Raw genomic sequence first — 51,226 nt, forward strand, 5'->3', positions numbered from 1 at the left:
GGTTTTACGATATCGGTCGCAGGTAGATACCGTTGCTCAGATTTTGCTTGAGCTGCTGGCTCGTCTCGTCCGCCAACACTTCCGGCTGGTCGTTGGCAACGCCATCCAGTGCGCGCTGGACCACATCGTGAGGGTTTGCCTTTGGCACGCCTTCGATACCGCGCGTCATGTCGGTGTCCACGAACGCAACATGCACGCCCACGACCAGGGTGCCCTGACTTGCCAATCGCAGGCGCAGGCCATTGGTAAGCGACCAGGCCGCCGCTTTGCTTGCCGAATAGGTAACGGTGGTGGGCAGGTTGATCCAGCTCAGGGCCGAGTGCATGTTGACGATTGCACCACCGCCGTTGGCGGCCAGGATCGGTGCGAAAGCCAGGCTGATGGCGAGCGGGGCGACCGCGTTGGTCTCGAACTCGTGGCGAAGGGTTTCCAGGCTAATGCTGTCATGCGCTTCGCCGCTGATGCCGGCGTTGTTGATTAGCAGCGTGAGGTCGTGTGCCTGTTCAGTCGCCGCCGCGATATCTTCGGGACGGGTCACGTCGAGTTTGATTGGCACCACGTTGGCCTGGGCTTCGAGAGTGGCGGGGTCACGTGCCGCGGCATAGACCTTCGCGGCACCCGCCGCGAGCAGTGCTTGCACGAAGGCCTTGCCCAACCCACGGTTGGCGCCGGTCACCAGCGCCACGCTACCTTTGATCTGCATGTTGATTCTCCAGTTGTTGGTCATGACGCAAACAAGAAACGACGCCTCAGCGCTTTAGCGTGTTTATTTCGCGAGACTGCCCCGTAGAAGGAACAGCGCCAGTGCGATCAGACAGGCTGTCGTCTGGACACCGCCCAGTGCTGTAACCGGTGCAAGCGTCAGCACCGAAACCAGCCAGGTTGTCAGTGCCGCCGCCCCCATGGAAACAAAGCCCAACAGGGCGGAAGCCATTCCGGCTTCCTTACCAAAAGGTCCCATGGTGATGGCCGTGCCCAGCGGATTGGCCAGGCCCATGCCCCAAAGAAACGTGACCATTGAAAGGGCATACCACCCAAGGCTCGGATCGGCCGGGCCTGCGAGCAGGAGCCCTCCGCCCGCCATGGCACAGGCAATGCCCAGCGTGGTAATGAGTCTTGGGCCGTAGCGGTGCGCCAGGCGCGGGGCCGCCATGCCGGCTGCGAACACAACGAACACCGTGCAAGCGAAGTACAGGCCCGTCTGCAACGACGTCAGGCCGATCCCTTTCATCAGAATAGCGGGGGCGGCGGCGAACGATGCGAACAGTCCGCTCATCAGCAGGCTCATCGAAAGGGCAGGTAGGATGAAGCGCTTATCCAGCGTCAACCGCCGATACGCGAGCACCACGCTCTTGGCTGAATGCGGCGCGCGGCGGTCGGCGGGATGGGTCTCGCCAAGGCCGCGAACGTAGAAGAAGGCGAGCGCAACGGCGGCCAGCCCTACCAGGATAAAAATCGCCCGCCATCCAAGCGTGACCGACAGCAGGCTACCCGCCAGTGGTGAAAAACCTGGCGCAGCGGCGGTGGCAATCATGGTCAGCGACAACGCGCGAGCGAGTGCTTCTCCCTCAAACAGATCCCGTGCAATTGCGCGCGACAGCACTGAGGCGGCACACACGCCCAATGCCTGGATGACGCGTCCTGCAATCAGCGTATCGAGGGTGTTGGCAAGGCCTGCGATGACGGTGCCCACCACGAAGATCGCGAGTCCGCCCAACACCAGCTTCTGGCGCCCATAGCGGTCAGCCAGTGGCCCGACCACCAACTGGCCCAGTGCGAAGGTGATGAAGAAGCTGGATAGCGTCAGGCCAAGCGCGCGGGCGTCCACTCCCAGGTCTTCACCGATGACGGGGAATGCCGGGAGGATGATGTTGGTGGAGAGCATACCGATAGCAGCCAGGCCAGCGAGCAGTGCCACGATTTTTCCGGTCAATGGCTGGATGGCCTGGACGGGGGCATTCACAAAAGTTGTCGTCATGGATTTACATCCCTTGGCGCTTATGGAAGCGGTAGTCGTGGAATTGGCCGTCAGGCGGAAGTCGGCCCGCACTCTGGCTACGGCGTATGATGGTTGTCATATTTTCAGCCAAGCATGATGATCATCATGTTATTCGTCAAGCATAAATATCGAGGTCCACCGATGAGATATCCTGCAAGCCAGACTGCAGAACGGCGCGAGAAAATCCTTGAGGAGGCCTCCCGGTTGTTTCGCGGCAAGGGCATCGCAGGGGCGAGCATTGCGCAGGTCATGAAGGCATCGGGCCTGACTCATGGCGCGTTCTATGCGCACTTCGATTCGAAGGATGCGCTGGCTTGTGCCAGCCTTGAACATGCGATGGACCAGTTGGCGCTACGGCTGCGCGACACTGTCTCCAGCAGCGATACGCCCAAGCAAGCCTTTCTGGACAGGTACCTAAGTCAGGGTCACCGCGACCACCCGGAAGCAGGCTGCGCAATGCCTGCGTTGGCCATTGATGTCGCACGGGAACCGGGGATGCGGCGTTCGTTCACGGGCCGGGTCGCCGGAATGATCGAGTCGTTCAGCGCCAGTCTTCCCTGGCGGCGTGACCGATCCAGGGAAGACCAGGCGATCGGTTTCATGTCGGCGATAGTCGGCGCCATGGTGCTCGCCCGAGCGGTCGACGATCAACCGCTGTCCGACCGCATTCTTCAAGCGACACGTGACGAACTGCTTGCGGGTGAGCAGGCTGGGGCAGCAGCACAGGCCTTGGACAATATCCCCGACATCAGCCGACCCGTAGCCCGGAAAATATCTAGTGAGCTAGATAATGTTGGGCTACAAAAGCGAGTTCCTGCCAAAAAGGCTGCAGTGCAACGGGAAGTCGGAACCCAACTGTCCTTTGCTCTGTACGGTGCCGCCAATCGGATGATTCGCCTGCACAAACCCTTGCTGGAGCCCCTTGGGCTGACGTTCCCCCAGTACCTGGTCATGCTGGAACTGTTCACGGACGCGCCCAGGACCGTGGGCGATCTGGGCGCTGCACTTGGGATGGATACCGGGACGATCACGCCCTTGCTCAAGCGTCTTGAAGTGTCGGGCATGGTGACTCGAGCCCGCGACAAAAGCGACGAACGCCGCGTGCTGATTGCGCTTACCGACACTGGGAAAGGCCTGCGCGAAGAGCTTTGGGCCGTCACGGACAAGATCAAGACCGCCTGTCAACTGACTGAGGATGGGTTGGAAGCTCTTCGCGGCACGCTTAAGGCCTTTGCGCGTCCCGCTGGCGAATGAGGGCAGCTCTTGCGAAGATAGGCGTCGATGCGGCAAGTGCATCCTTCACGTCCAACCGTTTAGGCAACAGCTTGTTGGCATAAAACAGATCTGCTGTGGCCTGCTGCGCTTCGATGATTTTTTCATCCATGGGCAGTACCGGTGACGGCTGCCGATTATCCACGTAACGAGCGATCACGGCTTCGGGCAGCCCCATGGATTGAGTCAGCACCCGAAGGCTTGCTTCTCGTTGCTGCGAGTCAGGGCTTCGGCTGCGGTAAGCTCATCGTTTCGCGGGTAACGCGATACCTAATTCAATGTGTCAAGATTCGGCCACCAAGGATGAGTACCCATCGAATATGCCTACTCTGACCTCCAATGCCGATTTCATGCAGCTTGCCCTTGCCCAAGGGCGCTTGGCCTTACCTGACTGCCTTCCAAACCCGCCAGTAGGTTGCGTGCTGGTAAACAGCGGGGTCGATAAAGTTTTTGTTGGATTGCTTGATCCCGATCCAAGAAACTCGGGAGCGGGCATAAGAATGCTACGAGATGCAGGCATTACAGTCGTTGTCGGCTTACTGGCGGAGGAAGCTGCTGAGGACTTAGCTGATTTTTTGGTAAGTAATTGCGGTGGATCGTTGGATCGCAATGATCAGCAAATCGTTAGTCCCTCAGCGCAAGATGGGATGCTCGGACGGTTACATTGAAAAGCATGTGGCTGGCGACGATCGTTGCTTGCGTCATCAGTGTGAGCTTTTGGCTGGCGGCGTCATGGTTGGCCGGAGTGAATGAGCCTTGGGACGCGCAATGTTATTGGGCTGTTCTATATCCTGCGTCCCTGGCGCTGACATTGACGCTTGGTCTGCTGTTTCAAAAACGCGGATGGCTGGCAGGCCCTATCGTAATGTTCGGGCAGATTCCGTGTGTGATGATGACATCTGGAGCGGGGCCGCTACTGGCAGTTGGCATTTTGTATTGCATTTTGCTTTCGATCCCAGCAGTGATGCTGTCTTGGGGCACGTGCGCGATCTATCGGCGGCTCGCCGCTAGCTGATGCAGATCGAACCGTGGTGAGCGCGCGGGGCGCAATTGTCCAGACGCCAATTTGGTACATGGGTGACCAGCCAGCTTACTGCCCCAGCGACCATCGTTTGCCCGCTTCTGGCCTAGAGTATGGTCTCTCAATAACGATCCCTATCGTAGTCTCCCGATTGGTTGCCCCTGATTGTTCCACTGTTGGTCATAACCAACGAAATATCGCAAACGCCTCATTAATTGAAAGTCATTATCATTTGAGATATTCTCGCGGTTCTTCCTCGCTTGAGTCGCTTGCGTGTCCTGGCCACCTGATCCTCATTCCGCTGACGGCGAGTTCGAGAGCCATTCGAGCGAGCTGCTGAGCTTCCTCACGCGGCAGGTGAAGTGCGCAGAACTGGCAGCCGACCTGCGCCAGGAGACTTGGTTGCGCTTTCGCCGGCGCGAGTCCGGGAAGGAGATCGGCAATCTTCGTGCTTTCCTCTATCGCATCGCGCGCAACCTGATCATTGACTACCGCCGTCAGCAAAAATCGCGCCCTGTCGAAGAGGAGATATCCGTCGAATTGGTCAGTGCCCAGCCTGGTCCGGAGCGAGCGGCAAGCGACGCCCAGCGCCTGGAGCTATTGCAGCGCGTAGTCCAGGATTTGCCACCGCATCTGCGTCAGGCGTTGTTGTGGAATCGCCTGGACGGGCTGACCCAGCGTGAGATCGGCGAGCGCCTGGGTGTCTCGGAAAGCATGGCCGGACGTTATATTTTGAAGGCCCTCGAACACTGCCAGCAGCAGATGGACCCGCAGCCGTGACTCATCCTTCGCTTCTCGATCAGGCCCGGCAATGGCAGGTGTTGCTGCATTCTGGTCGCGCCACCGCTGCCGATCGCGAGGCCGCGCATGCCTGGCGCCAGGCGGCGCCCGAGCACGAGCAAGCATTTCGTGAGGTGGAAGGGCTGTGGTCTTTGCTCGGCCAGATAGAACGTCCGGCCGAGCAGCCTCAGGTGCGCGTGATGCGTCGCCATCGACGTTGGGCGACTCCGCTGGCCTGCGCCGCGATGCTGTTGCTCGCCCTGTGGCTACCGCGCGGCACCTGGATTGGCCTGTATGCCGATATCAGCACCCAGCCGGGGGAGGTGCGCGAGTTGCGTCTGGCAGATGGTTCGTTGTTGACCCTCAACGGTGATTCGGCGCTGGACTGGCAGTTTGTCGACGGTCGCCGCGAGGTCAGGCTGTACCGCGGCGAGGCGGATTTCCAGGTAGCCCCTGACCCGGCTCGGCCGTTCACTGTCACTGCCGGCGAAGCGCGCATACGCGTCACCGGCACGCGCTTTGATGTGCGTCTGGAGGAGGGCGGTGTCGACCTCGCGGTCAGCGAGGGCCGAGTGTTGGCCTCCAGCGAGGGGCGCGAGCCGCTGCCGGTGGTCGGCGGGCAACAGGTGCAGTGGCGCGGTGGGGAGTTGCAGGTGCCGCAGGCATTGGATGCGCGCCAGCGCTTGGGCTGGCAGCGCGGCAAGCTGATATTCCGTGACAGGCCACTGGAGCAAGTGTTCGCCGAACTTGAGCGCAGCCAGTCTGCGCGCGTGCTGTTTGTTGACGAAGCCGCTCGCAGGGTACAGGTGACCGGTGTGTTCGCCCTCGACGATCCACAGGCGGTGTTAAGTGCTGTTGAAACCACCTTGCCTGTGCGTCTGGTGCGCTTGCCGGGGTTGATTCTGGTCGCGTCACGCCGCTGAGACTCGCGCCGCGCCTGGGCCTTCAAGAAAACAGAAAATATTTAGGCGGCGATGGTTCAGAAATCATCGGCCCCTTCGTCTTCTGTTCCTGCAAATGCGACTTCTTCGCATTGATAGCCAAGGACATCAGCATGCGGTCGACCCCCTTCCTCGCGGCGCTAGCCGTACTCCCCCTGGCCATGGCTGCCGCACAGGCGCAAGCCGTACAGCTCGACGTGCCCGCCCAGCGACTCGACGCGGCGCTCATCGATTTCGCCGAGCAGGCCGACGTGCGTCTGCTCTATGAGGCCGGCCTGACCCGTGGCAGTGGTGTGGCGCAGGCGCTCAAGGGCGACTATTCGGTGGTCGACGGCCTGCAGCGGTTGTTGGAGGGCAGTGGCCTGAGCTTCCAGACTGGCGACGACGGCACCATCACTCTGGTGCCGCTGCCCGAGCAAGGTGTGTTGGAGCTGGGCTCCACCACCATCAGCGGGATCGCCGACGGCCGTGTCGATCTGCCGGCGGAGTACGCCGGTGGGCAGACGGCGCGGGGTGCCCGCATCGGCGTGCTGGGCAACCAAGACATGCAAGATGTGCCTTTCGCCTTCTCCAGTTACACCTCCGAGCTGATTGAGACGCGCCAGGCGCAGACCCTGGCCGAGGTGCTGGCCAGCGATCCGGGCGTGCGTCAGTCGTTCGGCTTCGGTAACTTCTCCCAGGTGTTCGTTGTGCGCGGGTTCCAGCTGTTCAGCGACGATATTGCCTTCAACGGGCTGTACGGTATTCTGCCGCGACAGATCATCTCCACCGAGTCGGTCGAGCGGGTCGAGGTGTTCAAGGGGGCTAACGCCTTTGTGAATGGCGTGTCGCCGTCGGGCAGCGGTGTCGGCGGGGCGATCAACGTGGTCTCCAAGCGTGCCGAGGACAGCCCCACGCGCCGCGCCACCTTGGACTATGCCAGCGACAACCGAGTGGGTGGGCACCTCGACCTGGGCCAGCGCTTTGGCGAGGAAAACCGCTTCGGCGTACGGGTGAACCTGGCCCAGCGCGAGGGCGAGACAGCGGTGGACGAGGAGCACTCGCGCTTCAGTCTCGCCACCCTCGGCCTGGACTACCGCGGCGACCGTCTGCGACTGTCTGCGGATCTCGGTTACCAGAAGCAACGGGTCAACGAGGGGCGCTCGGTGGTCTATCTGACCACGACGGGGCCTACCAGCACTCTCAACGGCAAGACGCCGTCGGCACCCGACTCCGACCACAACTACGCGCAACCCTGGAGCTGGTCGCAACTCGAAGACACCTATGGCATGTTCAGCGCCGAGTACGACCTGTCGCCCACTTGGACGGCATACCTAAGTGCAGGCGGCAAATACACACGGGAGAACGGTATCTACGCCTCCAACTACGTCTACGGCGCGAACGGCGACGCACGTATCGGTCGCCTCTATTCGCCGCTGGACCAGGAGACCCTGAGTGCCGTAACGGGGCTGCGCGGCGAACTCACCACCGGGCCGGTCAGTCACCGCATCAACCTGGCCGGCAACGGCATCTGGCAGGAGAAGCGCAACGCGTTCGAGTCCACCGCGGCGGGCAGTCGCGGCTTCGGCAATCTGTATGAGGGCCAGCCCATCGCCGAGCCGCCGGCCACCAGCATCTCCGGCGATATTCACGACCCGGACACCACCGCCAAGGTGCAGAACCGCAGCCTGGCGGTGTCCGACACCCTGGGCTTGCTCGACGACCGCGTGCTGCTGACCCTGGGCGTACGCCGCCAATCCATCAGCTCCGATGCCTGGAGCGCGGCCAGCGGTGCCCGCACCTCAAACTATCAGGAAAGTATCACCACGCCGGCCTATGGCCTTGTGATCAAGCCCACCGAGTTCCTGTCGCTCTATGCCAACCGCGTCGAGTCCCTGCAGCAGGGGCCGACCGCGCCGGGCGCCGCGCTCAACAGCGGCGAGATGTTCGCGCCCTATCGCTCCAAGCAGATCGAGATGGGCGCCAAGCTTGACTGGGGCACCTTCGGCGGCAGTCTCAGCCTGTTCCGCATCGAACAGCCGCAGGGCGTGCTCGGCGGCGACGGCTATTACCGGGTGGATGCCGAGCAGCGTAATCGCGGCGTGGAGCTGAGTCTGTTCGGCGAGCCGCTGGACGGCCTGCGCCTGCTGAGCGGCGCCACCTGGACCAAAGCCGAGCTGCGCGGCACAGCCGGCGGCCGCGACGATGGCAACCAGGCGGTGGGTGTGCCGCAGTTCCAATTCAATCTGGGCGCCGACTGGGATGTGCCCGGCTTGTCCGGGTTGAGCCTGAACGGCCTGCTGCTGCGCACCGGCGGTCAGTTCGTCGACAGCGCCAACGAATACAGCATCCCTGCCTGGACCCGTGTCGACCTCGGCGCGCGCTATCGGACGCAACTGGAGGGCCGCGCACTGACCTTCAACGCGATGCTGGAGAACGTCGCCGACGAGAACTACTGGGCCTCTGCCAACGGTGGCTACCTGACTCAAGGTGCGCCGCGCACGCTCAAAGTGTCGGCCACCGTTGATTTCTGAGTTTGCCCACGATAAAGAGGGCGCCGTTGCAAGCTGTGCGAACACGCTAAAGGCGATTTCACCAGACGCTCCGAGAGGCTGCATTCGCGGCCTCTGTCGTCGTTGCTGCGATCGCACCAGAACCAGTCATGGGGTAGCGTCAAAGAGGGCGGTGAATTCGCCCTTGACGCTTTTGACCTGCTTGGCCCGTTATCGTGGTTTTTTTCAGAAAAGCCTTCACTCATGGCCACAGGCTGCTTTCGGCTAGAAGCAGGCACCCGCTCCAACCTGTGAAACCGCTGGCAATCCGAACCCCAAAATTATTCTAACCTTTCGTATTGACATATCGGTAAATCTCGATATCCTGAGTGCATGGAACTGATCGAAATATTCAAAGCCCTCTCGAACCCTACGCGTCTTCAAATCCTGAAAGGTTTGAAGGATCCCGTAAAGAACTTCCCTCCGCAGGATGAGGGTGACGTTCTCACGGTCGGCGTCTGCGTCAGTAGTATTCAAGAGGGTATCGGACTGTCGCAGTCAACGGTCTCCGGTTATCTTGCCACGTTGCAACGAGTGGGCCTGGTTGAAGTCAGGCGTATCGGTCAGTGGACCTACTACAAGCGCAATGAAGCAACCATCAGCGCGCTTGCCGAGGTCATAGGGAAAGATTTGTAATTTTTTTACCTTAACATATCGAGATATCTCGATATTCAATTTTATAGATGCGAGGATTTACCATGAAAGCGATGATACTGAAGTCATTTGGCGGTCCTGAGTCGTTCGAACTCCGCGACGTGCCCAAGCCCGTGCCGGGCGCGGGACAGGTCCTGGTCCGGGTACACGCAACCTCGATCAACCCGTTGGATTATCAGGTTCGACGTGGCGACTATGCCGACCTGGTGCCACTGCCGGCCATTACCGGACACGACGTATCGGGCGTTGTCGAAGAAGTCGGGCCGGGTGTGACCAGCTTCGCTCCGGGAGACGAAGTCTGGTACACCCCGCAAATTTTCGACGGCCCAGGCAGTTATGCCGAGTACCACGTTGCGGCCGAAGGCATCATCGGGCGTAAGCCGCAATCACTGAGCCACCTTGAGGCAGCAAGTCTGACCCTGGTTGGCGGGACGGTGTGGGAAGCACTGACCGTGCGAGCGGCGCTCAGAGTGGGGGAGAGCATTCTGATACACGGCGGCGCGGGAGGCGTAGGGCATGTCGCGATCCAGGTGGCAAAAGCCATTGGAGCGCGGGTCTTCACGACCGTGCGCGAAGCAAACTTTGAGTTCGCACGCAGCCTGGGTGCCGATGTGCTCATCGACTACGAAAAGGAGGATTACGTCGACGCCGTCATGCGCGAAACCGGTGGTCACGGCGTGGATGTGGTGTTCGACACCATCGGCGGCAACACACTGACGCGTAGCCCCGACGTGCTCGCCCAACTCGGCCGCCTAGTCTCGATTGTGGACATTGCCCAGCCGCAAAACCTTGTTCAGGCGTGGGGCAAGAACGCGAGTTATCACTTCGTTTTTACCCGACAAAACCGCGGCAAACTTGATGAGTTGAGCGCATTGGTAGAGCGCGGCCAACTGCGCCCGCACGTTGGCGCGGTCTATTCGCTGGCCGACATTGGGCTTGCCCACGCTCGACTGGAGAGCCCCAACAACGGCCTTCAGGGAAAAATCGCGATTGCAGTCGAGCCATCGCTCATCTCGTGAGTGCGTACTTTTAATCAACTGAGCTTGTTGGAGGAATGCCATGATTTATGAAATCGCTCTGCTCCCTGTTCACAAAGAACGCATTGAAGCGTTCAGACACGCATTTGCCGAGGTCGCCCCTTTGCTCACCCGCGCAAAGGGTTACGGCGGCCACTTGCTAGCGCAAGGGATTGAAACCCCCCAGCAATTCAACCTGATCGTGCGCTGGGCCTCACTTGAGGATCACACTCCGGGCTTCGAAGCGAGTGAAGACCATCGGCTGTTCATGATGGGCTTGGAGGAATATTTTTCGGAAGAGCCGACGGTCTACCATATTGAGGGGGGGAGCTTTTAGGACTGACGAACATGATGCTTCCAACAATGCCGTCGGCGCCTTGAGGGGCTTGAACTGGGACTAGGTGCCGGGTTTGAAGTCTTCTATGAAAGGCCCTAGATGTTTAGATTTAGACGTTTGAGCTGACCATCGTCCGCTTCTAGCCGAAAGCCGCCTCTCACCAATCGCCATCGGCCAATCTCGGCTATAGCTCCCGATTGTTCCAGTCAGGCAAAACTCCCACAGCATTACGAGCATCCGAAAGGGGCAGGTGACGTTACCCGTTTACATCCGGTGATGTTCCAGCAAGAAGTCCACGAATAACCGCACCCGCGCCGGCATTGCCGAACCACCTACGAACACTGCATGAATCGGCTCCCGGTCTCCGGGGTTCCAGGCTTCCAGCAGCGGTACCAGATCGCCGCGCCGCAGGTCCTCGGCTACGGTGAAATCGCCGATACGCGCGATGCCAGCGCCTACCCGTGCGAGTTGTGCCAGCGCTTCACCACTGCTGCATTCGATGTTGCCGCTGACCTTCAGGGAAAACTCATTTCCCTCGCGGATGAACGGCCAGTTGGGTTCGGCACGACGGAAGTTGAAGCGCAGGCAGTTGTGCCGTAGCAGGTCTTCCGGTTCCCGGGGGATGCCGTGGCGCTGCAGATACTCGGGCGATGCCACCACGACCTGGCCGGTGTCGCCGATCCTTCGTGCGGTCAGCGGGCTGTCGGGCAGATGGCCAAAGCGTACCGCCACGTCGGCCTGACCGCCGAGAATGTCGACCACTTCGTCGCCGAGGGTGAGGTCGACGACGATGTTCGGGTAGCGGGCGCTGAATGCTGCCACCAAGGGAACGATGGTCTGGCGCCCATGGCCGAGGGCGGCACTGACCCGCAAACGGCCCCGGGGCACGCCCTGGTCGGCGATGGCTTCTTCGACCTCGGCCATGTCGGCCAGGATACGGCGGGCGCCGCGCAGGTAAGCCTCGCCCTCGGCGGTGAAGGTGATCGCTCGGGTGGTGCGCAACAACAGGCGAGTGCCAAGACGTTGTTCAGTACGCGCGATGATCCGACTGACCGCCGAGGGGGTCAGCCCCAATGCACGCGCGGCGGCTGACAGGCTGCCTTCCTGCGCCACGGTGGCGAACACGCACATTTCACCTGATCTGCCGTTGAAGTCCATTTGTGCTCCGTACGCAAAGGTGATTGCCAGAAATGCTATCTACCGCCTGAAAAAGTTGGATCGTAGCATTGGCGGCATAGATAAGGAGCCTTCCATGCGTATCAATCCACCGCTTGTCGCACTCGCCATTGGTGCCTTTGGCATCGGCGTTACCGAGTTCGCCCCCATGGGCATGTTGCCGGGCATCGCTGCGGATCTCGGCGTATCCATTCCCGCCGCAGGTTTGTTGGTCAGTGCCTACGCCTTGGGCGTATTGCTCGGCGCGCCGCTGATGACCCTGACCACCGGCAGGATTCCCCGGCGCTATCTGCTGATCGGACTCATGGCGATTTTTACCCTGGGTAATCTGATGTCAGCCCTGGCTACCGATTACTACAGCCTCATGGTTGCCAGAGTGGTGACCTCACTGAACCACGGCGCGTTTTTTGGCGTCGGCTCCATCGTCGCCGCTAGCGTGGTCGCCCCGGAGAAACGCGCCGGGGCGGTTGCGGCCATGTTCTTGGGCCTGACCCTGGCCACCATCGGCGGTGTGCCGCTGGCCGCCTGGTTTGGCGAACTGTTCGGCTGGCGCACCGCATTCTGGGGTATTACCGGACTCGGCGTGGTAACCATGGCCGCGTTGTGGTTCGCGCTACCAAATCTGCAAGCGCCACAAAGCGTCGGTGTACTGGCCGAAATTCGGGTGCTGGGCCGTGGACCGGTGCTGGGGGCGTTGGCCCTGACCGTAGTCGGCTCGGGTGCAATGTTTACCGTCTTCACCTACATTGCGCCGATCCTCAGCAGCGAGACCCATGCATCAACCGCCTACATCACCGCCATGCTGATGCTGTTCGGTGTGGGGTTGACGCTGGGCAACATGTGGGGCGGCAAGGCCGCCGACCGCTCGATAGATCGCACCCTGATCGTTTCGCTGAGCGTGCTGATTCTGGTCTTGTTGGCATTCACCGTATTGATGCGTTGGCCGCTGCCGGCCGCCGTTGCCATCCTGATATGGGGGATCGCCAGCTTCGCCCTGGTGCCGCCGCTACAGATGCGCGTCATGGAAGCCGCCAAGGACGCACCCAATCTGGCCTCGGCGGTGAACATCGGCGCCTTCAACTTGGGTAACGCGATGGGTGCGGCGCTGGGCGGAGCGGTGATCAATACCGGGCTGGGTTATCCGGCGATTTCCCTGGCTGGAGCGGCAATGGCGGGTCTGGGGCTGTTGATGGTGTTGGCTTTTGCCTGGCGTTCCAGAACGGCTGCAACTGCGGTGGTGTGACGATGATGTGAGGGGGGCTCCCTTTAGCTGCGGGCCCTTTTAGCTGAAAGCAACTGGCGCTTGACTTAGAGCGCACTCTAACCAATAGCCTCCTTGTTGCACCGCCAAAACGGCCAGGTCCGTTGCGCGGCTTAAACAAGGAGACAGGTCATGACATTTAAAAAACTGAGCGCTGTAACCGGGCTCGTGCTTTCAGCAATCGCAATTCCGGCGTCGGCAACTGAACCGGATAGTCGACGAGTGAAAGGGGTCGAGACCCTGGAAAGAATCACCGGGACCACCGGCAACAACGTGGTCAAGTCGCTTAGCGATATCTCGCCCGAGCTGGGTGAATGGATAGTCGATTTCGCCTATGGTGATGTGTTTTCCAGGCCTGGTGTTGCTCTGTGCACACGCGAGTTGGCAACCATCGCGGCCCTCACCGCATTGGGGAACGCGCAACCTCAACTCAAGGTGCATATAGAGGGGGCGCTGAATGTGGGTTGCAAACCTGAGGAGATCGTTGAAATCATCATCCAGATGGCGGTGTATGCTGGTTTTCCAAGCGCGTTGAATGGCATCAGCGCAGCGCGGGAAGTGTTTGCCAAACGAGGCATCAAAATTGTTGCCGCACCTCCCGAGTGAGCGGGACGGGTGCATTACCGAACACCGATGGCCAAGGATTGTGCTTATGAACGCCTACCAGACGATTGACCAGGTCGCCAAGCGCACTGGCCTTACGGCCTATACCCTGCGCTACTACGAACGCATCGGCCTGTTGGCGCCGGTCGCCCGTGCGGCCGGCGGGCAACGGCTTTATGCGCCGACTGATATGGCGTGGCTGGAGTTTTTGCTGCGTTTACGCACCACTCACATGACCATCGGCAAAATGCAAACATTCGCCAAGCTGCGCAGCGCTGGGGACTCAACGATTGCCGAACGCCGCCAGATGCTGGAGAGCCATTTACAGGATGTACAGGCCGAAGTTGCTGCCATGCAAAAGGCCGTTGCTGCACTGCAAGTCAAGATTGACCACTACCGTGCGCTTGAGGCCAAGGAGGAAGGTTAGGATCTGCTCTGTTGGTCGACTCCCGCCCATCACGACAAGCAGAGTCTCGCTGAAATCCTTCATGGCCGCGAGCGAAGTGGGCACCTTGAGACTATGCTCAGTGTCACTGCAGGCAATGTACTGATTTCGGTTTTCAGCCGCCAAGGAAAGGAGTCTGTATGTCTCTGGTTCTTCGTGCCCGGTTCTATGATTGGAATGACCGAATGAGCAATCCGGTAACCGGTGCCCAGGGGCACAGCTTGATCAATGGGCAATATCTCCTCAGTTCGTGAGCGTTTGGGCGCTTCATTCACAGGGTCGACGATCTCCAATCTGAAGGCCGACTTCTCCAACCAGGTCGAGCAGTCGATCCAGACTGTCGGCAAATGCAGGTGGATTACTTTTGGTAAATCCCAAGGACATGGAGAGCCGCATGAACACTAAACCACTCCACAAAATCTTATGGCGCCTCGCCGGCTGCGTGACCGGGCTGGCGATGGTTGTCGCCAATCCAGCCCAAGCTGCCGATGGCGGCATCGCCGGCGGCCCTACCTCAAGCTATAGCATTGCCTTCAGCAACTCCTACGCGGGCAGTGATTTCCGCAAAGTGATGGTGCGCAACTGGCAGGAGGTGGCGGCCCAAGCCCAAAAGGATGGCTTGATCCGCGAGGCTCCGGTGGTCAGCGCCAATAACTCCGCAGCGGAACAGGCGGCCCATATCCAGGACATGATCGTCAAAGGCGTGAACGCCATCGTCATCCTGGCCGCGTCCGACACGGCCCTCAATGGGGTGATTCGCGATGCATGCAACGCTGGCATCGTGGTGGTCGTCATGGCCAGTCTGGTCACCGAAAGTTGCGTCTATACCGTGGACTACAACTGGTCCGCCATGGGCCGCGTGGAAATGGATTATATCGCCGAGCGTCTCAAGGGGAACGGAACACTGCTGGAGATCCGCGGCATTGCCGGCGATGCCACCGATAAAAACATCAGCGACGGCATTCGCAAGGCCGCCAGCGACTACCCGGGCCTGAAGTTCGCCAAGACCGTGTACGGGAACTGGACGGCGTCCGTCGCACGCAAGGAGGTGGCGCTGGCACTGCCGTCGCTTCCCAGCATTGATGCCGTCGCGACTCAGGGGGGCGACGGCTACGGCGCGGCCATGGCGTTCAAGGCGGCGGGGCGCCCTTTGCCGATTATTGTGATGGGGAACCGTCAGGACGAACTTGCCCTGTGGAAGCAGGAGCGCGATGCCAATGGCTACGAGACCGTCTCGGTCTCCGCCTCCCCAAGCGTCTCCCAGGTGGGGTTCTGGGTGGCCCAGCAGATTCTGGCGGGCAAGCAAGTGCCGAAGTTCGTCGAGGTGCCGCTGGTACGCATCGATGCGAAGGACCTGGACGCTTGGCTCGCCACTATGCCGGTGGGCGGCGCCGCCAATCCTATCTACAGCCAGGCTTCCGTTGCGGCGATGATCGACGCGGCCGTCAACCATACGGCGCCGCCGACGCCTTTGCCGGAGGTGACGAAGCAGTAGTGGTGGGCGGGGAGCGAGGAGGCGAGGCGCGGTGCTGACATTCAGGCCCACCACAGACAGGCCCATTGCCGTCAGGATCGGGCTGGCAGTCGCCGCACTGGTGTTTCTGATGCTGGCGGTATCGCTAGTGAATCTCTATGGCCTGCGAGGCATGGTTCGTTCGGTGGATTCGGCCAGCCATTCCGCAGAAATTCTGGCCTCGGTCAACGGGGCCACCGAGCGGGTGGAAAACTTCATCGCCACCCGCGACCAGGAAAGCCTCTCCCAAGCCGAAGGCATGGTGGCGACCGCTATTGCCGGCCTTACCGCCATTGCGGTGGCAGAGGCGCAATCGCTCAAGGGCGGTCTGGACAGGCTCGCCGCGGCGATCGCCGCTTTGCGGGCGGCGACCCTGACCATGGATGGCGAAACGGAGAACATGACAGCCCACTACGGTCGGATGCGAGAGGCGACGATCCTGGTCGAACAGGGCATCGCCGATGGGCTGAAGGGGCTTGACGCCCGCACCGCTGAGCACCAGGCGCAGGTGAGCAACATTGAAAGCGCGCATCGCATCCTGGATATCCTGCGCAACGGCGAACGGATCATCATCGCCAATGTGGCCAAGATGCTGGTGACCGGTGATGGGGCGGCCGCGGCGCACAGCGCCTGCGCGGCACTCCCGCCGGTGGTCGAGCAATTGCGCGAGGTGATGGGGGAGCCGCAGGAGAGAGAGCCCCTGGACCAGTTGGCAACAGCGGTCGTTGCTACCTGCGTGACGGTAGAGCACCTTGGCGAGGCGCCCAAGTTGCGGGGAGGCGAGGCGTTGCGGCAGCTCGCCGTCGTCGGGAATGTGGTCGAGCACCTCGAGGCAATGTTGAGTGAGGTGGATGGGCGCGTTGCTCATGATGCAAGCGACATTCAGGCAGCCACCGGCTTGCTGCACAATGCCGCCGCGTTGTCCAAGCGTTTCGCCGAGCGTGTTGCCACCCTGGAGGCGCAGACCCTGTCGTTTCGCCTGTCACCGTCAGCGGAGGTCGCCAGCTCTGTCGGCCACATCCTTGATGAACTTTCCCGTCTCGCGCGCGTTCTGCCTTCGTCCGTGGGGCTGCAAGCCAAGGCTACGCCCCTGACGGTCAGCGATCAGATTGCCGGCTACCGGGCGGCGTTCGCCAGGTTCCATCAGGCGAGCAACGCTTTGAGCGATGCACGCGATCAGGTTCGCGACGAGGCTCGCAGCGCCGGCCAGTTGGTTGCGCGCTTCGCTGGAGAGGCGCGCTCCGACGCCTTGGTCCACAATGATCGCGGTATGCATGCGACGATAATTGCAGGTACCGTCGCCATCCTGCTAGCCGGCGCCATCGCCTGGAGCACGTCGCGATTTATCGCACAGCCCATCGTGGCCCTGGCCTCGGTCATGCGCAGGCTTGCGGCCGGCGACCTGAACGCCGAGATCGCCAGTGCCGGACGCGGTGACGAGATTGGAATCATGACCCGCGCCGTACGGGTGTTCCAGGAGAATGCCCTGCGCATCCGGGTGCTGGAGGCTGAGGCTGAAGCCGAACGACAGCAAGTGCAGGCCTCCTTGGAGAGAATGGTCGCCGAACGGACCGACACGCTGCATCAACAGACCGAGGTGCTGGAGGCGCAGGCCGTCGAGCTCATTCAGGCGCGCAACCAGGCCGAGACGGCCAACCAGGCAAAGAGCGATTTCGTCGCCACGGTCAGCCACGAACTGCGCACCCCCCTGACCCTCATTCTCGCCCCCCTGGAGCAGCTCTCGGCGGCGACCATCCCGCCGGCGGACTGGCATGTGCAAATCGACCGCGCCCAACGCAACGCACTGCGCTTGATGAACCGGGTGAATGACATTCTCGATTTCTCCAAAGCCGAAGCGGGTAAGTTTGAGGTGTGTCCGGCGCCAATTGACTTGAACAAGATGGTGGGTGTGCTGGCCGAGGATGCCGCCATGGTGGCCGAGGGCAAAGGCTGCACCTTGACCAGCAGCATCGATCCTGCGCTCGGCACGGTGTTCCTGGACCCCCGACACTTCGAGAAGATTCTTCTCAACCTGGTGAGCAATGCCATCAAGTTCACGCCCGCCGGCGGTACCGTGCACCTGGCAGTGACGCTGATTGATGGCGAGCGTTTTGAACTCGCGGTGCAAGACTCGGGGATCGGCATTGCGCCTGACAAACTGCCGTTGCTGTTCCAGCGTTTTTCCCAGATCGACAATTCCGCCACGCGCCACTACAGCGGCACAGGCATCGGCCTGGCCCTGGTCAAGGATCTGGCCGAACTGATGGGGGGCGAAGTCGGCGTCAACAGTGAGCCTGGACGGGGTTCGTGCTTCTTTGTTCGACTTCCGCTGGGGGCCGAGCAAAACACCGTACCGAGCGAAGTCAGCCATATGCAGGAGCGATCGTCATCGAGCACAACAAGCACTATTGAGCAGCGCCACCTGCGTTTCGACGACGGCCACCAAGGCAGTCGCAACGATCAAGTCTCGATGCAAGGCGCAGGCGACGAGCAGCACCCGGAACTCGCCTTGCGATCCCGAGTGCTGGTGGTCGACGACAGCCCGGAAATGCTCAGCTATCTCAGAGAGCTTTTGCAAAACGATTACATCGTCGCCACCGCAGCTGATGGCGAGCAGGCCTGGGCACTCCTGCAGCGCCGACCCATCGATGTCGTCGTTTCGGATGTAATGATGCCGAAACTCGATGGCTTTGGCCTGACAGCCAGAATCAAAGCCAGCGCCGGTTTTGCCCATTTACCGGTGATCCTGGTGACCGCCCGCGGTGGTAGCGAGGCCTGCGTCTCCGGGCTGGAGAGTGGCGCCGATGACTATATCGCCAAACCCTTCTCACCGCTGGAGCTCATGGCTCGCGTGCGCGCGGCGCTACGCATGAGCCACGTGCAAACCGAACTGCATGCAAAATCCCGTCAGGCGGGCATGGCCGAAATCGCTACGACTGTGCTCCACAACGTCGGCAACGTTCTTAACAGCGTGAACGTATCGGCAGAACTGGTCAGCAGCCTGATGCGCACCTCCAAAGCCCAGGGGCTGGGCAAGGTGGCTCAGATGATGAACGAACACGTCCATGACTTGAGCGATTTTCTCACCACAGACCACAAAGGAAAGATGCTGCCCGGCTACCTGCTCAAGCTGGCGGAGGTGGTGGCGATAGAGCAACAGGGCATCATCGAAGAGCTCGGACAACTCACCAAGGGCATTGACCACATCAAAACCATTGTCGCTGCCCAGCAGTCCTATGCCGTTGCTGTCAGTATCGTCGAGACAGTACCGGTCCCGGAGTTGATCGATGATGCCTTGCGCATGAGTGCTGGATCACTGGCGCGCCAGGAGGTGACGGTGGTCAAGGACATTGCCGACTTGCCCTTGCTGCCGCTGGACCGGCACCGGATGCTGCTGATTCTGGTGAACCTGATCCGCAATGCCAAACAAGCAATGAACGGCGTGATCGATCGCAGCCCGTGCATCACGTTCAGCGCCTTCCTGGCTGACGGGCCAGCATTGCGTATCACCGTGACCGACAACGGCAATGGGATTGCACCAGAGCATCTGGCGCGGCTCTTTTCCCATGGCTTCACTACTCGCAAAGACGGTCACGGTTTCGGCCTGCACAGCTGCGCGCTGGCCGCGCAGGAAATGGGGGGCAGCTTGACCGTGCACAGCGACGGGGCTGGACAGGGCGCAACCTTCATCCTTGATGTTCCGCTCGATGGTCCGCAGACGCAGTGATGAGCACCAGATGTCAGGAAATCATTTGGAAGCGAGTCCCAGATAGACCCAGTACAGCAGGGCAGTTGCGCCGATGGCAGCTCCTGACATGCAAACGGCTATCCAGCCAAATCGCCAGATATGTGACTTAATTACAATGTGGTCACAAGTTGTCAACCGCCTTTGAGGTGAGTAAGCTGACCGCATGAACCAGCCAATATCCCCCAGCGTCCGTGGCCCAGTCGACCATGACATCCGAGACCAGATTGTCGCGGCGGCCAATGAGCATTTCAGTCAATACGGTTACGGCAAGACCACGGTGTCCGACCTGGCCAAGGCCATCGGGTTTTCCAAGGCTTACATCTACAAGTTCTTTGATTCCAAGCAGGCAATCGGCGAAGCCATTTGCAAAAATTGTCTGGCGCAAATCGTTGCCGCCGTGGAGCAGGCCATCAACGTGGAAGGCCTCTCACCTACGGAGCGCTTTAGACGCATGGTCAAAACACTGATGGTCACGGGCGCGGACCTGTTCTTCAACGACCGCAAGCTTTACGACATCGCCGCGTTCTCGGCCTCGGAGCGTTGGCCAAGCTCGCAGGTTTATAATGCCCGGATCAAAGACTTTGTTCTGCAGATCGTACGAGAGGGGCGAGAGCTCGGTGAGTTCGAGCGCAGGACGCCACTGGACGAGACGGTAGACGCGATACATCTGGCGCTCCAGCCTTTCGTCAATCCTTTGCTATTGCAGTACAACCTCGATCGCATCGAGGATGCCCCGACGCTCACCTCCAATCTCATCCTGCGTAGCCTCATGCCCTGAGCTTCGGCTGAGGGTTGCATTGCCGTTGCAACCTATTCCCGCGTGGTCCCTGCGATTTTACCTTCTGAGTGAAGGTATCTATTTGTCTGAATTGTGACTGTTGACACAAATGGTCACATGAATAAGTATGGCGCATCTGTTCTCAAGAGATCGCCATGATCCAGCGCCGCCATTCCATCCACCCGTTTCGATTGGGAGAGGGCGACGCCTGCGTGCTGCTTGGTGGGGATCACGACCGGTCAGTTCAGGGGAGCGTTGATATGACCAGCTTTGCCCAGATGCTGCAGCAATTCGATCCAGACTCACCTTTTATTGCACCACCCAACTGGCTACAGGGGCGCACTGTCTTTGGGGGCCTGTCTGCGGCGCTGTCGCTGCAAGCGGTTTTGCGTGAGTGTCCGACAGATTTCCCGCCGTTCAGGTCAGCCCAGGTGTCGTTCATTGGTCCTGTCACACAGGCCCAGACATTCGAAACCAGCGTGTTGCGTCAAGGGCGGTCAGTCACCTCGGTAGCGGTCGACTGTATGTCGGGCGATGACCTGGCACTGCGCACCACGCTGTTATTCGCTCAGCCGCGCGCGAGCAAAATCACCCACAACTCCTGGGGAAGACCGCTTGTAGAGGGGCCATCCAAATACCCCACGCTGGTTCTGGATAGCAACGTCGCACCGGCTTGCGCCCATAACTTCGAGATGCGCGTGGCGGGCGGTTCATTGCCAGTATCTGGCGCAGAAAATCCCGAACTGTTGATGTGGGTGCGCCACCTGGATGCACAGGGCGTGGACCCGGCCGTCGCCTTGGTTGCGCTCGCTGACAGTTTGCCGCCGGCCGCCATGACCTGCTTCACCGAGCCCGCCGCCATCAGCTCTGCGTCCTGGATGATTGATCTACCGCAGCCGGCCGGTGCTGGTGAATGGTTTCTCATCAGTTCTTTCAGCCAGCAGGCTCCGGAAGGTTACTCATTGCAAGATATGGAAATCTGGGACGAAAGCGGTCGACGAGTGCTTTGGGCGCGTCAGACCGTGGCAATTTTCACATAACACAACCACCCGCTTCATTCACCTCAGCTACTGCTGTAAGAGTTCTAATAATGAAAAAAATATGGCTCAAGACCCCGCTAGGTCTCGCTATTGCGCTCGCCACTTCTCATGTGCTGGCGAGCGGTTTCGCGCTTAATGAGCAAAGCATCAGTGGGATGGGATCCGGGTTTGCCGGTCGCTCGTCTTCTGCTGAAGATGCGAGCACCGTTTTTGGCAATCCGGCGGGCATGTCTCGCTTGAAGAGGGAGCAGGTCAGTCTGGGGGCGGCGACGCTTTTCGCCAAGTCCGACATCAGCCAGACTCGCAGCACCTTCGGTGGCCAGCAGGACGGCGATATGGTGCCAACGACCACAGTGCCGATGGGTTACTACGTCAAACCCATTGATGAGCACTGGGCGTTCGGTGTTGGTTTTTATGTTCCTTTCGGCCTGATTACCGACTATGGCAGCGGTTTCGCCGGGCGTTATTACGCCAACAAAAGCGAGGTCACGACCCTCACGTTCCAGCCCACTATCAGCTATGCCTTTAACGACAAAGTGTCGATCGGGTTCGGTCCTACCATCAACCGTATCAGCGGTGAGTTGTCCGGGATGGTGCCCAACCCTCTCAGTCCTGGGCGCAATGATGGAAAACTCAAAAGCACCGGCGACGACACGGCCCTGGGTTTCAACGCGGGGATCCTGGTGCAGGCTACTGACCGAACACGCTTGGGTCTGACGTACCACTCCAAAGTCAGTTACCACTTGGACGCCAAGACTAAGGTTACTGGTGGAGTCTTCAGCTTGCTGGGCGTCAGCGGCCAGAGCTATGACGCTTCGCTGGATGTGGATACACCGGAGTCGGTGGACTTTTCGGTGACTCATCAGCTCAACGATGACTGGACGCTTTATGCGGGGAGCACCTGGACACGCTGGAGTCGCTTCAAGGAGTTGGTCATCCAGAACTCGGGTTTGCCTCCTTTGCTCAGTGGCTCGCTGGGCACCGTTGCCGAAGAGCAGAACTGGCATGACACGTGGGCCCACGCCATCGGTACGGCGTACCGATTGAACAACCAGTGGGTGCTTCGCGCAGGCTTGTCAGTCGACCAGTCGCCCGCCAACAACACCGACCGCGGGCCACGTATTCCTACGGGCGACCGGACGGTGATCAGCTTCGGTGCAGGCTGGACGCCGGTGGACGATGTCACGATCGACGTTGCCTATTCTTATCTGTGGGAAGAGAGCGTGCAGGTCAATCACACCTCAGCGACCCGGGGCGCCTACAGCTCCACGTATAAGAACAGTGCCAGCGGCCTCGGTGCCTCTGTCAGCTATCGCTTCTGATTGATTGCCGCTTTACGATAACGAAAAGGCCGGGGGCACAGGTTGCCTCCGGCCTTTTTGTAGGCATTCCTTTTCCTTTGGGAAGGCCTTCACATCGCCCACTCAGACGCCCATGACGTGCGCCATGATGCCTTGGTGAAACCGGCGAGGCGTGGCCCAGGTCAAGACCGTAATCGCTTTGTTGCCAAAGCCTGGCACGACACTCATGCGTCCGGCTTGCAGCGCACGGATTCCCGCAGCGACAACGGGCTGGGGCTGCATCATCACCATTTTCAGGGCCGGTGTGAGCTTTTGCCTGGCGCTTTGTGCAAATCCGGTGTCCGACATCCCGGGGCAAAGTGCGGTCACGACGACGCCGTCGGTTTTGAGTTCACGATGAAGCGCGTCAGAGAAGCGAAGCACATAGGCCTTTGCGGCAGAGTAAACGGCGAAATTCTTCACGCCCTGGAAGGCCAGCAGGCTGGCAACCATCAGGATATGTCCGCGTTTTCGGGCCCGCATGTCAGTCGCGAAAAGGCGCGTCAATGCTGTCAGGCTGGCAATGTCCAAATCGATCATGGCCAGGGATTGTTCTACGGATTGATCCAGAAAGGGCCCTTGCAAGCCATGACCGGCATTGTTGATGAGCACATCGATCACGACACCACGCTCGCTCAGTCGCTGATGCAGTTCGATGATCGCCGGAATCGAGGACAGGTCGACTTGCTCGACGAGCACCTCAACGCCGAAGCGTTCGCGCAACTGCGCCGACAGCGCCTGAAGTTTATCCAATCGGCGTGCTACCAGGACCAGCGATTTCCCTTGTGCTGCGTACTGCCGGGCAAATTCCTCGCCAAATCCGCTCGACGCGCCCGTGATGAGCACCCAAGAGTTATCGTTCGTTTTCATATTGCTGTTCTCTGCTGGTTTTAGCTGAAGGAGGAGGGCGCGCAGGTGGTGCCACGTCACCTGGTTACGTCATCGACTTGCCACAGGCTCGGCGTGAGAAGGCTGCCAGCCACCACCCAGTGCCCTGAACGCGGCGACCGCCGCTCGTGCCGATTCGGTTCGCGCTTGCGCTCGGGAATCGGAAGCTCGCAGCAGTTTTTCGTCGGCTTGCAGGACGTCGATGAGGCTGGCGGTGCCTTTCTCATAGGCAATGAACGAGGATTGACGAGCCTGAGTCAGAGCTGTCTCTGCTGCGGTGAGGGTGGTTGCCTGGGCTTCGCGATTGACCAACGAGGAGAACGCGTTCTCGACATCCTCGCTGGCGCGCAGCGCGGACTGGCGATAAGCGGCCAGGGCCTCGGCTTCCTGCCCCTTGGCTTGATCGATCTGTGCGTTGATACGGCCAAAGTCGAAGAGCCTCCAGCGCAGTCCCAATACACCCGCCGACTGGCTGGCGCCGCCGGTAAAAAGGTTGCCGGCGGATACGGCGGTGGCGCTACCGAGCAGCGCGCTGAGGGAGAATTTTGGATAGTACTCAGCAACGGCCTCTGCGATGCGTGCATTGGAGGCCGCTAGACGGCGCTCGGCCACGATGAGATCGGGCCGGCGGCGCAGCAGATCGGCCGGCGTTCCCATGGCGGTTATCTGGGGTGCCAGAGGAATGCTCCGCGCATTGGCCAGTTGTGTGCGATGCGTGCCGGGCGGCGTGCCGAGCATGATGTCCAGTGCGTTCATCGCAGCATCCAGGCCAATTTGCAGGACCGGCACTGTCGCTTGTACCTGTGCCAAGGCGCCCTCGGTCTGGCGAACCTGATAGCTGGCGGCGAGGCCCTTGCTGTAGAGCAGTTGGACCTTCTCCAGCAGTTCCTGTTGCGTTTTGACCTGTTGGTTCGCAATGCCCAAACGGGTCTGCAATCCGCGGACAGTGATGTAGATGTCGGCGGTCTGCGCAGCGACGGCCAGGCGGGTGGCCGTGGCGCCCGCTGCGGACGCCTGGTATTCGGCCAGGGCGGCCTCGCGTGACCGGCGCAGGCTGCCAAACAAATCGACCTCCCAGCTGGCCCCGAGGTTGAGTTCGTAAGCGCTTCCATACCGATCATAGCCAGGCGTTGAATTCAGCACCTGGCCGAGTGGGGTTTCGACTGACTGATAGGCTCGCGCGGCCTGGCCGCTGATATTGCCCGAGGGCAGCAAAGCAGCATTGGCCGCACCCAGGCCGGCCCGCGCCTGCGCGACGCGCGCCGAGGCCTGCGCCAGGTCCAGGTTCTGCTCAAGTGCCTTGGCGACGAATTCGGTCAGCGCTGGGTCATCAAAGCCTTCCCACCAAGCTACGAGACTGGCCGGCATCGTCGCGGGCCGCTGTTCGACAGAGGGCTGACCGAGGAAACGGTCCGATAGCGCAGTGTCCGGACGGTGATAGTCCGGACCAACGGCGCAGCCTGCCATCAAGCTGGCACTCAGTATCAGAGCAGCGGGGTGGAGTGGCGACATGGAGATTCCTGAAGTGGAGATTGATGTGTGACCATATTATATATTGGTCACTTTCTGTCAATGAACTCCTCATGGGTGGGTGCTCTCGCTGGTGGCTATAGTCGCAATAAGTGTTGAGAGAATTGTAATTTAGTCTCTGGCCGCAATAGTTGTGACCATTGACAGTATTGGTCACGCGCCAGAGAATGTGACACCAGTTTCTATTCTTTAAGTAGGGAATCTATGCGCCGGCTTCGACCTGTCACCCTTGCCGCTTGCTTGTTGCCTCTCGTCCTGACGGCGTGTGGCGACTCTTCCACCGTCCAAGATCCGCGCACGCTCGCTCCTTTGGTGAGGGTCTCTGAAGTTCAGGATTCGTCCGGCCTCTGGCGTTCATTCACCGGAGTCGTAGCGGCTCGCGTCCAGAGTGACCTGGGTTTCCGAGTGTCGGGCAAGGTGCTTGAGCGTCTGGTCGATACCGGTCAGACCGTCAAGCGTGGTCAGCCGCTCATGCGTCTGGATCCCATCGACTTAGGCTTGCAAGCACGAGCGCAGCAAGAAGCTGTCGCTGCCGCCAAAGCCCGAGCCAAACAGACCGCAGATGACGAGGCTCGTTATCGTGAGCTGGTGGCCGCAGGCGCCATTTCCGCATCGGGCTACGATCAGATCAAAGCCGCAGCCGATACCGCGAAAGCACAACTCAGCGCCGCGCAAGCTCAGGCTGACGTGGCCCGGAATGCGTCGGGCTATGCCGTACTGCTGGCAGACGCCGATGGCGTGGTCATGGAGACGCTCGCCGAACCCGGGCAGGTGGTCAGCCCTGGGCAGCCGGTGGTTCGACTGGCACGGGCCGGTCAGCGCGAAGCCATCGTGCAATTGCCAGAAACCTTGCGTCCGGCCGCAGGGTCCACCGCGCAGGCGACGCTTTACGGCAACACCTCGGCTGCTGTCACTGCCAAGCTGAGGCTGCTGTCGGATTCGGCTGACCCTGTGACACGCACCTTTGAGGCGCGGTATGTATTGGCGGGCGGGCTGGCCAATGCGCCGCTGGGTTCGACCGTCACCCTTCGGATCGCCGAAGACGCCGCGCAAGGGCCGGTCCTGCAAGTTCCGATCGCTGCCCTCTATGACCCAGGCAAGGGAACCGGTGTGTGGGTCATTGCCGGCGAACCGGCGAAAGTCAGCTGGCGGCCTGTTCAGGTCCTGGGCTTGAGTGACGACGCTGCCCGAGTTGCAGGTGAGCTCAAGGTTGGCGAGCGCATTGTCGCGCTGGGCGCGCATCTACTGCGCGATGGCGAGGAAGTGCGACTGAGCCCACAGGGTGACGTGAAGGTTGCCGGGGGCCGTCAATGAGTCTCAATTTATCGGCACTCGCCGTTCGCGAGCGCTCCATTACCGTGTTCCTGATCTTTCTGATTGCCGTCGCGGGTACCTTGGCGTTCTTCCAGTTGGGGCGTGCCGAGGACCCGCCGTTTACGGTCAAGCAGTTGACCGTCATCACTGCATGGCCGGGCGCGACTGCCCAGGAGATGCAGGACCAAGTCGCCGAGCCGCTGGAAAAGCGCCTGCAAGAACTGAAATGGTACGACCGCACGGAAACCTACACCCGTCCAGGTCTGGCTTTCACCATGGTCTCGCTGGTCGATCGCACGCCACCCTCGCAAGTGCAGGAGGAGTTCTATCAGGCGCGCAAGAAACTCGACGATGAGGCCACTCGGCTGCCGGCGGGCGTCATTGGGCCGATGGTCAATGACGAGTATTCGGACGTTACCTTCGCGCTGTTCGCCCTGAAGGCCAAAGGCGAACCGCAGCGCCTGCTGGTGCGAGATGCCGAAGCGTTGCGCCAGCGCCTGTTGCATGTGGCGGGCGTGAAGAAGGTCAACATCATCGGTGAGCAGCCCGAGCGAATCTTTGTGTCGTTCTCCCATGATCGACTGGCGACCTTGGGCGTCTCGCCCCAGGATATCTTCGCCGCGCTGAACAGCCAGAATCTGCTCACGCCTGCCGGCTCGATCGAAACCAAAGGGCCGCAAGTCGTCCTGCGGGTGGACGGTGCCTTCGATAAATTGGCGAAAATTCGCGACACACCGCTTGCGATCCAGGGGCGCACGCTGAAGCTCTCGGACGTCGCGACAGTCGAGCGCGGATATGAAGATCCGGCCACTTTCCTGGTTCGCAATAACGGCGAAGAGGCGCTGCTGCTGGGGATCATAATGCGCGAGGGCTGGAACGGCCTGGACCTGGGCAAGGCACTGGACGCCGAGACGACCAAGATCAATGAAGGCATGCCACTGGGCATGACGTTGACCAAGGTCACCGATCAAGCCGTGAACATCGACTCGGCCGTCGGTGAGTTCATGGTCAAGTTTTTTGTCGCGCTGCTGGTTGTCATGCTCGTTTGCTTTCTCAGCATGGGCTGGCGTGTGGGCGTTGTGGTCGCAGCCGCCGTACCGTTGACACTGGCGATAGTGTTTGTGGTGATGGCGGCCACCGGAAAGAACTTCGACCGGATTACCCTGGGTTCGCTGATCCTGGCGCTTGGGCTGTTGGTGGACGACGCGATCATCGCGATCGAAATGATGGTGGTAAAAATGGAGGAGGGCTACGACCGGATCAAAGCCTCCGCGTATGCCTGGAGCCACACCGCCGCGCCGATGCTGTCCGGTACCCTGGTGACGGCGATTGGCTTCATGCCCAACGGCTTTGCGCAATCGACCGCCGGCGAATACACCAGCAACATGTTCTGGATCGTCGGCATCGCCCTGATCGCCTCCTGGGTCGTCGCGGTGGCTTTTACCCCTTATCTTGGGGTGAAGCTATTGCCGGACATCAAGCCGGTCGAGGGCGGTCACGCGGCTATCTACAACACCCGCCATTACAATCGCTTTCGCCAGGTCCTGACCCGCGTCATCGCGCGCAAATGGTGGGTGGCCGGCACCGTGGTCGCGACATTTGTCGTGGCGATTCTCGGCATGGGCCTGGTCAAGAAGCAATTCTTCCCGACCTCAGACCGTCCCGAGGTGATGGTCGAGGTGCAGATGCCCTATGGAACCTCCATCGAGCAGACCAGCGCCGCCACGGCCAAGGTCGAGGCCTGGTTGCAAAAACAGGATGAGGCGAAAATCGTCACCGCCTATATCGGTCAAGGTGCGCCGCGCTTCTACCTGGCGATGGCGCCGGAGCTTCCTGACCCGTCCTTCGCCAAGATTGTGGTGCTGACGAGCAGCCAGGAGACCCGTGAAACCCTCAAGTTCCGTCTTCGCGAAGCGGTCGCCGAAGGGCTCGCCCCGGAGGCGCGGGTGCGGGTGACTCAACTGGTGTTTGGTCCGTATTCGCCATTCCCCGTGGCCTACCGGGTCATGGGGTCCGACCCATCAACGTTGCGCGAGATCGCCGGTCGGGTACAGGACGTCATGCAGGCGAGCCCGATGATGCGGACCGTCAATACCGACTGGGGGCCACTGACGCCGACGCTGCATTTCAGTCTTGATCAAGATCGTTTGCAGGCGGTGGGCCTGACCTCGAATGCCGTCGCCCAGCAGTTGCAGTTCCTGCTCACGGGGGTGCCGATTACGGCGGTTCGCGAGGACATCCGTTCGGTGCAAGTGGTTGGTCGCGCCGCAGGTGATATTCGACTCGATCCCGCCAAGATCGAAGGTTTTACCCTGGTGGGCACGGCGGGACAGCGTATTCCGCTGTCCCAGGTCGGCGAGGTGGATGTGCGCATGGAGGACCCAATCCTGCGGCGGCGTGATCGCACGCCGACCATTACCGTGCGCGGCGACATTGCCGAAGGCTTGCAGCCACCGGACGTATCGAGCGCAATCCTCAAACAACTGCAGCCGATCATGGACACCCTTCCTGACGGGTACCGGATCGAGCAGGCGGGGGCCATCGAGGAGTCGGGCAAGGCCGGCCAGGCGATCGTGCCGCTGCTGCCGATCATGGTTGCCCTGACGCTGCTGATCATCATCCTCCAGGTACGCTCAATCTCGGCGATGGTCATGGTGTTCTTCACCGCGCCGCTGGGATTGATTGGCGTGGTGCCGACCTTGCTGATCTTCCAGCAGCCGTTTGGAATCAACGCCCTGGTCGGCCTGATCGCGCTCTCGGGTATTTTGATGCGCAATACGCTGATTTTGATTGGGCAAATCCACCACAACGCGCAAGAAGGGCTGGACCCGTTCCACGCGGTGATCGAGGCCACCGTGCAACGGGCCCGGCCGGTGCTGCTGACGGCGCTGGCGGCCATCCTGGCATTCATCCCCCTGACACACTCCGTGTTCTGGGGGACGCTGGCCTACACGCTGATCGGAGGGACCTTCGTCGGCACCATCATGACGCTGGTGTTTCTGCCGGCGATGTATTCCATCTGGTTCAAGATCCATCCTGACAAACAGGTCCAAACTGAAACAGCGAGGCTGGCGTAAGTCAGCAGACGCATGCTGTTGTCAGTGGATGTCGACTGAGAAATGAAGAGGTTTTTATGATGACTGCCGAAGGTCAAAAGCGAATCGTCGTCACAGGTATGGGCATTGTCAGCCCCCTGGGTTGTGCAGTGGAAGAAGTCTGGCAGAGGTTGCTGGCAGGACGCTCCGGTATCCGTAACCTGTCTGGCGATATCACCGAGGGTACCGGCGTTGCGGTGGGCGGCCAGGTGCCGTCTCTGCAAGAGGATGCCGTTGCGGGGTATGACCCCGAGCGCTTCATCTCGGTCAAGGATCGCAAGAAGATGGACCGTTTCATCGAGTTTGCCCTGGTCGCCGCCGATGAAGCCCTGGCGCAGGCAGGCTGGCATCCGACGCAAGCCTCAGACCAGGAACGCACCGCGACGATCATTTCATCGGGCGTCGGTGGCTTTGGCGCAATTGCCGACGCTGTACGCACCACCGATGCGCGTGGGCCGCGCCGCTTGTCGCCATTCACCGCGCCGGCCTTTCTCGCCAACATGGCGGCCGGGCACGTTTCTATCCGGCATGCGCTCAAGGGGCCTCTCGGTGCGCCTGTAACGGCTTGTGCCGCCGGGGTGCAAGCCATTGGCGATGCGGCCAGGCTCATCAGAAGCGGTGAGGCGGATATCGCCATATGTGGCGGTACCGAAGCGGCGATAGACCGTGTGACCCTGGGCTGTTTTGCCGCCGCCCGCGCACTGTCCACGGGCTTTGCCGAGCACCCTCAGGAGGCCTCGCGTCCCTTTGATCGCGACCGTGACGGTTTCGTCATGGCCGAAGGGGCCGGGCTGCTGGTGATCGAGTCGCTGGAGCATGCCCTGGCCCGTGGTGCCAAGCCCCTGGCCGAACTGGTCGGCTATGGCACCAGCGCCGATGCCTATCACCTGACCGCAGGCCCGGAAGACGGCAGCGGCGCACGGCGCGCCATGCAGCAGGCTCTGCGCCAGGCGGGGGTCAGCCCTGCGGACGTGCAGCATATCAATGCCCACGCGACCTCCACACAGGTGGGCGATAACGGCGAGTTGGCAGCGATTCGCTCGGTGTTCGGGGCTGACTCCGGCGTGGCTATCACCTCGACCAAGTCCGCCACCGGGCATCTTTTGGGGGCGGCGGGGGGCATTGAAGCGATCTTCACCGTGCTCGCGCTGCGTGATCAGGTCGTACCGCCGACGCTGAACCTGCTTCATCCCGATGAAGCCGCAGAAGGGCTCGATCTGGTCGCCCTGAATGCCCGGAAGATGTCGATCACCCATGCGCTCTCAAATGGATTCGGGTTCGGCGGCGTTAACGCCAGCGTCCTGTTTCGTCGTTGGGATGCTAAATAGAGACGGCGAACTCACACCGGTTGCTTCACCTTCCGATGCACCCACCGTGCTTCGCTTTGCAGCTCCAGGACTTGCCAATGGAAGCGCTCAAGCGAAGCATTGTGGCCGACGCTGATCAGGATCGTTTCCGGCAGCGTCTCTTTGAGCAGTTGATAGCAGCGCGCCTCGTTGGTTGAATCCAGTGCCGAACTGCTCTCGTCGAGGAACAGCACCGTCGGGCGGGCTAGCAAGGCCCTGACGAACGCACAGCGTTGCTGTTCGCCGACGCTGAGGGTCTGCGCCCAGTCCCGCTCCTGCTCCAACAGATCGCTCAGGTGTTGCAGGCCGACTTGTTCCATGGCCTGGCGCAGCGCGGCATCTTCTTCGCGACGGGGTGGGTTGGGGTACCACAGCGCTTCACGCAGACTGCCCAACGGCAGGTAGGGTTTCTGCGCAAGCGTCAGGGCACGCTCACGGTCATAACAGCTTGAGCCGCGAGCGTGATGCCAAAGTCCGGTAATCGTGCGGATCAGCGTCGATTTGCCGTAGCCGGACGGCGCGCGGATCATCAGGCTGTCACCGGGCTTGAGCGACAGATTGAAGTTTTTGAACAACGGCCGGCCGTTCGGCAGCCAGATGTCCAGGTCCTTGATATCGAGACCGTCGGCCTGTTGTTCGAGCCTGACCTGGGACTTGACTTCAACGTTATCCAGGCGCTCCTGGAAGCCGATCAAGCGGTCGATCACCGACTTCCATTCCGACAGCTCCGGGAACACGCTCACCAGGTAGGCGATGGCGGCGTGCACTTCGCCGAAGGCCGCGCTTATCTGTGTCAGGCGGCCGAGGGGAAAGGCGCCGGCAAAGAACTGTGGCGCCATGATGAACATCGGGATGACCGTCGCGCTGCGCAAGTAGAAGGTCGAGTAGCCCATGATCAGCTTCTGTTTTTTCACCAGCGCCCAGAAGTTTTCCAGCGCCGCCTCCAGGCGGTGGTTGAAGCGTTCGTTCTCTACGACTTCGCCGCGGTATTGCGCTACCGAGTCAGCGTTCTCCCGCAGGCGGATGAGCGAGAAACGAAAATCCGCTTCACGTCGCTGCTGCATGAAATTCAGGCTGGGCAGCGCGCGTCCCAGCCAGAAGGCCAGGCCGGTGCCCAGGAGCGCATACACCAGGGCGACCCACACCAGCAGTCCCGGAATGACGATGGACTGGTCGTTGAATGGCACGCTGACCAGGCTTGAGGCCTGCCAGAGGATGTGCAGGAAAGAAAACAGCGACACCACCGACGTCAACAGGCCCAGGCTCAATTTGAGCGACTTGACGATGAACAGGTCGATGTCTTCGGCGATCCGCTGATCGGGGTTGTCGACCTCGGTTTCGGTCAGCTTCAGCTTCTGGTAGCGCTGGCTGCCCAGCCATTGATCAAGCATGTTGCGGGTCGCCCAGCGCCGCCAGCGGATGGTCAGCTTCTGCTGGAAGTGGAACGCGCCCACGGTGAAGGCGGCCGTGCCGATCTGCAGCAGGATGAACTGCAGGCTGCCGATCAGGAAACCGTGGTAGTCCAGGGCCTGCAAGGCATTATAAAAATGCAGGTTCCAAAAGTTGGTGAGGATGTTGACCCCGACCAGGCACAGGGTCATCAGCACGGTGGCCAACAGCAGTAACAGGGCCGGGTACTTTTCCTCGGATGCCCAGAAAGGCCGCGCGAGACGCCAGAAATTGCGGAGTGTGTGCATGTGGTCTTGGTGAGCCTGGTCGCTAACGACGTTGAGTTTGCAGGGGAGGGAGGATAGGATCAGCCAATGCTAATCGTTTGCATTAATTAGGGAAAGCCACGGGAGCCCCGTTATCGAATTTCCAGAATGGCTTAACCAGGCCTGGCCGCCGATACAGCGGGTCATTCGGCAGGAACCTGGTGATCAGCCTGCCATCGCGTTGAGCCAGCTTGCCGACCCTGGCGTACTGCAACCCTTGCTGACCCGGTTTGCCTTGCGTTACCCAGGGGTGAACCGCGCCGCCGTGGTTTCGCAGTGGTCGATGAACTACATGAGTATCGTCCTGCCGGCCACCCTGGCCTGTGTGCTGACGCGTCGCTGCGCGATCGAGTTCTGGGGCGAGGAGGCATTGCTGTTGCACGACGACGGCCAACCTGCGGCGCTGGGCCTGGCCGCCGGACTGTCAGCCTTGGACGCGGATGGCCGTGCGGTGTACTGGTCGCGGTTGATCCACGAGCACCTGGCGCCGCTGTTCAGCACATTGGCCACCGCCGGTGGCCTGGCCCCGAAAATATTGTGGGGCAACTTCGTTGCTATCTGGGACGGTGCCTTTGCCAGGATGGACCCTGACCTGTCCAAAGACGGTTTTGCCGAGGCGCACCAGTGGCTGGAACAGGTCACGGTGAACAACGGACGCTTGAAGCTGCGAGGCCTGCAACGCATGGTCGAATCACCGGCGCCGCAGATTTGCCCGTGCTTGCCATTGCGCCGGCATTGTTGCCTGCATTACCAACTGCACGAGCCGGTCGAAGGCCAACCGCCGGTGCTCTGCGAATCCTGCCCCAAACTGCACCGTCTGCCGCTGGCGGAGCAGGTGAGCTATTTGCATTACATCTATGAGTAGGGTTGGGCGCAGGTTTTGAACAGCCGCGGCCAGAAGAGCCCCACATTGTGTGGCTTGCATGAGTTCTTGTGGCGAGGGAGCTTGCTCGCGCCCGGCTGCGCAGCAGTCGTAAAACCTGGCAACTGTTTTTCCTGACACACCGTGCTCAATGGTTTTGGGGCTGCTGCGCAGCCCAGCGGGAGCAAGCTCCCTCGCCACAGGGTTTAGGGTTTCCTCACGAAAGCATTTGCGCCAGGGGCGCGGCGTCAGCCTGGGGAGCGACTTCACTGAGCTTGCCGTGTTCGATGCGGATCAGCCGGTCGGCCAGGCCGAAGTAGGCGTCGTCGTNTTAGGGTTTCCTCACGAAAGCATTTGCGCCAGGGGCGCGGCGTCAGCCTGGGGAGCGACTTCACTGAGCTTGCCGTGTTCGATGCGGATCAGCCGGTCGGCCAGGCCGAAGTAGGCGTCGTCGTGGGAGATGACGATCAGTAGTTTGCCGCGTTCGCGCAGGTCCGGCAGGATCCGGGTGTAGAAGAAGTGCTTGAACACCGGGTCCTGGTCGGCCGCCCATTCGTCGAACAGGTAGCAGGGGCGATCATCCAGATACGCACTGAGCAGCGCCAGGCGCTTGCGTTGCCCGGTGGACAACGCCAGCGTCGTCAGTTTGCCGTCCTCGATTTGCACCTTGTGGTCCAGTTGCAGGTGCACCAGGTAGTCCTGTGCCTGTTTCACCAGGTGCGGATCGTCGCCATCGAACAGGTTTTCGAACAGGCAGAAGTCGGTGAAGATCGCTGAGAAGTGCTGTCGGTAATGGTGATTGTCATTGCTCGAGGACACTTGTTCGTCGAGCATGACGTCGCCGCTTTCCGGCCGGTACAGCCCTGTCAGCAACAGCGCCAGGGTGGTCTTGCCGCTGCCGTTGCCGCCGGTGATGAACACCACTTCGCCGGCATTGAGGGTGAGGTCGATGGGCCCCAGGGTGAAGTGACCGTCCTCGCGCTCGCGGTAGTAAGTGTGGGTGACCTGGCGGCACACCAGGCTGCGAACCTGGGTCGGCGAGATCGTCTCGACGGTTTCGTCGGCGGTTTGCATCTCGCCTTCCAGGGCGCGGATCTTGTTCAGGGCCACGCTGGCCCGACCGAGGGTCGGCAAGGCGTGCATCAACTCCGACAACGGCGTGATCATGTAGAGGATCGCCAGGATATAGCCGGTGACCAGGCTCGCGCTCAGGTCGATGAAATGCGGCGCGGCGAACAGCACCACACCGATCAGCATGTAGAACACCGCATTGCCCCAGTTCAGGACCAGGGCGTAGATGCTCATGCCCCGCACGAAATCGCGGCGGTATTGCTGGCTCACCGGTATCAGCAGGCGGGTGAAGAAGTGCTGCCGGCGCGGATGGTTGAGTTGCAGTTCCTTGCTGCCATCGGTGAGCAGGCGGTACTGATTGAACAACTGGTCCTTGAGCTCGCGAGCACGGGAGATCGAGGTCAGCGCCCGACGTTGCGGCCAGTGAAAGCTCAGGCTGCCCAGGACGATCAGCAGCAGCGTCAGGCCGAGCAATGGCATGCTGAGCCAACCCAGGTAGCCGAGGCACGCGGCGATGATCCCGACGTTGACCAGCAGGATCGGCACCAACTCCACCGCCTGGCTGATGGTCTGCGTATCGTCGGTGAGCATCGCCAGCAGGCGATGCTTGCCCAGGCGCTGCAATTGCGCGTAGGGCGTGTCGATCAGCTTGGCGCTCAGGTGCAGGCGCATGTCGTTGACCGCAGCCTGGCCCAGGCGCAACAGGCTGATGTCGGAGATGATCCGCGACACCGCGACCAACACCACCAGGCCAGCGAAGAGCAGGCCATCCACCGGGCGCAGCTTGTCGAACACCTCCAGGCTGTGGTTGATGTTGGCGATCAGGCCGGCAGCCGCGAGGCCGCAGATCAACCCCGTCAGGGTCGCCACCAGCAGTGCGCGCCAGGAGCGTTTAGCCATGAGTAACAACAGATCCATTTCAAACCGCTCCGTGTGTAGCAATGGCCGTGAGACGCGCCGCCAATTGTTCGTGCAAGGCGCGTTGCTCAAGGATGGTCAGGTGTTGCGCCGTGATGACCTCGCGGGTCAACGGCCCGCTGCTCAGGTCTTCCCAATGCGGGTCGGCGAAGTCAGCCTGGGCCAGGGTGTCGCTGGCCCACCAGACATGCACCGGGCAGCTTAGCCGGGCAGGCTTGAAGGTCGCCAGCAGATGCTGCGTGTGCTGCTGGTAGCGCAGCCGCGTTTGCAAATGCTCCCAACTGTCGCCATCGAGTTGCAGGCCTTGCTGGCGTGCCCACTGCACCAGCTCCGGCAGGCGTGCCGCTGGGGGCAGGGCGTCCAGTTGCTCCAGCAATGCGGCCATGATCGGTGGCGGCAACCGGCGCATCACGCTCTGGCTGTCCGGTGTCAGCGCTTGGGAGGCTGACTCCAGCAGCGCCTCGACACTGTCTTCTGGCGCTTGATGCTGGTACTGCGAGTCGATGATACCGAGAAACGCCACTGCTTGGCCCTGGCTTTCCAGGCGCGCGGCCGCAGCAATCGCCAGCAGACCACCGAGGGAGAAGCCCAGCAGGTGGTACGGCCCCTGGGGTTGCTGTTGGCGCAGGTGCTCGACATAGAGCGCGGCGAGGCTCTCGATATCGCCGCCCAGCGTTGTGCTGTCGTCGCTCAGGTACGCCGCCTGCAAGCCCCACAGATGCCAGGCCGACAGCGGCGCCAGCAGCGTGCGGTAATCCTGCACGTGGCCGGTGGAGGGGTGGAAGCAGAACAGGTTGGCGGCTTCGACAGCGTTTGGCGCCGACAACCGCACCAGTGGCGAGAGTTTGAGCTCGGCCTGCACCAATGCTGCAAATGCCGAGACGCTCGGGGCGTTGAACACCGCATTGACCGTCACTGGTGCCGACAGCGCGGTCTGCAGGCGACTGGCAAGCGTCACCGCCGCCAGGGAATGGCCGCCCAGCTCGAAGAAATCATCGTCGATGCCCACTCGCTCCAGGCCCAGCACCTGTGCCCAGACCTCGGCGAGCAAGGCTTCCAGCGGCGTGCGTGGCAAGGCACTGCCGACCGTGTCGAGGACTTTGTCAGCCCATTGCTGCAGGGTCTTGCGGTCGAGCTTGCCGTTGCCCATCAGGGGCAAGGCTTCGACGATCCGCAGGGTGGGCAGCATGTAGTCCGGCAAGCAATCCTGGGCCTGGCCATGCAGCCTGGCGACTGTGGTCGAATGCCCGGGCGCCAGGGTCATGAAAGCGAACAGTTGCTGGCCGAGCTCGCCGCGAGGGATGCATTCCACCGCGGCCTGGGCCACACCGGTAAGGCTGGTCAACTGCGCCTGGATCTCGTCGAGTTCCACGCGGAACCCTCGGATTTTCACCTGACGGTCGGCCCGCCCGGTGATCTCCAGGCTGCCGTCATGGCGATAGCGGGCCATGTCGCCGGTGCGATAGAGGCGTTCGCCCGGCCGATGTGCCAGCTCGATAAAACGTCCGGCGCTTTGTTGCGTGTCCAGGTACCCGCGGGCCAGTTGCGGGCCGGCGATATACAGCTCGGCGCTTTGCCCTGGGGCGGCCAACGCTTGCTGCTCGTCGAGCAGGTACAGGCGCATGCCGTCGAGGCGGTCGCTGAGGGGCAGGCGACGATAATCCACGCTCGGATCGGCTTTGTGCATCACCACCCCAACGGTGGTTTCGGTCGGGCCGTAATGGTTGAAGACCGTTAGCGCCGGAGCAAGGCTGCGAATGCTTTGCAGCAGGCGCCGCGAGCAGCTTTCGCCACCGAGTATCAATTGTTTGCGCGGCAACACGGCAGCGCTTTGGGCATGAATCAACCAGGCGTCGAGCAACGACGGCACGATCTTCAGGTGATCGATTGGGTACTGCGCCTGCCAGGCTGCCCAAGCCTGGGCGTCCATGGCCGTTTCCTTGTCCAGCAGGTGCAATTCGCCGCCGCTGAGCAGGGCCGGGAACAGCAACGTGTAGCCCAGGTCGGCCGCCAGTGAGGTGACCACTGCACTGCGTTCGCCTGCGGCCAGTTGCAAGCGCCGGGATACGCTGGCGACATAACTGGCCAGCTGTCGGTGCTCGACGATGACGCCTTTGGGTGTACCGGTGCTGCCGGAAGTGAACAGCACGTAGGCCGCGTCCTGTCCTTGGATCTCGACGTTGGTTGCAGTCGTTGGCGCTTGCTGCCAGGCCGCTTCCTCGCGCAGGTCGAGGCTGCCGATGCCCGGCAACGCAGGGGCGCTGCCGGCCGAGCCGCTGAGTATGAAGGTCGGCTGGGCTTGTTGCAGGATCGCCAGCGAGCGTTGTGCCGGCTGATGCACATCCAGGGGAACGAACGCCGCGCCGCTCTTGAGCACGGCGAGCATGGCCAGGACCATCTGTGCCGAGCGATCCAGGTACAGCGCCACGCGATCTTCGCGACCCACGCCCTGGGCGCGCAGGAAATGCGCCAGTTGGTTACTGCGGGCCTGCAGTTGGGCATAGCTCAACTGCCCATTGGGGTCGCGCAGGGCCAAATATTCGGGAAACTGCGCGGCACATTCATCGAAACTCGCCGGCACGCTGGTAAACGGCAGTGCCGTAGCGTCGGATGGCGCCTGCAGGGCGGTCAGCGTTGCGGTAAAACTCGGCGCCTGCACTGACAGTTCGGCCAGGGGCTTGCTTGGATTGGCGAGGGCATCGAGCAGCAGCGATTGGAATTGCTCCAGCAGGACCAGGGCGGCCTGTTCGCTGTAGCGGCCCGGCAGGTGGCAGAGGTTCAGGCGATAGCCGCCAGCGGTCGTTTCGGCCACCAACAGCAGCTCCATGCCCGCGGGGATGGCCTGTGCGTCCAGCACCGTGAGCGTCGACGCCATGCTGCCCAAGGTGTCGAGTCGATCGGGCAACTGCCCACCCCACTGGAAGCCGTACTGCAAAGTGTCGGCCGGCAGTGCAGCGCTGACGCCGCAGTATTCCTGCCATTCGGTGGCTTGCTCGCAGAGCACCTGCAGGTTCGCCAGCGCCTGGGCAAACTGGCTGTCCGCCGCCGCTTGCCAGCGCAGGGGCAGGGGCTTGGCGAACAATCCCCAGCAATCGGCGAGTTCTTCATAGTCGTCGCGGCAATCGTGGACCCAGTTCAAGGTCAGTGCCGGGCTGTCGCCGCTACTCAGGCGCTGCAACAGCACGCCCCAGGCCGTCATCAGCACTTGTTCGGGCGATGCGTCGTGACGTTGGCAAAAGCTGTCCAGGGCCATGCTCAACTGTGGGTTGGCGCTCAAGCGAGTGGTCACCGGGGCGTCGGAGCGGTCGCTGCGAACCTCACGGTAGAGCAACTCGCTGGCGACCGCTTCGTCCAAGGCCTGGCTGGCCCAGAAACGCCGGCCAGGCTCGGCGTCTTCATCGGCCTGCAACTCGTAGAGCCAGGCGCTGTACTGGGTATAGGTCATGGCCTCGTCATCCACCGATGGCGCCTCTATCGAGCCCAATGCCTGCGCCAGGCGCAGCAAGGTCCCGCGATCCGCGCTCAGCGCCGGCAGTTGCAGCGTGACCCGCTGCCGATCGCCGTCGAGCGCTTGCACCTCGACGCTGATGGCGTCCGTGGCCGTGACCGTGGATTCAACCACTTGCAAGGGCATCAGCAAGCCTGGCTCTGGCCGTACCCGCAGGCGCAGGGCCTCGTGGCACACGCTCAGGGCGGCGAGTCGTTGGTGCAGACGCTCCAGGGCCAACGGGCCTTTTATTTCCAGTTCCAGGCGCGCCGCCGGCAACCCCGCCAACCACTGGCTGCGTTGTTGGGGCGAGAGGGCGAAGGCTTCTTCGCGAGTTTCAAAGGCGCTCATGCCTGCACCTCCGCAGCCAGCGGCGGCTGTGCTTCGGGCAGGCAACCGGTCAATTGTTCGCGACGCATCATCTGGCCCATGGCGACACAGATCTTGCGCTCACCCTCGAAGGGATCCCGAGCGTGGGCCACCAACATATTGTCCAGCATCACCATGTCACCCTTTTGCCAACTGAAACGTACCGCGCAGTCTTCATAAGCCTCGCCGATCACTTGCATCACTGCGTCTTCAATCACGCTGCCATCGCCGTAGTACACGTTGCGTGGCAAATGTCCGGGGCCGAACAGGCTGATCAGGTTGCTGCGCACTTCCGGCTCCAGGCAGGCGGTGTGGTGCAGTTGCACCTGGTTGAAGAACGACAGTTCCAAGGTCTTGGGATGCTCGACGATGGCCGGGCAGTGCTGGGCAATCCGCAGGTTGTCGGCCCCCAGCCATTCCCAGCGCATGCCCGACGCCAGGCATTGGCGCTCGACTTCCTCACGCTGTTCGGTCTTGAAGAAGTCCTGCCAGCGCACATCCAGCTTGTTGGTGAAGTGCCGCACGTACAGCAGCCCCAGGGCCTTGAAGCGAGCGACGATGTCCTCGGGCAAGCGCGCCAGCACCTGCCGGCAATCGACGATGGGCGTGCAACCGCCACGCGGCGCCGGCGTTTCGCAATAGAACCACTGCTTGCGTGGCCACTGCGGCAGATGGGAGCTCTCGTTGTGGAAGAGAATCATGTGCTGTTCCGGGTACGGCGTGGAGTGGTAGATGTTCTTGCCGGACTTGTTTTTCGGCAGGTCACCGTAGGTCCCGTAGAGGTCGGGTTCGATGGCCTGGGCGAACTGTTCGAAAGCGCTGGCATCCGGCAGGTTGAAACCCCGGAACAGCAGGCCGCCGTGGGTCAGCAGCTGTGCATTGATCCATTCCCGCGCTTGCAGCGCCCAGTGCACCGGGTCCAGGTCGCCGAGCAACGGCTCGATCACCAACGGCAAGGCTTGCCCGGCGTTAAGGGTGCGGGTACGGACCTGCTCATGGGCCACCTGGCTCACAGCGGTTGCACGGGTCTGCTTGAGCTTGCTCAATTTGGACTGCTTGCGCGCGCTGCGTGCCGTGGCCTCGTCGAGCGACGAATCCGCCAGGGACGCTGCGCTGGCGTTGCCACCCTCAAGGCGCCACGACCAATTGTCCAGCGCTTGTCCCGGAGCCGAGACGATCTGCTCCAACAGGCTCTCGAAGCCTTGTTCGAGGCGCTGGATGGTCGGCTCGTGCAACACGCTGGTGCGATACACCCAGCGCACATTCAGGCCTTGATCTTCGTCCTCTTCGACAAACACGGCGAGGTCGAACTTGCTGCTTTCCTGGCGTGATACCAGATGCTCCACCTCAAGCTCCGGCAGGCTGGCATTGCCGCTGGGGGTGTTCTGCATGACGAACAGCACCTGGACCAGGGGATTGACCCCTGGTGTACGCGGCGGTTGCAGCTCCTCGACCAGTTTGTCGAACGGCACCTGTTGGTGCTGGAACGCCGACAGGCAATCCTCGCGCAAGCGTTGCAGGCGGGCGTCAAAGCTTTCGCCCTCGCTCAGGCGGGCACGGATCGGCAGCACGTTGACGAAGAAGCCGATGAGATGCTCCAGGGCCGGATGTTCGCGGTTGGCCAGGTCGGTGCCGACGATACAGTCGTTGGTCCCGGTGGCCCGTTGCAACAGGCTGTTGAAGGCATTGAGCAGGACCATGAACAGCGTCGCCCGCTGCTGTTGAGCATAGGCCTTGAGCATCTGGGCCTGGGCCGGTGTGAAGCGTTGCTCCAGGGCCGCCCCCTGATAGTCGGGACGCGCCGGGCGTGGCTGGTCAAGCGGTAGCGGGATCAGCGTTGGCGCGCCGTCGAGTTGGCGGCGCCAGTAGTCGATGGCCCGTGCCAGCAGGCGCTGTTGGGTCTCGCTGCGTTGCCAGTAGGCATAGTCGGCGAACTGGATCGGCAACACCGGCAGCACCGGTGTCGAACCGCTGGTACGAGCCTGGTACCCGACGATTAGCTCCTGCATGAGGATGCCCATGGACCACGCATCGGTGGCGATATGATGCAGCACCAATTGCAGCACATGATCGTCGGCGCCAAGGCGCAGCAGACTGGCGCGCAACATCGGCGCCTGTTGCAGATCGAACGGGCGTGCCGCCTGTTCATCAATCAAGCGTTGCAGGGTTTGCGCTTGTTCCTCGTGGTCGAGGTGACTCAGCTCGGTCGGCGTCAGGTCAACCCGCGGTGCCGGGCTGATGACCTGGCAAGGCTGGTCGCCGTGGAGATGGAACGCCGTGCGCAAGGACTCATGGCGTTCGAACACGGCCTGCAACGCCGCTTGCAGCGCTGCGACGTCCAGCGCACCACGCAGCCTGATGGCGGTGGTCATGTTGTAGGCGGCGCTGGGGCCTTCGAAGCGATCCAGGAACCACAACCGTTGTTGGCTGTAGGACAGCGGCAATGGCTGGTTGCGTGGCGCCAGGGCAATCTCGCTGTTGCCGTCGGCCTCGGTCTGGGCGTCGCGTTGCTGATCGACCGCTTCGGCCAATTGTTCCAGGGTGCCACGCTCGAACAGCGTGCGCAGCGGCAGGTTCACGTTCAACCGTCGGCGAATCCTCGACAACACCTGGGTGGCCAGCAGCGAGTGACCGCCGATGGCGAAGAAGTCGTCGTGCACACCGACGGTGTCCAGGCCGAGAATTTCCTGCCACAGCTCGGCCAGGACCTGCTCGGTCGGCGTGCGCGGTGCCAAGCATTGCGCCTGCGCCGTTTCGTCCTGGGGCACACCCAGGGCGGCGAGGGCGCGACGGTCGACCTTGCCATTGGCGTTCAGCGGCAATTGCGCAAGGGCCAGCCAACGGGCTGGAACCATGTAGCTTGCCAGTTGCTGGCCCAGGTAAGCGCTCAAGACCTGTTGCGCGGACTCGCCGCCCAGGTTGGCCGTGTCGTCGAGCACATACCAGGCCACCAGTTGCAACGCCCCGCGCGCGTCGGGCAGTGCCAGCACCGCCGCGCTGTCCACCGCTGGGTGTTGCATCAGGCGGTTTTCGATCTCGCCCAGTTCGATGCGGTGGCCACGAATCTTCACTTGCTGGTCGCGCCGCCCGAGGTATTCGATCACGCCATCGGCGCGCATACGGCCGATATCACCGCTGCGATACAGCCGCGCATCGGCCTGGAACGGGTGCGGAACAAAGGCTTCGCGGGTGCGTTGCGGGTCGCGCAGGTAGCCGCGACCGACGCCGACACCACCGATGCACAATTCGCCGGGTACACCGACAGGGACCAGGCGCAGCGCCGAGTCGAGAACGAACACCTGGTTATTGGCGGTCGGCTTGCCGATGGGCATGTGCAGGCAGTCGTCGGCGGGCGCTTCGGTGATGGGGTAGAAGGCAACGTCGTCCGAGCATTCGGCGGGACCGTAGGCGTTCATCAACGGGATCGCCGGGAAGCGGGCGAACCAGTCCCGCGCCAGGGCCGGCGGCAATGCCTCACCGGTGGGCAGGAGCCAGCGCAGGCTCGCCAAGGTGTGGTGCGTCTGGCTTTCCTGGAGCATGCCGCGAATCAGCGCCGGCACGGTTTCCAGCAGTGTCAGTTGCTGCTCTTGAACCGCATCGAGCAGAGCCACAGGGTCATGGGCCTGGGCATCGGGAAGAATGTGCACGGTGGCGCCGAACAGTGGCGCGGCGAGGAACTGCCACACGCTGATATCGAACGCCGCTGAAGCCGTCTGGGCAATCCGGTCGTGCTCACCCAAGCCCAGGCTCGGGACCTTGCCGAACATGTTGTTGAGCATCCCGCGTTGTTCAACCATCACGCCTTTTGGCGTGCCGGTGGAACCCGAGGTGAAGATCACGTAGGCCAATTGATCCGGGTTGTGCGCATAGGTGACCGGCGGCTGTTCGCGGCCTTGCCAGAGCGCCTGGGCGATCAGGCAGGTGGGTTGCTGGCGCATCTGCGGCAGGACGTTGTCCAGCGTCGAGCTTGCGTGCTCGCAGACCAGCAACAGCGGTGCTTCGCCCAGGTCCAGCAGCTCCGCCAGACGTGCATGGGGCTGTTGGATGTCCAGGGCCTGGAACGCCGCGCCGACCTTGAGCGTGGCGATCATCATCGTCAGCAAGGCCAGGCCTCGCTCAGCGAACAGCGCCACCAGGGTTTCCGGGCCGGCACCGGCCGCTTGCAGCGCATGGGCGATGCTGTTGGCGCGGCGGTCCAGTTCGGCGTAGGTCAGCGATTGCCCCTGGCATACGGCAGCGAGGTGTTGTGGACGGTTGCGCACTTGTTCGGCGAACAGCGCCGCATAGCCGCGCTCCAGCGGGAAGTCGACGTCGCTGCGGTTGCAGTCGATCTGCAACTGCCGGCGTTCCGCCTCGGGCAGCATGTGCAGGCTGCCCAGTGGCGCTTGCGGCGTCTCCAGCATGCCCGAAAGCAGCTGCACCAGATGGCCGAGCATGCGCTGCACGGTGTCAGTGCTGAAACGCATGCTGTCGTAGGACAGGCGAATGCCCAGGCGGTCGCCGGGGTACAGCACCACCGTCATCGGGAAGTTGGTGTGCACCCGGTCTTCATAGATGTCGATGCTGAAGGCATCCAGTTTCACGCTGCTGATATCCAGCGGCGCGTTCTCGAACACCACCAGGCTGTCGAACAACTGCTGGCCGCGCGGCACTTGGCTGCAACGCTGGATGTCCACCAGCGAAGCGCTTTCGTGTTCGCGCAATTGCGCGTTGTGGGACAGCAGCGCCTGCAACCAGTCGGCCACTGGCACCTCGGGGTCGACATCGATGCGCAGTGGCAGGCTGTTGATGAACAGCCCGACCATTTCTTCTACGCCGGCAAGGTCAGTCGGGCGGCCGGCGACGGTCACGCCGAACAGCACATCGCGGTTGCCGCTGTAGCGCGACAGCAACAGCGCCCAGGCGCCCTGGATCCAGGTGTTGGGGGTCAGTTGGTATTGCTGGCACAGCTGCTGCAGCCGCTGGGTCTGGGCGATGCTCAGGGTCTGGTCGAAATCGCCAACCTGTTCCGGTGCCTGCTCCGGACGCGCCACGGGGCTGTCCACATGCAGCGGTGTCGGTTCGCTGAAACCGGCCATTTCGGCCTGCCAGAACGCATGGGCGGCGGCCATGTCATGGCGTTCCAACCAGCTCATGTAGCCGCGGAAGGAGCGCAGGCGTGGACGGGCCACCGGCTCCTGGCGCACGATGGCCTGATAGATCGCCAGCAGGTCTTCCATCAGCAGGCCGAAGCACCAGGCGTCGGTCAGGATGTGGTGGAAACTGCGCACCACGGCGAAGCGTCGCTCATCGAGTTGGAACACTCGCAAGTGGGTCAGCGGCGCACAGGCCATGTCGAAACCTTGCAGGCGCTGTGCTTCGAGGGCCTGGTCCATCGCCAGGCGCTGCTGTTCTTCATCGAGGTGGCGCAGGTCCTGCCAGTCGAACGCCCGATGGGTTTGGCGGTATACGCATTGCAGCGGCTCATGATCGTCCTGCCACCAGAAGGCAGTGCGCATCATGGGGTGGCGCTCAAGAAACAACTGCCAGGCCGCTTCCATCGCCGGGCGCTGCAGTACCCCGTCCCAGCTGTAGCGTTGTTGCATCAGGTAGATGCCGCTGTGGGGTTGCAGCAGGGTGTGCAACAGCATGCCCTGTTGCATGGACGACAGCGGGTAGACGTCTTCGATGTTCGACCAGTCCAGCGGTTCGGATGCCAGGGTTTTCGCTTGCTTGTGGCACAGCGCAAATGCCTGGCTGGCGGGGCGCAGGTCGGCTGCGCTGGCCAATCCGGCGAGTTCGTTCAAGCGTTGTGCAAGGCGCGGTGCCCAGTCGGCGGCGAGGGCGCCGTGGCTGCGCAGGTGCAGGCAATCGTCCTGCCACCAGGCGTCCAGGGTCAGCGGGCAAGTCGAAGCTGTCGCGGGGCTTGCGGCTTCGACCTGGGCCAGGATGCCACGCTCTTCGCGATGGCTGTCGAGGTTGCCGAGCCAGCGAATGGCCACCGATGCCGCCGGCAGATCACGCAGCGGTTCTTGCAGGTAGGTGTTGTCCGACAGGTAGCGCAGGGCGCCATAGTCGACGCCGTGCTGCGGGTAGGCGCGCATTTGCGCGGTCAGGGCCTGCAAGCGTTGCAGCAGGCTGTCGCCTTCGGGCTGGAGGAAGTACGGCACCGCCAGGGCCAATGGTCCCATGATGCGTGCCGGGTCGAGGTCGGCCACGGCAATCGGCGTATTTACCGGCAGGCGCTCGGCGCTTGGACGGGCATCGTGCACGCTCAGCGCAACCAGGCCATTGCCGCACAGTTCACGGCACTGTTCGACCACGGCAGCGGCCAACAGGCTGTTCCAATCCAGTTGCAGCACTTCGCCCAAACGCTTGAGCTCACCTGAGGTGGCGGCCGGCAGGGTCTGCTCGACCACGCTGGCCGGCTGCTGGCTGTCCGGCAGTTGCAGCGTTTCCGTGCCGGCGTATTGCAGCCAGTGTTCCCAGGCGTCGTCCAGGGCATCGCCCTGTGCATGGGCCTGCTGGTGCCGCGTCCACTGGGTGAAATCGCCACCGGTGTAGGACAGGCGCACCGGCCGCTGATAGCGCAGTTGCGCCAAGGCCAGGTTGAGGTCGGTCAGCAGCAGCGCCCAGGATGCCTCGTCCAGACACAGCGGATGAGCGGCCAGCAGCAGGGCGTGTTTGCCGTCCACCTCCAGCAGGCGGGCATGCAGGGTTTGGCCGGCGTCCAGTGCCAGCGCGTCGACACCGGCCTGGGCCAGGGCTTGCAGTTGCGCCGGGGCGCAGGTCTCCAGTTTCTCGGTGGCGATGACCGGGGCCTTGGCCGCGACCAGTACCCGTTGCTGCCACTGACCCTCCGGCAGGGCCTTGAGCGCCAGGCGCAAGGCCTGGTGGTGTTGCTGCAAGGCGCAGATGGCCTGGGTCAGCAGCTCGCTATCGAGCGTCTGGCTCAGCGCCACGCAACGCCAGGTGGCGTGCAACGGCCCTTGTTGCAGGCGCGCCAGTTGCCCGGCGGCCAGCGGCAGGTCATAGCCATCGGCAATCTCGTGTGCCACGCCATGGCTGGCATCGGCGCCCAGCACCCGGGCGATATCGGCGATGGTGCGGTTCTCGAAGAGCTGGCGGGGCGTGAGTTTCAGCCCTTGCTGGTTGGCGCGGGCGATGATCTGCAAGTTGATGATCGAATCGCCGCCCAGGGCGAAGAAGTTGTCGTGCACGCCGACACGTTCCAGCTTCAGGACTTCCTGCCAGATGGCGGCCAGCTGCGCTTCGACTTCATTGCGCGGCGCGACATGGGTGGCGCTGTCGTCCGTGGGTTTTTGCGGGAGCGGCAAGCGCTGGACATCGACCTTGCCGTTGCGGGTCAGGGGCAGTTCGTCGAGGGTGATGAAGTGCGCCGGCACCATGTAGTCCGGCACCCGCGCACCCAGGTCGTTACGCAGTTTCGTGGCGGACAGCGACTGGCTGGCGACCAGGTAGGCCACCAGGCGCAAACTGCCGTCCAGTTCCACGGTACGGACCAGCGCCTGTTCGATCAGCGGCGACAGGCGCTTGAGTTGCGCTTCGACTTCGCCCAGCTCCAGGCGGTTGCCGCGGATCTTGACCTGACTGTCGACCCGACCGAGGAACGCCAGTTGGCCGTCCACTTGCCAGCGCACGCGGTCGCCAGTGCGATACCAGCGTTGCTGATCGGCGTCGAGATGGAAGCGTTCGGCGGTCAGGTCCGGGCGGTGCAGGTAACCCCGGGCCAGGGCGCCGTTGATCAGCAGTTCGCCGGATACCCCGGTGGGCACCAGGCGGCCGTTGGCATCGACCACTTGCAGTTGACGGTTCGGCAGTGGCCGGCCGAGGGCGATGCTGCGAAGGCCCGCCGGCAACTCGGTGGCAATCGCCCCGACTGTCGCTTCGCTCGGCCCATAGTGGTTGAACACCCTGAGCCCTGGCGCCAGGCGGTTGACCTGTTCCAGCAGCGCCGGGCTGAGGGCGTCGCCGCCGAAGACCAGCAGGGCGCGGGGCAGCAGGCGGGCATCGGGCAACGCCTGCAACAGGCCGGCCAGATGACTTGGGGTGATCTTCAGCACATCCACCGGGTGTTGGTCGAAGAGTTCGGCCAGTGCCAGGGGGCTGAAACCGCTGTCTTCATCCACCAGCAACAAGCTGGCGCCGCTGCACAGGGCGCCGAACAGTTGGGTGTGGCCCAGGTCGGCGGCGATGCTGGACAGCAAGCCGTAGCGAGCCGCCGGTGGCGGGTTGAGCACTGCGTGCACCGCCGTCAGGTAATCGACGATGGACTGGTGCTCGACCACCACGCCCTTGGGGGTGCCGGTGGAGCCCGAGGTGTAGATCACGTAGGCAGCATCGGTCGGGCTGTGGACCACGACCGGTGGCGTGTCTGGCTGGGAGGCGATGGCGTCGGTCTGTTCCGCCAACCACAGCGTCGGCGTGTGCTCGGCCAGGTCTTTGAGCAGGGGTGAAGCGGCGGCACCGATCAGCAGTGCGGCGCGGCTGTCCACCAACACGTCGGCCAGGCGCCCGGCAGGCTGCTTGAGGTCCAGCGGCAGATAGGCGGCGCCGGCCTTGAGGGTGGCCAGCAGGGCGATCACGAACTCGGCGCTGCGTTCCAGGGCCAGTGCCACCACGCTGTCGTGGCCGATGCCCTGGGCACGCAAATACTGGCTGAGGCGGTTGGCCTGCTGATCCAGTTCACGGTAAGTCAGGGCGCTCTGGCGGTCGCGCACCGCCAGCTGTTGCGGGTGGGCGGCCACCTGTTGTTCGAAGCGCTGGTGCAGGCACGTAGCGGCTACCGGCAGTTGTACACCACGGCCCTGCACGAGCAATTGCTGGCGTTCTTCAGGGCTCAGCCATTCAAGCTCGCTGACCCGGCACTGCGCGTGCGCCGTCATCGCCAACAGGATCGCGCGCAATTGGGCCGACAACACCGCGACCTCGGCATCGCTGAAGCGACTGCGGTCGTAGCTGATCAGGTAGTGCAGTTGTTTGTCCGGCACCACGATCAGCGACAACGGGAAGTGGTTGCGGCCTTGGGTGTGGGTGATGCCATCGACCTGCTGGTCGCTGCTCGGGGCACTGAAACTCAAGCCACCGGTGTCCTGGTTAAGTGCGTCGGTGACCGGGAAGTTCTCGAACACCAGGATCGAGTCGAACAGCGCCTGTTCAGCGGCGATGCGGGTCATCGACTTGAGTTTGCCCAGGGGCAGGTAGGCGTGGTGGCGCAGATCGCTGTTGGCTTGCTGCAAGTGTTGCAGCCAGTCCACCAGGGTCGGCTCGTCGGCCCATTGCACGCGCAGCGGCAAGGTATTGATGAACAGCCCGACGGTGCTGTCTACCGCCGCCAGGTTCTCCGGACGCCCGGCGACGGTGACGCCATAGACCACGTCGTCACGCCCGGCGTGTTGACCCAGCAGCAGTGCCCAGGCGCCCTGGATCAGCGTGTTGATGGTCAGGTCATGCTGACGGGCGAAGTGCGCCAATTGCTCGGTTTCGCTGGCGGCCAGCAGGCTTTCCCGTTCGGCGAACGGTGCCCCCGCAGGCGCTGGCTGGCGTACGGCGAAGCTGGGCAGTGGGGTCGGCTCGCTCACGTCCTGCAACTGTTCGCGCCAGAAGCTTTCGGTGGCGGCCATGTCCTGTTCCGCCAGCCAGGCGATGTAGTCTCGATAAGGGCGGGTTGGCGCCAAGTGGGCGGGGCGGCCATGGGCTTGTTCGTAGTACAGCGCCAGCCATTCCTGCACGGCGATGCCGACGCTCCAGCCGTCCATGAGGATGTGATGGAAGGTCCAGATCAGGTGCCAGCGCTCGGGGGCCAGGCGCACCAGGCACACGCGCATCAGCGGTGAGTCATTCAGCTCCAGGGGTTGCGCCCGCTGTTCCAGTGCCAACTGTTCGAGCGCGGCCTGCGGCTCGGCGCGGTCCTGCCAGTCCAGTTCAGTCAAGGGCAACTCAACGTCCTGTTGCACCACCTGATAGGCATCGTCCAGTTCTTCCCAGAGAAACGCACTGCGCAGCACCGCGTGACGCTGCATCAGCGCCTGCCAGGCACCACGAAAAGCGCTCAATTGCAGCGGGCCGTTCATGTCCAGGCTCAACTGCTGGTAATACACCCGCGAATCCGGTTCGTAGACGCTGTGGAACAACAGGCCGTGCTGGGTCGGCGAAAGGGAGTAGATGTCTTCGATGTTGTTCATGCTTGTTTGGTCCATTTCAAAGTCTTGAAAACTCAAGTGAGTCGATCAGGGCGCCGCGCCGGTCCGAGACCTGCGCGGGCGCGGCGTCGCTCGCTAGCTTTGGGAATTGGGTTTGGTCTTGAGTTTGCCCAGCAGCTTGTCCAGGGACTTCTGGTTCAGCGCCTTGGCCAGCGGGAAATCCGCTGGCATCAGCGAACCGGCCTGCGGGTCGAGGCAGTGCTCGACCAGCGCCTGCAAGTGTTCCAGCAGACGAGCGGGCAAACGGCTGTCGGCGTTCGGCGTGACGCTGTGCCATTCGACACGCAACACGCCGTCCTCCAGCCAGGCCACTACTTCACGGGCATGGGTCACTCGGTTCACCGGGGCCACCTCCGGCGGCGGGGTCAGGCTGCTGGCGCGCAACCAGCCCTCTGGCGTTTGCTCATGCCCCAGGTAGTTGAACAGCACATCACCGTGGCTGGCCGGCAACTCGCCGCGCTGGCGCAGCAAGCCGTAGCCAAGGCCTTGGCCGGGTACGTCACGCAAGGCTTGCTTGGCGTTGCGCACCTGCTCGCCCGCGGCACCGCGGGCATTCACCCGCAGTGGGTACAGCGTGGTGAACCAGCCGACGGTGCGGCCGACGTCCAGCCCGGCAAACGGTGCGTCACGTCCGTGGCGCTCAAGGTCCACCACGATATCGCTGCGCTGTTCGACTTCGGCCAGGGTCGCGGCGAGGGCGGCGATCAGCAGTTCTTCCGGTTGCGTGCGGTACGCCGCGTGGGACTCGGTCAGCCATTGCTGCGTGCGGCTGGCATCCCAGCGGGCCGCCAGTGTCTGGCGCTCGGCGACCGTGGCCATGGGCGGCCGGTTCGTGCCGACCTGGGCACTCCAGTAGCGATGCTCGGTAGCAGCCTTCGCGGCATGGGCTTGCAGGTGCTCGGCCCATTGACGATACGAGGTGGTTTTTGCCGGCAACGCCAGGCTTTCGCCACGTTCCAGGGCGGGGTACAGCTGTTGGAAGTCTTCCAGCAGCGGCGTCCAGGACACCGCATCGACCACCAGGTGATGGGCCACCAGGTACAGGCGCTGCGGCGTGCCCTCCAACAGGGCTGCGGCAAACAACGGGCCGTGTTGCAGGTCCAGGCTCTGCGCGACGTGCAGCAGTTGTTCCGGGTGTTCGCAGCGGGTCAGTTGGGCCGGGGCCACCGGCGCGATGTGCGCCTGCCATTGCCCGTCGATGTTGCTGAAACGCAAGCGCAGGGCGTCGTGGTGGGCCACCAGCCGGTCCAGCGTGGCTTGCACGATGGCCGGTTCCAGGCGACGGTCGCTGTCGGCCAGCACCGATTGGTTCCAGTGGGCGGCCTGGACCTGCTGCTGGTCGAAGAACCACTGGTGCAACGGCATCAGCGGCATTGGCCCGCTCACGTCGCCTTGCTCGGCCTGGGTCAACAGTGTCGTGGTCACGTGGGCCAGCGCCGCCGGGGTCGGCGAGCGGAACAGGTCCCGTGGCGTGAGCGAATAGCCCTGTTCACGCAGGCGCGAGATCAGTTTCAGGCCGAGGATCGAGTCACCACCCAGGGCAAAGAAACTGTCCGAGGTGCCGACTTCACGGCCGCCGGTCAAGGTGTCGCCGAGCAGTTCGCCGAACAACTGGCAGAGCAGGCGTTCCAGCTCGTTGCGCGGTGCCGCGTAGTCTTTCTGGGTGCTTGGCAGGGGCAGGGCAGCCAGGGCCTTGCGGTCGATCTTGCCGTTGGTGCTCAGGGGCAGGGCCGGGATTTGCACCCACACTGCCGGCACCATGTACGCCGGCAGTTCGGCCGCGAGCTGGGTGTCGAGATCCGACTGCGCGGTGCTACTGCTGTAGAACGCTACCAGGCGGTTGTCGATGACCAGGGTGCAGGCGCCGGTGATGGCCGGTAGGTTCAGCAGCGCTGAGTCGATTTCCCCCAGCTCGATGCGCTGGCCGCGCAACTTCACCTGATGGTCGAGACGCCCCAGGTACTCGATGTTGCC

At 62.3% G+C, this 51,226-nt stretch carries 29 protein-coding genes and 5 pseudogenes; 23 read left to right on the forward strand and 11 right to left on the reverse strand.

Annotated elements, in window-relative coordinates; translation table 11 throughout:
• Positions 1-4 precede the first annotated feature (4 nt).
• Positions 5-703, reverse strand: a complete 699-nt coding sequence (locus MKS85_RS11495; RefSeq protein ID WP_047229677.1) for an SDR family oxidoreductase — start codon at positions 701-703, stop codon at positions 5-7.
• Positions 704-766: 63 nt separating this feature from the next.
• Entirely contained in the window at positions 767-1,978 is a 1,212-nt protein-coding gene (locus MKS85_RS11500) for a multidrug effflux MFS transporter (protein ID WP_305466191.1), read from the reverse strand.
• A 162-nt stretch (positions 1,979-2,140) separates the two neighbouring features.
• Here MKS85_RS11500 and MKS85_RS28940 point away from each other — a divergent pair.
• Positions 2,141-2,302 (forward strand): annotated as a pseudogene (locus tag MKS85_RS28940) (TetR/AcrR family transcriptional regulator); the annotation flags it as partial.
• A 585-nt stretch (positions 2,303-2,887) separates the two neighbouring features.
• Positions 2,888-3,253, forward strand: coding sequence for a MarR family winged helix-turn-helix transcriptional regulator (locus MKS85_RS28945; RefSeq protein ID WP_409078010.1), 366 nt, complete (start codon positions 2,888-2,890; stop codon positions 3,251-3,253).
• Here MKS85_RS28945 and MKS85_RS11510 read toward each other — a convergent pair.
• Positions 3,222-3,520: pseudogene (locus MKS85_RS11510) on the reverse strand (hypothetical protein); the annotation flags it as partial. The gene MKS85_RS28945 and the pseudogene MKS85_RS11510 sit on opposite strands and share 32 nt — an antisense overlap.
• A gap of 71 nt (positions 3,521-3,591) precedes the next feature.
• On the opposite strand from MKS85_RS11510, the gene MKS85_RS11515 reads away from it, so the two are divergent.
• From MKS85_RS11515 to MKS85_RS11545, 7 genes are all read left to right on the forward strand, one after another.
• Positions 3,592-3,939, forward strand: a complete 348-nt coding sequence (locus MKS85_RS11515; protein ID WP_310662867.1) for a hypothetical protein — start codon at positions 3,592-3,594, stop codon at positions 3,937-3,939.
• Positions 3,940-4,565: 626 nt separating this feature from the next.
• On the forward strand, positions 4,566-5,072 hold the full coding sequence (locus MKS85_RS11520; RefSeq protein ID WP_310662868.1) for a sigma-70 family RNA polymerase sigma factor: 507 nt from the start codon (positions 4,566-4,568) through the stop codon (positions 5,070-5,072).
• Positions 5,069-5,995 (forward strand): FecR family protein, encoded by a 927-nt coding sequence (locus tag MKS85_RS11525; RefSeq protein WP_310662869.1) that lies wholly within the window; start codon positions 5,069-5,071, stop codon positions 5,993-5,995. The genes MKS85_RS11520 and MKS85_RS11525 overlap by 4 nt, the downstream gene beginning before the upstream one ends.
• A gap of 131 nt (positions 5,996-6,126) precedes the next feature.
• Entirely contained in the window at positions 6,127-8,526 is a 2,400-nt protein-coding gene (locus MKS85_RS11530; protein ID WP_188251096.1) for a TonB-dependent receptor, read from the forward strand.
• Positions 8,527-8,877: 351 nt separating this feature from the next.
• A complete protein-coding gene (locus tag MKS85_RS11535) occupies positions 8,878-9,180 on the forward strand; it encodes a helix-turn-helix transcriptional regulator (protein ID WP_047230144.1) in 303 nt (100 codons plus the stop codon).
• 62 nt (positions 9,181-9,242) lie between these two features.
• Positions 9,243-10,217, forward strand: a complete 975-nt coding sequence (locus MKS85_RS11540) for a zinc-dependent alcohol dehydrogenase family protein (RefSeq protein ID WP_310662870.1) — start codon at positions 9,243-9,245, stop codon at positions 10,215-10,217.
• A 40-nt stretch (positions 10,218-10,257) separates the two neighbouring features.
• On the forward strand, positions 10,258-10,551 hold the full coding sequence (locus MKS85_RS11545) for an antibiotic biosynthesis monooxygenase (RefSeq protein ID WP_047230142.1): 294 nt from the start codon (positions 10,258-10,260) through the stop codon (positions 10,549-10,551).
• A gap of 264 nt (positions 10,552-10,815) precedes the next feature.
• Here MKS85_RS11545 and MKS85_RS11550 read toward each other — a convergent pair whose 3' ends face one another.
• Positions 10,816-11,709: a LysR family transcriptional regulator gene (locus tag MKS85_RS11550; RefSeq protein WP_310662871.1), complete on the reverse strand. Its 894-nt coding sequence runs from the start codon at positions 11,707-11,709 to the stop codon at positions 10,816-10,818.
• A gap of 94 nt (positions 11,710-11,803) precedes the next feature.
• Here MKS85_RS11550 and MKS85_RS11555 point away from each other — a divergent pair, with 94 nt between their 5' ends.
• The 10 genes and pseudogenes from MKS85_RS11555 to MKS85_RS11590 all read left to right on the forward strand — a co-directional run bounded on the left by MKS85_RS11555 (position 11,804) and on the right by MKS85_RS11590 (position 22,437).
• Complete coding sequence (locus MKS85_RS11555) at positions 11,804-12,970, forward strand: MFS transporter (RefSeq protein WP_139049733.1); 1,167 nt, start codon at positions 11,804-11,806, stop codon at positions 12,968-12,970.
• Between the two features lie 150 nt (positions 12,971-13,120).
• The gene (locus MKS85_RS11560) at positions 13,121-13,594 is read left to right on the forward strand and encodes a carboxymuconolactone decarboxylase family protein (RefSeq protein ID WP_173406828.1); all 474 of its coding nucleotides are present in this window, start codon (positions 13,121-13,123) and stop codon (positions 13,592-13,594) included.
• Positions 13,595-13,640: 46 nt separating this feature from the next.
• Positions 13,641-14,018, forward strand: coding sequence for a MerR family transcriptional regulator (locus MKS85_RS11565; RefSeq protein ID WP_047230139.1), 378 nt, complete (start codon positions 13,641-13,643; stop codon positions 14,016-14,018).
• Between the two features lie 412 nt (positions 14,019-14,430).
• The gene (locus MKS85_RS11570; protein ID WP_310662872.1) at positions 14,431-15,531 is read left to right on the forward strand and encodes an ABC transporter substrate-binding protein; all 1,101 of its coding nucleotides are present in this window, start codon (positions 14,431-14,433) and stop codon (positions 15,529-15,531) included.
• A gap of 1,288 nt (positions 15,532-16,819) precedes the next feature.
• A pseudogene (locus tag MKS85_RS28950) lies at positions 16,820-17,869 on the forward strand (sensor histidine kinase); the annotation flags it as partial.
• Positions 17,870-18,082: 213 nt separating this feature from the next.
• Positions 18,083-18,418: pseudogene (locus MKS85_RS28955) on the forward strand (response regulator transcription factor); the annotation flags it as partial.
• A gap of 519 nt (positions 18,419-18,937) precedes the next feature.
• Positions 18,938-19,276, forward strand: a pseudogene (locus MKS85_RS28960) (ATP-binding protein); the annotation flags it as partial.
• Positions 19,277-19,460: 184 nt separating this feature from the next.
• Positions 19,461-20,075, forward strand: a complete 615-nt coding sequence (locus MKS85_RS11580) for a TetR/AcrR family transcriptional regulator (RefSeq protein ID WP_047230136.1) — start codon at positions 19,461-19,463, stop codon at positions 20,073-20,075.
• Between the two features lie 155 nt (positions 20,076-20,230).
• A complete protein-coding gene (locus MKS85_RS11585) occupies positions 20,231-21,115 on the forward strand; it encodes a thioesterase family protein (RefSeq protein WP_310662874.1) in 885 nt (294 codons plus the stop codon).
• 50 nt (positions 21,116-21,165) lie between these two features.
• The gene (locus tag MKS85_RS11590) at positions 21,166-22,437 is read left to right on the forward strand and encodes an outer membrane protein transport protein (protein WP_310662875.1); all 1,272 of its coding nucleotides are present in this window, start codon (positions 21,166-21,168) and stop codon (positions 22,435-22,437) included.
• A gap of 102 nt (positions 22,438-22,539) precedes the next feature.
• Here MKS85_RS11590 and MKS85_RS11595 read toward each other — a convergent pair whose 3' ends face one another.
• Both MKS85_RS11595 and MKS85_RS11600 read right to left on the reverse strand, forming a co-directional pair.
• Positions 22,540-23,325 (reverse strand): SDR family oxidoreductase, encoded by a 786-nt coding sequence (locus MKS85_RS11595; protein WP_139049740.1) that lies wholly within the window; start codon positions 23,323-23,325, stop codon positions 22,540-22,542.
• A gap of 69 nt (positions 23,326-23,394) precedes the next feature.
• Positions 23,395-24,855, reverse strand: a complete 1,461-nt coding sequence (locus MKS85_RS11600; protein ID WP_310662876.1) for an efflux transporter outer membrane subunit — start codon at positions 24,853-24,855, stop codon at positions 23,395-23,397.
• A gap of 222 nt (positions 24,856-25,077) precedes the next feature.
• Here MKS85_RS11600 and MKS85_RS11605 point away from each other — a divergent pair, with 222 nt between their 5' ends.
• From MKS85_RS11605 to fabF, 3 genes are read left to right on the forward strand one after another with little or no spacing between them, the layout of a single operon-like run.
• Positions 25,078-26,187, forward strand: a complete 1,110-nt coding sequence (locus tag MKS85_RS11605) for an efflux RND transporter periplasmic adaptor subunit (RefSeq protein WP_305466166.1) — start codon at positions 25,078-25,080, stop codon at positions 26,185-26,187.
• Complete coding sequence (locus tag MKS85_RS11610; protein WP_139049743.1) at positions 26,184-29,264, forward strand: efflux RND transporter permease subunit; 3,081 nt, start codon at positions 26,184-26,186, stop codon at positions 29,262-29,264. The genes MKS85_RS11605 and MKS85_RS11610 overlap by 4 nt, the downstream gene beginning before the upstream one ends.
• Before the next feature lie 56 nt (positions 29,265-29,320).
• Positions 29,321-30,610, forward strand: coding sequence for a beta-ketoacyl-ACP synthase II (gene fabF / locus MKS85_RS11615; protein WP_274090200.1), 1,290 nt, complete (start codon positions 29,321-29,323; stop codon positions 30,608-30,610).
• An 11-nt stretch (positions 30,611-30,621) separates the two neighbouring features.
• Here fabF and MKS85_RS11620 read toward each other — a convergent pair whose 3' ends face one another.
• Complete coding sequence (locus MKS85_RS11620) at positions 30,622-32,325, reverse strand: ABC transporter ATP-binding protein/permease (protein ID WP_310662877.1); 1,704 nt, start codon at positions 32,323-32,325, stop codon at positions 30,622-30,624.
• A gap of 199 nt (positions 32,326-32,524) precedes the next feature.
• Between MKS85_RS11620 and fhuF the strand changes: the two genes are divergently transcribed.
• Positions 32,525-33,208 (forward strand): siderophore-iron reductase FhuF, encoded by a 684-nt coding sequence (gene fhuF, locus MKS85_RS11625; RefSeq protein WP_310662878.1) that lies wholly within the window; start codon positions 32,525-32,527, stop codon positions 33,206-33,208.
• Between the two features lie 339 nt (positions 33,209-33,547).
• Here the strand turns inward: fhuF and MKS85_RS11630 are convergent, their stop codons facing one another.
• From MKS85_RS11630 to MKS85_RS11645, 4 genes are all read right to left on the reverse strand, one after another.
• The gene (locus MKS85_RS11630) at positions 33,548-35,194 is read right to left on the reverse strand and encodes a cyclic peptide export ABC transporter (protein ID WP_076384126.1); all 1,647 of its coding nucleotides are present in this window, start codon (positions 35,192-35,194) and stop codon (positions 33,548-33,550) included.
• Position 35,195: 1 nt separating this feature from the next.
• On the reverse strand, positions 35,196-39,032 hold the full coding sequence (locus tag MKS85_RS11635) for an amino acid adenylation domain-containing protein (protein ID WP_310662879.1): 3,837 nt from the start codon (positions 39,030-39,032) through the stop codon (positions 35,196-35,198).
• Positions 39,029-49,234: a non-ribosomal peptide synthetase gene (locus MKS85_RS11640; protein WP_310662880.1), complete on the reverse strand. Its 10,206-nt coding sequence runs from the start codon at positions 49,232-49,234 to the stop codon at positions 39,029-39,031. Before MKS85_RS11640 ends, MKS85_RS11635 begins: the two co-directional genes overlap by 4 nt.
• A gap of 93 nt (positions 49,235-49,327) precedes the next feature.
• Positions 49,328-51,226, reverse strand: a 1,899-nt coding sequence (locus MKS85_RS11645) for a condensation domain-containing protein (protein WP_310662881.1), incomplete at its 5' end; no start/stop codon positions are given.

The organism is Pseudomonas sp. JL2, assembly GCF_031570495.1.
Lineage (GTDB): Bacteria > Pseudomonadota > Gammaproteobacteria > Pseudomonadales > Pseudomonadaceae > Aquipseudomonas > Aquipseudomonas rhizophila.

What these genes read in the sequence shown, in the direction of transcription:
- MKS85_RS11610 (WP_139049743.1), top strand. Translation starts at nt 26,184, where the DNA reads ATGAGTCTCAATTTATCGGCACTCGCCGTTCGCGAGCGCTCCATTACC.
- fabF (WP_274090200.1), top strand. Translation starts at nt 29,321, where the DNA reads ATGATGACTGCCGAAGGTCAAAAGCGAATCGTCGTCACAGGTATGGGC.
- MKS85_RS11635 (WP_310662879.1), bottom strand. Translation starts at nt 39,032, where the DNA reads ATGAGCGCCTTTGAAACTCGCGAAGAAGCCTTCGCCCTCTCGCCCCAA.
- MKS85_RS11555 (WP_139049733.1), top strand. Translation starts at nt 11,804, where the DNA reads ATGCGTATCAATCCACCGCTTGTCGCACTCGCCATTGGTGCCTTTGGC.
- MKS85_RS11570 (WP_310662872.1), top strand. Translation starts at nt 14,431, where the DNA reads ATGAACACTAAACCACTCCACAAAATCTTATGGCGCCTCGCCGGCTGC.
- MKS85_RS11565 (WP_047230139.1), top strand. Translation starts at nt 13,641, where the DNA reads ATGAACGCCTACCAGACGATTGACCAGGTCGCCAAGCGCACTGGCCTT.
- MKS85_RS11620 (WP_310662877.1), bottom strand. Translation starts at nt 32,325, where the DNA reads ATGCACACACTCCGCAATTTCTGGCGTCTCGCGCGGCCTTTCTGGGCA.
- MKS85_RS11595 (WP_139049740.1), bottom strand. Translation starts at nt 23,325, where the DNA reads ATGAAAACGAACGATAACTCTTGGGTGCTCATCACGGGCGCGTCGAGC.
- MKS85_RS11515 (WP_310662867.1), top strand. Translation starts at nt 3,592, where the DNA reads ATGCCTACTCTGACCTCCAATGCCGATTTCATGCAGCTTGCCCTTGCC.
- MKS85_RS11590 (WP_310662875.1), top strand. Translation starts at nt 21,166, where the DNA reads ATGAAAAAAATATGGCTCAAGACCCCGCTAGGTCTCGCTATTGCGCTC.
- MKS85_RS11540 (WP_310662870.1), top strand. Translation starts at nt 9,243, where the DNA reads ATGAAAGCGATGATACTGAAGTCATTTGGCGGTCCTGAGTCGTTCGAA.
- MKS85_RS11530 (WP_188251096.1), top strand. Translation starts at nt 6,127, where the DNA reads ATGCGGTCGACCCCCTTCCTCGCGGCGCTAGCCGTACTCCCCCTGGCC.
- MKS85_RS11640 (WP_310662880.1), bottom strand. Translation starts at nt 49,234, where the DNA reads ATGAACAACATCGAAGACATCTACTCCCTTTCGCCGACCCAGCACGGC.
- MKS85_RS11585 (WP_310662874.1), top strand. Translation starts at nt 20,231, where the DNA reads ATGATCCAGCGCCGCCATTCCATCCACCCGTTTCGATTGGGAGAGGGC.
- MKS85_RS11535 (WP_047230144.1), top strand. Translation starts at nt 8,878, where the DNA reads ATGGAACTGATCGAAATATTCAAAGCCCTCTCGAACCCTACGCGTCTT.
- MKS85_RS11550 (WP_310662871.1), bottom strand. Translation starts at nt 11,709, where the DNA reads ATGGACTTCAACGGCAGATCAGGTGAAATGTGCGTGTTCGCCACCGTG.
- MKS85_RS11630 (WP_076384126.1), bottom strand. Translation starts at nt 35,194, where the DNA reads ATGGATCTGTTGTTACTCATGGCTAAACGCTCCTGGCGCGCACTGCTG.
- MKS85_RS11500 (WP_305466191.1), bottom strand. Translation starts at nt 1,978, where the DNA reads ATGACGACAACTTTTGTGAATGCCCCCGTCCAGGCCATCCAGCCATTG.
- MKS85_RS28945 (WP_409078010.1), top strand. Translation starts at nt 2,888, where the DNA reads ATGATTCGCCTGCACAAACCCTTGCTGGAGCCCCTTGGGCTGACGTTC.
- MKS85_RS11560 (WP_173406828.1), top strand. Translation starts at nt 13,121, where the DNA reads ATGACATTTAAAAAACTGAGCGCTGTAACCGGGCTCGTGCTTTCAGCA.
- MKS85_RS11605 (WP_305466166.1), top strand. Translation starts at nt 25,078, where the DNA reads ATGCGCCGGCTTCGACCTGTCACCCTTGCCGCTTGCTTGTTGCCTCTC.
- MKS85_RS11580 (WP_047230136.1), top strand. Translation starts at nt 19,461, where the DNA reads ATGAACCAGCCAATATCCCCCAGCGTCCGTGGCCCAGTCGACCATGAC.
- MKS85_RS11495 (WP_047229677.1), bottom strand. Translation starts at nt 703, where the DNA reads ATGCAGATCAAAGGTAGCGTGGCGCTGGTGACCGGCGCCAACCGTGGG.
- MKS85_RS11545 (WP_047230142.1), top strand. Translation starts at nt 10,258, where the DNA reads ATGATTTATGAAATCGCTCTGCTCCCTGTTCACAAAGAACGCATTGAA.
- MKS85_RS11600 (WP_310662876.1), bottom strand. Translation starts at nt 24,855, where the DNA reads ATGTCGCCACTCCACCCCGCTGCTCTGATACTGAGTGCCAGCTTGATG.